The 57,671-nt window shown below is 59.1% G+C and carries 48 protein-coding genes, 1 other RNA gene and 1 riboswitch (1 of these 50 cut by a window edge); of the genes, 24 read left to right on the top strand and 25 right to left on the bottom strand.

What is annotated here, in order from left to right; translation table 11 throughout:
• The 4 genes from KDX37_RS04955 to rutR form a co-directional block, all read right to left on the bottom strand.
• Positions 1 to 570, bottom strand: the 5' portion of a protein-coding gene (locus KDX37_RS04955) for an ABC transporter permease (protein ID WP_231651562.1). It extends 546 nt beyond the left edge of the window; 570 of the gene's 1,116 nt are visible here — the first part of the coding sequence; the start codon lies at positions 568 to 570; its stop codon lies off the left edge, out of view.
• The gene (locus tag KDX37_RS04950) at positions 563 to 2,077 is read right to left on the bottom strand and encodes an ABC transporter ATP-binding protein (protein ID WP_231651561.1); all 1,515 of its coding nucleotides are present in this window, start codon (positions 2,075 to 2,077) and stop codon (positions 563 to 565) included. The genes KDX37_RS04955 and KDX37_RS04950 overlap by 8 nt, the downstream gene beginning before the upstream one ends.
• Positions 2,074 to 3,165, bottom strand: a complete 1,092-nt coding sequence (locus KDX37_RS04945) for a BMP family ABC transporter substrate-binding protein (RefSeq protein WP_231651560.1) — start codon at positions 3,163 to 3,165, stop codon at positions 2,074 to 2,076. Before KDX37_RS04945 ends, KDX37_RS04950 begins: the two co-directional genes overlap by 4 nt.
• 239 nt (positions 3,166 to 3,404) lie before the next feature.
• On the bottom strand, positions 3,405 to 4,127 hold the full coding sequence (gene rutR, locus KDX37_RS04940) for a pyrimidine utilization regulatory protein R (RefSeq protein ID WP_231651585.1): 723 nt from the start codon (positions 4,125 to 4,127) through the stop codon (positions 3,405 to 3,407).
• A gap of 295 nt (positions 4,128 to 4,422) precedes the next feature.
• Between rutR and rutA the strand changes: the two genes are divergently transcribed.
• The 6 genes from rutA (at position 4,423) to KDX37_RS04910 (ending at position 9,624) form a co-directional block, all read left to right on the top strand.
• Positions 4,423 to 5,505: a pyrimidine utilization protein A gene (rutA, locus tag KDX37_RS04935; RefSeq protein WP_231651559.1), complete on the top strand. Its 1,083-nt coding sequence runs from the start codon at positions 4,423 to 4,425 to the stop codon at positions 5,503 to 5,505.
• Positions 5,505 to 6,242 carry a pyrimidine utilization protein B gene (gene rutB, locus KDX37_RS04930; protein WP_231651558.1) on the top strand — a complete coding sequence of 246 codons (738 nt, stop codon included), beginning with the start codon at positions 5,505 to 5,507 and terminating at the stop codon, positions 6,240 to 6,242. The genes rutA and rutB overlap by 1 nt, the downstream gene beginning before the upstream one ends.
• 10 nt (positions 6,243 to 6,252) lie before the next feature.
• On the top strand, positions 6,253 to 6,636 hold the full coding sequence (gene rutC, locus KDX37_RS04925; RefSeq protein WP_004885146.1) for a pyrimidine utilization protein C: 384 nt from the start codon (positions 6,253 to 6,255) through the stop codon (positions 6,634 to 6,636).
• A gap of 41 nt (positions 6,637 to 6,677) precedes the next feature.
• Positions 6,678 to 7,457, top strand: coding sequence for a pyrimidine utilization protein D (gene rutD / locus KDX37_RS04920; RefSeq protein ID WP_231651557.1), 780 nt, complete (start codon positions 6,678 to 6,680; stop codon positions 7,455 to 7,457).
• A gap of 12 nt (positions 7,458 to 7,469) precedes the next feature.
• Entirely contained in the window at positions 7,470 to 8,012 is a 543-nt protein-coding gene (rutF, locus tag KDX37_RS04915) for an NADH-dependent FMN reductase RutF (RefSeq protein ID WP_231651556.1), read from the top strand.
• Positions 8,013 to 8,433: 421 nt separating this feature from the next.
• Entirely contained in the window at positions 8,434 to 9,624 is a 1,191-nt protein-coding gene (locus KDX37_RS04910; protein WP_231651555.1) for an HD-GYP domain-containing protein, read from the top strand.
• 26 nt (positions 9,625 to 9,650) lie between these two features.
• Here the strand turns inward: KDX37_RS04910 and KDX37_RS04905 are convergent, their stop codons facing one another.
• The 5 genes from KDX37_RS04905 to KDX37_RS04885 form a co-directional block, all read right to left on the bottom strand.
• Positions 9,651 to 12,383, bottom strand: coding sequence for a LuxR C-terminal-related transcriptional regulator (locus KDX37_RS04905; protein ID WP_231651554.1), 2,733 nt, complete (start codon positions 12,381 to 12,383; stop codon positions 9,651 to 9,653).
• Positions 12,384 to 12,599: 216 nt separating this feature from the next.
• Entirely contained in the window at positions 12,600 to 13,964 is a 1,365-nt protein-coding gene (locus KDX37_RS04900; RefSeq protein WP_231651553.1) for a DUF1329 domain-containing protein, read from the bottom strand.
• Positions 13,965 to 13,994: 30 nt separating this feature from the next.
• Positions 13,995 to 15,932 carry a DUF1302 domain-containing protein gene (locus KDX37_RS04895; RefSeq protein WP_231651552.1) on the bottom strand — a complete coding sequence of 646 codons (1,938 nt, stop codon included), beginning with the start codon at positions 15,930 to 15,932 and terminating at the stop codon, positions 13,995 to 13,997.
• A gap of 344 nt (positions 15,933 to 16,276) precedes the next feature.
• Positions 16,277 to 17,959: a fatty acid--CoA ligase gene (locus KDX37_RS04890; protein ID WP_231651551.1), complete on the bottom strand. Its 1,683-nt coding sequence runs from the start codon at positions 17,957 to 17,959 to the stop codon at positions 16,277 to 16,279.
• A 170-nt stretch (positions 17,960 to 18,129) separates the two neighbouring features.
• On the bottom strand, positions 18,130 to 18,759 hold the full coding sequence (locus KDX37_RS04885; protein ID WP_231651550.1) for a LysE family translocator: 630 nt from the start codon (positions 18,757 to 18,759) through the stop codon (positions 18,130 to 18,132).
• A gap of 83 nt (positions 18,760 to 18,842) precedes the next feature.
• Between KDX37_RS04885 and KDX37_RS04880 the strand changes: the two genes are divergently transcribed.
• From KDX37_RS04880 to KDX37_RS04870, 3 genes are all read left to right on the top strand, one after another.
• Entirely contained in the window at positions 18,843 to 19,808 is a 966-nt protein-coding gene (locus KDX37_RS04880; protein ID WP_231651549.1) for a 2-hydroxyacid dehydrogenase, read from the top strand.
• 86 nt (positions 19,809 to 19,894) lie between these two features.
• Entirely contained in the window at positions 19,895 to 20,893 is a 999-nt protein-coding gene (locus KDX37_RS04875) for a class I SAM-dependent methyltransferase (protein ID WP_231651548.1), read from the top strand.
• A 39-nt stretch (positions 20,894 to 20,932) separates the two neighbouring features.
• A riboswitch (yybP-ykoY riboswitch) is annotated at positions 20,933 to 21,071 on the top strand.
• A 69-nt stretch (positions 21,072 to 21,140) separates the two neighbouring features.
• Entirely contained in the window at positions 21,141 to 21,725 is a 585-nt protein-coding gene (locus KDX37_RS04870) for a TMEM165/GDT1 family protein (protein ID WP_231651547.1), read from the top strand.
• Between the two features lie 59 nt (positions 21,726 to 21,784).
• Here KDX37_RS04870 and KDX37_RS04865 read toward each other — a convergent pair whose 3' ends face one another.
• From KDX37_RS04865 to KDX37_RS04850, 4 genes are all read right to left on the bottom strand, one after another.
• A complete protein-coding gene (locus KDX37_RS04865) occupies positions 21,785 to 22,603 on the bottom strand; it encodes a M48 family metallopeptidase (protein ID WP_231651546.1) in 819 nt (272 codons plus the stop codon).
• 450 nt (positions 22,604 to 23,053) lie between these two features.
• On the bottom strand, positions 23,054 to 23,683 hold the full coding sequence (locus KDX37_RS04860) for an SOS response-associated peptidase (protein WP_231651545.1): 630 nt from the start codon (positions 23,681 to 23,683) through the stop codon (positions 23,054 to 23,056).
• A 30-nt stretch (positions 23,684 to 23,713) separates the two neighbouring features.
• Positions 23,714 to 23,974 carry a putative signal transducing protein gene (locus KDX37_RS04855; protein ID WP_231651544.1) on the bottom strand — a complete coding sequence of 87 codons (261 nt, stop codon included), beginning with the start codon at positions 23,972 to 23,974 and terminating at the stop codon, positions 23,714 to 23,716.
• A complete protein-coding gene (locus tag KDX37_RS04850; protein WP_231651543.1) occupies positions 23,974 to 24,156 on the bottom strand; it encodes a CPXCG motif-containing cysteine-rich protein in 183 nt (60 codons plus the stop codon). Before KDX37_RS04850 ends, KDX37_RS04855 begins: the two co-directional genes overlap by 1 nt.
• 105 nt (positions 24,157 to 24,261) lie before the next feature.
• Here KDX37_RS04850 and KDX37_RS04845 point away from each other — a divergent pair, with 105 nt between their 5' ends.
• Both KDX37_RS04845 and KDX37_RS04840 read left to right on the top strand, forming a co-directional pair.
• Positions 24,262 to 25,425, top strand: coding sequence for a 1-acyl-sn-glycerol-3-phosphate acyltransferase (locus tag KDX37_RS04845; RefSeq protein ID WP_231651542.1), 1,164 nt, complete (start codon positions 24,262 to 24,264; stop codon positions 25,423 to 25,425).
• A 153-nt stretch (positions 25,426 to 25,578) separates the two neighbouring features.
• Positions 25,579 to 25,785: a hypothetical protein gene (locus KDX37_RS04840; protein WP_231651541.1), complete on the top strand. Its 207-nt coding sequence runs from the start codon at positions 25,579 to 25,581 to the stop codon at positions 25,783 to 25,785.
• A gap of 86 nt (positions 25,786 to 25,871) precedes the next feature.
• On the opposite strand, the gene KDX37_RS04835 is transcribed toward KDX37_RS04840, so the two are convergent.
• Positions 25,872 to 26,453 carry a YajG family lipoprotein gene (locus tag KDX37_RS04835; protein ID WP_231651540.1) on the bottom strand — a complete coding sequence of 194 codons (582 nt, stop codon included), beginning with the start codon at positions 26,451 to 26,453 and terminating at the stop codon, positions 25,872 to 25,874.
• Positions 26,454 to 26,671: 218 nt separating this feature from the next.
• On the opposite strand from KDX37_RS04835, the gene KDX37_RS04830 reads away from it, so the two are divergent.
• Together KDX37_RS04830 and mqo are read left to right on the top strand one after the other, a co-directional pair.
• Positions 26,672 to 26,905: a hypothetical protein gene (locus KDX37_RS04830; RefSeq protein WP_231651539.1), complete on the top strand. Its 234-nt coding sequence runs from the start codon at positions 26,672 to 26,674 to the stop codon at positions 26,903 to 26,905.
• A 733-nt stretch (positions 26,906 to 27,638) separates the two neighbouring features.
• A complete protein-coding gene (gene mqo / locus KDX37_RS04825) occupies positions 27,639 to 29,147 on the top strand; it encodes a malate dehydrogenase (quinone) (RefSeq protein WP_231651538.1) in 1,509 nt (502 codons plus the stop codon).
• A gap of 71 nt (positions 29,148 to 29,218) precedes the next feature.
• On the opposite strand, the gene KDX37_RS04820 is transcribed toward mqo, so the two are convergent.
• Positions 29,219 to 30,115, bottom strand: a complete 897-nt coding sequence (locus KDX37_RS04820) for a homocysteine S-methyltransferase family protein (protein WP_231651537.1) — start codon at positions 30,113 to 30,115, stop codon at positions 29,219 to 29,221.
• A gap of 110 nt (positions 30,116 to 30,225) precedes the next feature.
• Between KDX37_RS04820 and KDX37_RS04815 the strand changes: the two genes are divergently transcribed.
• On the top strand, positions 30,226 to 31,047 hold the full coding sequence (locus KDX37_RS04815) for an ABC transporter substrate-binding protein (RefSeq protein WP_231651536.1): 822 nt from the start codon (positions 30,226 to 30,228) through the stop codon (positions 31,045 to 31,047).
• On the top strand, positions 31,044 to 31,877 hold the full coding sequence (locus KDX37_RS04810; protein ID WP_231651535.1) for an amino acid ABC transporter permease: 834 nt from the start codon (positions 31,044 to 31,046) through the stop codon (positions 31,875 to 31,877). The genes KDX37_RS04815 and KDX37_RS04810 overlap by 4 nt, the downstream gene beginning before the upstream one ends.
• 91 nt (positions 31,878 to 31,968) lie before the next feature.
• On the opposite strand, the gene KDX37_RS04805 is transcribed toward KDX37_RS04810, so the two are convergent.
• From KDX37_RS04805 to KDX37_RS04795, 3 genes are all read right to left on the bottom strand, one after another.
• Positions 31,969 to 32,256 carry a PA4642 family protein gene (locus tag KDX37_RS04805; protein WP_231651534.1) on the bottom strand — a complete coding sequence of 96 codons (288 nt, stop codon included), beginning with the start codon at positions 32,254 to 32,256 and terminating at the stop codon, positions 31,969 to 31,971.
• A 65-nt stretch (positions 32,257 to 32,321) separates the two neighbouring features.
• Positions 32,322 to 32,816, bottom strand: coding sequence for a hypothetical protein (locus KDX37_RS04800; RefSeq protein ID WP_231651533.1), 495 nt, complete (start codon positions 32,814 to 32,816; stop codon positions 32,322 to 32,324).
• 68 nt (positions 32,817 to 32,884) lie between these two features.
• Positions 32,885 to 33,442, bottom strand: coding sequence for a hypoxanthine-guanine phosphoribosyltransferase (locus KDX37_RS04795; RefSeq protein WP_231651532.1), 558 nt, complete (start codon positions 33,440 to 33,442; stop codon positions 32,885 to 32,887).
• A gap of 210 nt (positions 33,443 to 33,652) precedes the next feature.
• On the opposite strand from KDX37_RS04795, the gene upp reads away from it, so the two are divergent.
• Positions 33,653 to 34,291: a uracil phosphoribosyltransferase gene (upp, locus tag KDX37_RS04790; protein WP_002552170.1), complete on the top strand. Its 639-nt coding sequence runs from the start codon at positions 33,653 to 33,655 to the stop codon at positions 34,289 to 34,291.
• A gap of 4 nt (positions 34,292 to 34,295) precedes the next feature.
• Positions 34,296 to 35,573, top strand: a complete 1,278-nt coding sequence (locus tag KDX37_RS04785; RefSeq protein WP_231651531.1) for a uracil-xanthine permease family protein — start codon at positions 34,296 to 34,298, stop codon at positions 35,571 to 35,573.
• 1,659 nt (positions 35,574 to 37,232) lie between these two features.
• Here the strand turns inward: KDX37_RS04785 and guaD are convergent.
• Genes guaD through xdhA form a run of 4 tightly spaced genes read right to left on the bottom strand, consistent with a single transcriptional unit; the run spans position 37,233 to position 43,331 of the window.
• Entirely contained in the window at positions 37,233 to 38,546 is a 1,314-nt protein-coding gene (gene guaD / locus KDX37_RS04780) for a guanine deaminase (protein WP_231651530.1), read from the bottom strand.
• Between the two features lie 7 nt (positions 38,547 to 38,553).
• Positions 38,554 to 39,393 carry a xanthine dehydrogenase accessory protein XdhC gene (gene xdhC, locus KDX37_RS04775; RefSeq protein WP_231651529.1) on the bottom strand — a complete coding sequence of 280 codons (840 nt, stop codon included), beginning with the start codon at positions 39,391 to 39,393 and terminating at the stop codon, positions 38,554 to 38,556.
• Entirely contained in the window at positions 39,386 to 41,884 is a 2,499-nt protein-coding gene (gene xdhB, locus KDX37_RS04770; RefSeq protein WP_231651528.1) for a xanthine dehydrogenase molybdopterin binding subunit, read from the bottom strand. Before xdhB ends, xdhC begins: the two co-directional genes overlap by 8 nt.
• Positions 41,877 to 43,331: a xanthine dehydrogenase small subunit gene (xdhA, locus tag KDX37_RS04765; RefSeq protein ID WP_231651527.1), complete on the bottom strand. Its 1,455-nt coding sequence runs from the start codon at positions 43,329 to 43,331 to the stop codon at positions 41,877 to 41,879. The genes xdhB and xdhA overlap by 8 nt, the downstream gene beginning before the upstream one ends.
• Before the next feature lie 272 nt (positions 43,332 to 43,603).
• Between xdhA and KDX37_RS04760 the strand changes: the two genes are divergently transcribed.
• The 5 genes from KDX37_RS04760 to KDX37_RS04740 all read left to right on the top strand — a co-directional run bounded on the left by KDX37_RS04760 (position 43,604) and on the right by KDX37_RS04740 (position 52,669).
• Positions 43,604 to 44,263 carry a GntR family transcriptional regulator gene (locus KDX37_RS04760; protein ID WP_231651526.1) on the top strand — a complete coding sequence of 220 codons (660 nt, stop codon included), beginning with the start codon at positions 43,604 to 43,606 and terminating at the stop codon, positions 44,261 to 44,263.
• 4 nt (positions 44,264 to 44,267) lie between these two features.
• Positions 44,268 to 47,756: a chromosome segregation protein SMC gene (smc, locus tag KDX37_RS04755; RefSeq protein ID WP_231651525.1), complete on the top strand. Its 3,489-nt coding sequence runs from the start codon at positions 44,268 to 44,270 to the stop codon at positions 47,754 to 47,756.
• Between the two features lie 252 nt (positions 47,757 to 48,008).
• A complete protein-coding gene (gene zipA, locus KDX37_RS04750) occupies positions 48,009 to 48,860 on the top strand; it encodes a cell division protein ZipA (protein ID WP_231651524.1) in 852 nt (283 codons plus the stop codon).
• Between the two features lie 126 nt (positions 48,861 to 48,986).
• The gene (gene ligA / locus KDX37_RS04745; protein WP_231651523.1) at positions 48,987 to 51,350 is read left to right on the top strand and encodes an NAD-dependent DNA ligase LigA; all 2,364 of its coding nucleotides are present in this window, start codon (positions 48,987 to 48,989) and stop codon (positions 51,348 to 51,350) included.
• A 152-nt stretch (positions 51,351 to 51,502) separates the two neighbouring features.
• A complete protein-coding gene (locus tag KDX37_RS04740) occupies positions 51,503 to 52,669 on the top strand; it encodes a zinc-binding metallopeptidase family protein (protein WP_231651522.1) in 1,167 nt (388 codons plus the stop codon).
• Positions 52,670 to 52,780: 111 nt separating this feature from the next.
• On the opposite strand, the gene KDX37_RS04735 is transcribed toward KDX37_RS04740, so the two are convergent.
• Entirely contained in the window at positions 52,781 to 53,269 is a 489-nt protein-coding gene (locus KDX37_RS04735; RefSeq protein ID WP_231651521.1) for a GNAT family N-acetyltransferase, read from the bottom strand.
• A 226-nt stretch (positions 53,270 to 53,495) separates the two neighbouring features.
• Between KDX37_RS04735 and ffs the strand changes: the two genes are divergently transcribed.
• Both ffs and KDX37_RS04725 read left to right on the top strand, forming a co-directional pair.
• Positions 53,496 to 53,592, top strand: an RNA gene (gene ffs, locus KDX37_RS04730) — signal recognition particle sRNA small type.
• 322 nt (positions 53,593 to 53,914) lie between these two features.
• Complete coding sequence (locus tag KDX37_RS04725; protein ID WP_231651520.1) at positions 53,915 to 55,039, top strand: mechanosensitive ion channel family protein; 1,125 nt, start codon at positions 53,915 to 53,917, stop codon at positions 55,037 to 55,039.
• Positions 55,040 to 55,049: 10 nt separating this feature from the next.
• On the opposite strand, the gene acpA is transcribed toward KDX37_RS04725, so the two are convergent.
• Both acpA and KDX37_RS04715 read right to left on the bottom strand, forming a co-directional pair.
• On the bottom strand, positions 55,050 to 56,732 hold the full coding sequence (gene acpA, locus KDX37_RS04720; RefSeq protein ID WP_231651519.1) for an acid phosphatase: 1,683 nt from the start codon (positions 56,730 to 56,732) through the stop codon (positions 55,050 to 55,052).
• A gap of 94 nt (positions 56,733 to 56,826) precedes the next feature.
• Entirely contained in the window at positions 56,827 to 57,546 is a 720-nt protein-coding gene (locus tag KDX37_RS04715; protein ID WP_406641513.1) for a substrate-binding periplasmic protein, read from the bottom strand.
• Between the last annotated feature and the right edge of the window lie 125 nt (positions 57,547 to 57,671).

The following is a 57,671-nucleotide window of genomic DNA, read 5'->3' as shown; positions in this document are numbered from 1 at the left end:
CGGGTCTTTCCAACTGCCGTAAACCAGATGCAGCAGGAAGTTGGCAGCAATGTAGTTGAGCATCAGTGTCGAGATGATTTCATTGACTTGCCATTTGAGCTTCAACAGGATCGGACCCAGGCTCCAGAGCAGCGCGCAGACGATTGATGCTGCCATCATCAAGGGCAGGCGCAGGAACTCCGGGCCGATCTGAAACAGCGAAATGGCCGTGGCACCGATGGCGCCCCAAATCATCTGGCCTTCCAGCCCGAGGTTCCAGAACCGTGCCCGGAACGCCATGCAACCCGCCAGGCCCACCATGATCATGGGCGAGGCCTGAAACAGTACGGCCTTGAAGTTCTGCGCATCGAATACCGTCTGCATGACAAATTCATTGAGCAATTCGCCCGCCGGCACACCAGCGAGAATCAGGATCACGGTACAGATTGCCAACCCGACCAGTAACGCCAATGCAATGATCAACGCCTGCAAGGGCCAGCCGGTCTGTTGGCGCAGTTCAAGGGCATAGCGCCGCGACAACAAAGGTTGTCGGGCAGATACCGTAGGGGGCAACGTCGTCGCTTCAGTCATGGCTCACCATCGCTTTGCCAATGGCCTGACGGTCAGCGGGATGATCGAACTCGGCGACAATGCGCCCGCCGTTCATCACACCGATCCGGTCAGACAAGGCCAGTACTTCATCAAGATCTTCGCTGATCACCAATACCGCTGCGCCTGCGTCACGAGCAGCGCGCAAACGTCCATGTACCGCCAGGCTGGCGCGCACATCGAGGCCTCGACTGGGGCTGTGGACCAACACCAGTTGTGGGTCGCGACTGAACTCACGGGCGATCACCAGCTTCTGCGCATTGCCGCCTGATAAAAGCGCAGCCTTCTGGTCCAGCGAACGAACCCCTTGCACGTCAAAATCCGTGACCGCCTGTTGCGCATCCTGCGCCATAAGCGCGTAGCGCAACCGCCAGAACGAGCCGAAACGGCCGCTGTGGAGGTTACCGACGCCAAAGTTTTCCGCGACTGACAGCGAAGCCGCCAGCGCGGCGCCATAGCGATCCGCAGGGATCGACGCAATGCGCAATTGTCGGCGTTGCTCAGCCGTGGCCGTCCGCAAATCACCAAACGCCTGCAGATGAATTTCGCCTTCGGTTGGCTGCGGCAAGCCCATCAGCGCATTGGCCAGTTCCGCCTGACCGTTGCCACCCACGCCTGCAATGCTATAAATCTGCCCGGCCCGCAGGGTCAGATTCACTCCGTTGAGCGGGCCATTCCCGGCAGCGCTGCGTAAATCACGCACCTGCAAGCGCACCTCACCGGGCGTTGAGTGCTGACGTTCGGGCGCAGGAGCCGAATCGCCGACGGTCAATTGCACCAGCCTTTCGACACTGACACTGCGCGGATCAAGGGTCTGGACAGTGCGCCCACCGCGCATCACGGTCACACGGTCGGCATAGCGCTTCACATCCGCCATCTTGTGTGTGACAAGAATCACCGCAGCACCTTGCCGGGCGAACGCCTGCACGGTCGTCAGCAACCGCTCGGCCTCATGATCGGTCAGCACCGCCGTCGGCTCATCGAGAATCAGTATGCGGGCACCGGCCAGCAGCACCTTGAGGATCTCGACACGCTGCTGCTCGGCCACCGACAGGCTGTCGACGATTCGCGTCGGGTCCAGTGCAAAGCCCAGCTCTGCGGCCTTGCTGGCAATCTCCTGTTCCAGCGCACGCAGGCGTTTGCAGTAGCTGCCCTCGCCCGGTTTTTCGGTCAGCCCCAGGAGGATGTTCTGCGCCACTGTAAACGGCTTCACCAGCTTGAAGTGCTGATGAACCATGCCGATCCGGTGGCGGCTAGCATCCTTGGGGCCATACAACTGGACGACGTTGTCATCAATCAGCAGCGTGCCGGTTTCCGGCGCGTAGAGACCTGCCGCAATGTTCATCAACGACGACTTGCCTGCGCCGTTTTCACCGAGCAGCGCGTGCACTTCGCCCCAGCAGGCTGTGAAGTCAGCATCGCTCAGCGCCTTGAAGCCATCGAACGACTTGCTGATACCGGTGAGTTGAAGCGCATGGGTCTGGCTCATTGCTGAGTCTTCACGCCTTCGACAAACCAGTCCATTTTCCACAGATCCGGATCAGACATCTGCTGGCCGGCAGCAATACGCTCCTTGCCATCGCGGTCAGCCATCGGGCCGCTGTAAAGAATCTTTTCACCTGCGAGTAGCTCGGCGCGTTCGGCTTCAATCTTCTTGCGGTTGTCCTCGGAAATAATCGCCTCCCTGGTCAGGCTGATGTCCGTACCGCCCTGCTCCATCGACAACAGTGCGCCGTTGGCGGGAGGGGTCCAGTCACCGGCCATGACCTTCTTCAGCTCGGGCCCGAGGAAGCGGTCCCAGACCCACATCGAGGAGCAGATGGTCGCCTTGGGCGCAAACTCGCTCAGGTCACGGTGATAACCCGTACCGTGAATACCCCGTTCCTGAGCGACGATTTGCGGTGTCGGGCTGTCCACGTGCTGACCGACGACATCGACGCCGTTGTCGATCAATGCCATGGTCGCGGCACGCTCTTTGACCGGATCGTTCCAGGCGCCGGTGTAAATCACCGTCACAGTAGCGTTCGGGTTGATCTGTCGCGCGCCCAGCTCATAGGCATTGATGGTCCAGTTGACCTGGCCGAACGGGTTGGCCGCGACAAACCCCAGCTTGCCGGTTTTCGACGCTGCGCCTGCCGCCATACCACACAGGTATTGGCTCTCGTAGGTCCTGCCGTAAAACGATTCAAGGTTGGACGCGTTGGTTGTGCCCGAGCCATTCAGGAATGCTACATCCGGGTATTTTTTAGCCAGCGCGAGGAAGGTGTCGGAGTAACCGAAAGCGGTGCCGACGATAATGTTGGCACCTCGAGCAATCAGACGATCAACCACAGGCGTGATCGCTGCTGCGTTTTCAGGCACGCTTTCCACGTACTGAATCTTTGTATCCAGATCCTTTTCCAGCTTCTGACGCGCCTCATCGAATGCCTGCGTCCAGCCACCGTCGTTGCGCGGGCTGATGTACACCATGGCGATTTTCGCAGGGCCCTTGAGGGTCAATCCTTGCGCCTGGGCAACATTGGCTGTCCCGAACGCGCCGGCCGCACACAATGTCCCGAGCACCAGTTTCTTGTACATAGACGTTTTCCTGAAGGTAATGGCCTGTTAGGACAGCAGGTGGCCGACCAGCAGGCTTTAGCAGCATCCATGCCACCGCAGAAAAAACGCTATGGAACAATGACCTGGGTCCAGGAAGCGCCGAAAAGCAGATCAAATGGTCTGATCTGGAGCACTTGGTTTGCGCAGGATGCACGCGGATTGCGCGACCACAGTGCGCGCAGCGTGTCTGTCAGGCACGCTGCTTCCCCTACGGGACGTCAGGCGGGCTGCTGAACGCTGGCAGCTCTGGGCAGGATACCGTCGAGAATCATGCTGCGCAGGCTTGCCAGCACGTCTTCGAAAAACTCGGGGTCATCCAGGGTCTTGCCGGTGACAGCCTCAACCTGGGTACGGAAATCCGCATAGTGCTGGGTGGTCGCCCAGAGCGAAAAGATCAGGTGGTTCGGGTTGATCGGCGCCAGTTGTCCGCTGTCGATCCAGTGCTGAATCACCGCCGTCTTGGCTTCTACCGTGTCGCGCAATCGATGTTGCAGTTCGTTGTGAATCAGCGGCGCGCCCTGCATGACTTCCATGCAGAACAGACGCGACTCGGCCGGATGATCACGGGACATTTCCAGCTTGGCTTTAAGGTAGGTGCCAATCGCCTCCACCGGCTCCTTGTCGGCGGTAAACCGCAACAGAGGGCTGAGCCATACGTCGAGCAGTTGCTGCAGCACATTCAAATACAAGTCGTCTTTGCTGCTGAAGTAGTAAAGCAGGTTGGTCTTGGATACGTCCGCCAGGCTGGCGACCTCGTCAAGGCTGCTGCCATGCACGCCGTATCGGGAAAAGATCTCCAGCGCGGCATCGAGGATCGCGGTGCGCTTGCCTTCCATGAGGCGCAAGCGACGTTTCAAAGACGAGGCACTGGGCTCACGCGTTGTCTTGACCGCAGTGTTGGGCTTGACCTTGCGTTCGCGCTTGAGAGCGGGCTCGGTCACAGGAGGTTTCTTGTTCACGCAATTTCAACCAGTGATGCCGGAATGAGCGGGCATCTTAACGGGCGCAGGTGGTTTGTCGATACGCAGGACGAAAGCCCGACGGTGCTCCATCTGCGGGCGCCGTGCACAAACCAAGTGCTCCAACTCGGACCAAATGGTCCGATTCAAGCGCATGGATTTCTCAACTATATGAATTAAAACGATAAAAAAACATGGCCCGCTAAATGCAATCGTCGGTTCATGTGCAGCCCATTGTCCCTCGGGCTGCACCACGACCCACGCAGAGAGGCCTCATATGGACATCGGTATCTTCATCCCTATTGGAAACAACGGCTGGCTGATTTCCAGTAACGCGCCGCAGTACATGCCAACCTTCGAACTGAACAAGCAGATCGTGCAGAAAGCCGAGGGCTACGGCTTCGACTTTGCACTGTCGATGATCAAGCTGCGCGGCTTCGGCGGTAAAACACAATTCTGGGAACACAATCTGGAATCCTTCACGCTGATGGCCGGGCTGGCAGCCGTCACCAGCAGAATTCAGCTGTTCGCCACTGTCGCCACCCTGACCATTCCGCCAGCCATCGCTGCGCGCATGGCCTCGACCATCGACTCGATCTCCAACGGTCGCTTCGGGATCAACCTGGTCACCGGCTGGCAGAAGCCTGAATACGAGCAGATGGGGCTTTGGCCCGGCGATGAGTTTTTCCACACCCGCTACGAATACCTGGCCGAGTACGCGCAGATCCTGCGTGACCTGTGGGCCAACGGCAGCAGCGACTTCAAGGGCGAGCACTTCACCCTGGACGACTGCCGCGTCAGCCCACGCCCGCAAGCCGACATGAAGTTGATCTGTGCCGGGCAAAGCGAAGCCGGCATGGCGTTTTCGGCGCAATACGCCGACTACAACTTCTGCTTTGGCAAGGGCGTGAACACCCCGATCGCGTTTGCGCCAACGGCCCAGAAGCTGATCGAAGCCAACGAAAAAACCGGGCGCAACGTCACCTCGTGTGTGCTGTTCATGATCATCGCCGACGACACCGACGAAGCGGCGCGCGCCCGCTGGGAGCACATCAAGGACGGTGCCGACGAGGAAGCCATCGCCTGGCTGAGTGACAAGGGATCGGCCGATAAAAGCGCAGGCTCCAACCTGCGCCAGATGGCCGATCCGACCTCGGCGGTCAACATCAACATGGGCACGCTGGTGGGATCGTGGGCAACGGTTGCAAGAATGCTCGACGAAGTCGCCACGGTGCCGGGCACTCAGGGCGTGATGTTGACGTTTGATGATTTCGTCAAAGGGGTCGAGGACTTCGGGCAGAAGATCCAGCCACTGATGACCAGCCGCAAGCACATCACCGCGCTCAAGGAGGTGGTGTAATGAGTGCTCCTGCACACGTTGCGGGCGTCATGCTCCCGCCTGAACAACCTGCACGCGAGCTGCCCGCAAGGCCTGAACCGCTGCGCATGAAGCCGGGTGAAACCGCTTTGGTGGTGGTCGATATGCAAAATGCCTATGCGTCCAAAGGCGGCTACCTGGACCTGGCGGGCTTTGATGTCAGCAGCACCGGCCCGGTCATCGCCAACATCAAAAAAGCCTGCGCCGCAGCCCGCGCAGCAGGCATGCCGGTGATTTTCTTTCAGAACGGCTGGGATTCAGATTACGTCGAGGCCGGCGGTCCTGGCTCACCGAACTGGCACAAATCCAACGCGCTGAAAACCATGCGCAAGCGCCCGGAGCTCGAAGGGCAACTGCTCGCCAAGGGCGGTTGGGACTACCAACTGGTCGACGAACTGACGCCAGAACCCGGCGACATTGTGGTGCCGAAGATTCGCTACAGCGGCTTCTTCAACTCCAGCTTCGACAGCGTGCTGCGCAGCCGCGGCATCCGCAATCTGGTGTTCACCGGCATTGCCACCAATGTATGCGTTGAATCAACCCTGCGCGACGGCTTCCACCTGGAGTACTTCGGCGTGGTACTGGCCGACGCCACCCATCAGGCAGGTCCCGAATTCGCCCAGCAGGCGGCCTTGTTCAATATCGAAACGTTCTTCGGCTGGGTTTCCAGCGTTGATGACTTCTGCACCACCTTCAGCCCTGTCGGGCAGCCTTCGTGAGGACACAAGCATGACCAAGAAAGCCATTATCCCAGCCGGCACCACCAAGCCAATCGCCCCGTTCGTACCGGGCTCCATGGCCGATGGCGTGCTTTATGTGTCGGGTACCTTGCCGTTCGACAAGGACAACAACGTGGTGCATGTGGGCGACGCGACGGCGCAGACCCGGCACGTTCTGGAAACCATCAAAAGCGTCATCGAGACCGCAGGGGGCACGATGGATGACGTGACCTTCAACATGATCATGATCCGCGACTGGGCCGACTACGCCAAGGTCAATGAGGTGTACGCGGAGTATTTCGCAGGCGAAAAACCGGCTCGCTACTGCATCCAGTGCGGCCTGGTGAAACCTGAAGCCCTGATCGAAATCGCCAGCATCGCACATATCGGCTGAGCATCGAGCATGGGCGCTTGCTGCCCACCTGGAGACATCGCATGTTTCACGAGATCCACGCTTGTCAGCATGCAGACGCACCGACGCTGGTGCTGAGTTCCGGTCTGGGCGGCTCCAGCCGTTACTGGGCAGATGACCTGCCCATCCTGACCCGCGACTATCATGTCGTGGTCTACGATCACGCCGGAACAGGCCGTAGCCCTACGGTACTGCCCGACGGCTATTCCATCAAGCACATGGCACTTGAGCTGCTGGAGCTGCTCGACTCACTGGCTATCCAGCGCTGCCACTTCATCGGGCACGCACTGGGCGGGCTGGTCTGCCTGGAGCTTGCCTTGCTACGCCCGCAACTGCTGCAAAGCCAGGTATTGATCAACGCCTGGAGCAGCCCGAACCCTCACAGCGCCCGCTGTTTTTCAGTGCGCAGAAAATTGTTGCTGAACAGCGGTCCAGAGGCCTATGTGCAGGCGCAGGCGTTGTTTCTGTATCCGGCCGACTGGATCGCCGCCAACACCGAGCGGCTGGCCGCTGACGAAGCGCACGCACTCGCCCACTTCCCTGATACCGAAAATCTGCTACGACGGATCCAGGCGCTGGAAACGTTCGACATTGAAGCTGATCTGGCGCGCATCGACACCCCGACCCTGCTGATTGCCAACCGCGACGACATGCTGGTGCCCTGGCAGCGTTCACGGCACCTGGCGGAGCAACTGAGCAACACCAGACTGGTGCTGCTGGAGTATGGCGGCCATGCCTCAAGCATCAGCGATCCGCTTCCCTTTCATCGAGCCTTGCTCGACTTTCTCAGTGCAAAAGCCTGAAGGACTGCTCCCATGCAAGCGACACATCAACTGTGCGACATTCAGCCCTCTGAAATTCCGACGGTGAGCCTCGAACAATTTCGTGACGCCATGTCCAGCCTCGCGGCAGCGGTCAACGTCATTACCACCGATGGCCCGTGCGGTCGGGCAGGCTTTACTGCAACAGCAGTGTGCAGCGTCACGGACCAGCCACCGACCCTGCTGGTCTGCATCAACCGCAACGCATCGGTCTATGAAACATTCATGGGCAACGGCAGGCTGTGTGTGAATACCCTGGGCAATGATCAGCAAGCGCTGTCCAACCTGTTCGGTGGAAAGACGTCTCAGGAGGAGCGTTTTGCCTGTGGTGAATGGAGCTGCGCAGCCACCGGGTCGCCGCTGCTCGAAGGTGCAAAACTGGCGCTGGACTGCCAGGTGACTCAGGCGGTGAGTGTCGGCACTCATGACGTATTGTTCTGCCAAGTGGTCGACATCCGGCACCAGCATGCCGCAGATGCCTTGCTGTATTTTGGCCGTCGCTATCATTCACTGCCGGGCAACGCGCACACTGTATGAAGGCCCGGTGATAACCGCATCGCCCCTGCCGCTCTTCGCCATGGTCCGCACGTCAAGGCGCGGTCATCAGGTCGGCAGGCTGCGTGCAGGGTCAACACTAAAAAGTACGGACGAACGGTCATATGTTGTTTCGGGCCGATGGCGGATTCAGACTCGAAAACGCCAATAACCAGATGATCTGATTGAAAAAGATTCCGCCGCCTCGTTTATTGGCCTGATGCAAATACATGTGATCTTTTTCCCGATCGCTACGTATAATGGCACTATGCTATCAGGATGATCCTTGCTGCCATTGAGGTGACCCCATGCCCGTATGCGCTTCCCCCGCCCCGCACTCCACCGCGTTATGTACGACCCTCATTTGTCTGCTGGCCAGTCCCCGCGCTGCCTTTTACGCGTCAGTGTCCACGGGCGGCTGACTATGCTGAAAAAAATCCCGGTTTCAGAACTGACCCTCGGCATGCATGTGCATAAATTCTGCCGCCCATGGACCGGTGATACTTTCTGGATAACCCACGTCGAGACTGTCCTGCAGGATCAAGCCGTGCTTGAACGCATTCGGCAATCCGATACCAGCGAAATCTGGATCGACACCCGCCAGGGCATTGATGTACCGGGTCAAGAACAATCGTCGCTGCCATCGAGCGACGACGACACCGCCCCCGTGAGTCTTGAGAAAGAAGTCCAGCGTGCGCGCATAATCTGCGGCCGGGCGCGGGACGCTGTGATGACCATGTTCACCGAGGCCAGAATGGGCCACTCGATGAACATGGAAAACGTGCAGTTGCTCGTTGAAGAAATCTCCCACTCCATCCTTCGTCATCCGCATGCGTTGATCAGTCTTTCTCGCCTGAAGACGTCGGACGAGTACACCTATATGCATTCGGTGGCGGTCTGTGCATTGATGGTCGCGCTCGCCAGGCGCATGGGCATGCGCGACGAGCACATCCGGGAAGCAGGCGTGGCGGGGCTGATGCATGACGTCGGCAAAATGATGATCGCGCCTGAAGTGCTCAATAAACCGAGCCGACTGACCTTCGAAGAGTTTGAAGTCATGAAGGCCCATCCCGAGCTGGGCCTGAAGATTCTCCAGGAGAATCTGCCTGTCGGAACAGCGGTCATAGACGTCTGTCTGCATCACCATGAAAAATTCGACGGTTCGGGCTACCCTCACGGCTTGCAAGGCCCGCAGATCAGTATCTTTGCCCGAATGGGCGCAGTGTGCGACGTCTACGACGCAATCACCTCCGACCGACCTTACAAAAAAGGTTGGGGTGTGGCTCATTCCATTCGCGAAATGGCGTCCTGGAAGGGCCACTTCGACGAGCGGGTCTTTCAGACCTTCGTCAAAACCGTCGGTATCTACCCGATTGGCGCGTTCGTGAGACTGGCGAGCGGACGTCTTGGAGTGGTGATCGAACAGAGTGAGGCGTCATTGCTGCGGCCCAAAGTGAAGGTCTTCATGTCCGCCCGGACCCGCAAGACTTTTTCACCCTACGTCATTGACCTGGCCGGTGCTGACGAGAAAGACACCATTGCCAGAATCGAACTGCCCGCAGACTGGGACATTGAGAGTGTCGATCACCTGTGGTGCGCAAACAAGGCCAACTGAATCTGCGCGGCACGCGGCAAACTGCGCTATCCCAACAAGCCCAGCGCTTTGGCCCTCGCTACAGCCTGCGTGCGGCGCTCGACACCGAGTTTGCTGTTGATGTGGCTGGCGTGAGTCTTGACGGTGTGCAAAGAGATGAATAACTGATCACTGATTTCCTGATTTGAGCAACCTTGTGCAATCAGGCGAAGGACATCCAGCTCTCGCACACTCAGGCAATCGTTGCCACTGGCAGGTAACGTCGTGACCTGTGCAGTGTCGGCAGGCAGCATTGCCACCAGGCCGTCACGTACTGCGCAAGGCGGAGCTTGCAGCAACTGTTCACGCAGCCATTGCGAATGCTCGACCAGCAAGATCCTGAAAGGCATCAGCGCACCGCCGGTTGCAGCCCGCAAGCTGCGCGCAAACAGGACTCGAGCCTCATCGTGCTGCCCGGCATTCAACAGCAGGTCGATATGTTGGGTGAGCGCAAGAAGACCTATCAGCTGTGCGCCCACTTCATGAGTACGATGCTCAAGCACCTGAAGGCGATGACCGCTGGCCTGGTGATCGCCGCGAATGCGCTCGAGAACGGCACGTTGCAGTTCAATATGCTGTGGCAACTGAGGGTGGCATTCAGGCGCGGCGGCTGCCACATCACCGTTGTAGGCCTGGGTCAGACGCAACAGCCATGCTTCAGCCAGATCCACGCGACCCTGCACCAGCCACAGCTCGCATTTCACCAAGGTGATCATGCCCAGGTAATAGACCGGTGGCACGTCCCAGATATGCATCAGCCGCTCGGCCTCGGCGAGTTCTGCAAACGCTTCGGCAAAACGCCCGGCGTATCCTTCCATCGTCGCAATGACGCAGTGGCCAATCAGCACACTGATGTCTCGACATGCCCGGGCTTCGGCCAGCCCCGCAACCAGTTTTGCGCGGCCTGCGTCCACCTGCATGCGCAGGCTCAGCAGGTAACCTTCGTACAATGTGAGTCGTGCGCGAACCGCATACAGCCGCGACGCCGACAGGCCCTTGAGGCGTTGCAACCCCTGACGCACTTCGTCAAGCGCACGAAGGATTTCACCTCGCGCCTGCAATACTCTGGCTCGGTCGTAATGCGCCAACGCTTCGAACAGCGGGTTCGAAGTCCGCTGTGCCAGCTCGAGCGCGTCGCGGTTCAACGCTCTGGCTTGCCACAAATCACCCTCGGCGATCGCAAGGTTGGCCAAGGTCGACAAGCACACCAGCCGTTGGCCGTAGCGCTTGTCGGGCAGGCTGAGCAGTGCTTCGCTGCAATAGCGACGAGTCTTGTCGCTGTCCCCTCGCCCCCGGGCGATGATGCCGGTCAACGCCAGCCATTGGGCCAACATCGACTTTTGCGCGGTGGCGGACGGTGCGGGCAGAAAGCGGCTCAACTGATTGGCGAGTTCTTCAGCAGCATCCAGCTGACAGGCCAGCCCCAACGCCCATGCATACAACACAATCAGACGAGGCGTACTGGTCAACAGGCTGTCTGGCAAGTCCATCTTCCAGCGCAGCAGCATTCCGACGTTCTGCTCGGCCAGCAGTTGTTCTTCGGAAAGGTTCTGTACCAGATTGGCGGCTACGTCCAGATGCCCAGCCTTCAGGGCCTGCTCGACAGCCTCGTCAAGCAGGCCCTGCTCGCTGAACCAGCGACAGGCATTGAGGTGCAGCCGTGTCTGTTGTGACCCTGCGCCCTGACGCGCCCGCAGCAGATCGGAAAACAGATGGTGATAGCGAAACCAGTGACCGTGTTCATCCAGCGGAACCAGAAAAACCTGATGCGCCTGTAAATAGCGGAGCATTTCGGCACTGTCGTGGCTGTCTCGGGCGGCGTTGCACAACGGGCCGCAAAAGCGTTCGAGGCAAGCTGTCTCGTAGAGAAAGGCTTGAACATCGGCTGGCAGGCAATCAATCACCTCTTCCAGCAAATACTCACGAATCAGCACCTCGCCGTCATGCAGTGCCTGGGGCAAGGCACTCTCGTCCCCCGCTTCGGCGGCCGCCAGCAACCAGAAACGCAGCCCAGCGACCCAGCCTTCGCTGCGCTGTATCAAACGCTGCAACGCATCGCTGTCGAGGGAAAGACTGTGTTGATCGAGAACCGCAAGCGACTCTGCATGAGTCAACCGCAGATCCTGCTCAGTGATCTCGAGCAACTGCCGGGACAGGCGCAAACGCGCCAGATGCCAGTCCGGACGTTGCCGGCTGGTAACCATGACCACCAGGCCCGCTGGCAGATGGTTGAGAAGAAACTGCAGGCAGCGGTCGAGCACCGCACCCTGGGCCAGGTGATAATCGTCCAGTACCAATAATAACGGTCGACCCAGCAATAAATACACGGCCAGCTCATCCAGCAGGCCGTCGAGCCATTGTTCGTAGGCAAACGGCTGATGGCGCTGACGCATCTTCAGCAGACTCATGGCCTGAGCGCCCAGTTGCGGAAAAAACTGTTGCAGCCCGGCCAGCAGACGTTCGAGAAAACGTCCGGGATCACTGTCGCGTGAGCTCAGACCCAGCCATACGCTGTGCCAGGTGTCCGGCAGGCTTTGAGAGAACTCGACTGCCAACGAGCTTTTACCAAACCCTGCTGGTGCACATACCAGCAGCAGGCGGCCGCTCAGACCGTCGTCAAGACGCTGACAAAGTCGGGGACGGGAGACATGGCCAGCAGGAAGTGGAGGTCGAAAGAATCGCCCTTCCAACGCAGGAATTGCGCTGTCTGCAAACCCTTGTACGCGGGACAGATCAGTCATGGCCGACTCTTGTAGGAATCATTTTTACGGCTTGGCAAGAGTTCGGAGACTAGCGGGTTAATCGACCCTTTTGAAGGTCATCACTGAAAAGACTGTAACAAAATTCCTACGACTTATAAGGCGCCGCTGAAAAGCAGAAAAGCCCCACTGGGGCTTTCCTGCAAGCGGACTGCCACGGGCAGCGCTCATGTATTCAAAACGATACCGTTTCGGGTATCAGCGAACCCCTTCCTGACGCAATGCGTTCGGCGTGAAATCACTGGTACCTGCGGTGAAACCGAACTCGTAGGCGCGCTTCTCTTCGTTCTTCATGCCAAGCGCCACATAACGGCCTGACTGCAGGTCATACAAGGTTTCGATGGAGTACCACGGCACTTGCTTGTCGTAGTAGTTTTCAGCATGCGCCTCGGCTACACGCCACAGTTGGCCACGACCGTCGTAATGGTCGATGACCGCCGCCTGCCAGGTGTCTTCATCGATGAAGAAGTCACGCTTGGCATAGATGTGACGCTGACCTTCCTTCAAGGTAGCGGTGACGTGCCAGACACGACGCAGCTCATAGCGTGTCAGGTCCTGGTTGATGTGACCGGCCTTGATGATATCGGCGTACTTGAGCGTCGTATCGTCCAGCTTGTGGCTGTTGGCAGCGATGTACATTTCCTGCTTGCCGATCAACTTCCAGTCATAGCGATCCGGCGCACCGTTGAACATGTCCAGGTTATCGGAGGTACGCAGACCATCCGACGCGGTACCCGGACCGTCATACGCCACTTGTGGCGCACGACGCACACGGCGCTGGCCTGCGTTGTACAGCCAGGCGGAACGGGGCTCTTTCACCTGATCGAGGGTTTCGTGCACCAGCAACACGCTGCCCGCCAGACGCGCCGGGGCGGTCACTTCCTGCTTGAAGTAGAACAGCACGTTGCCCGGGTTCTTCGGGTCGAAATCCTTCATCTTGTCGCGGAAGACAAACTGGTCGGCAAAATACACCAGGCTGTAGGAACCGTTGGGCTGCGGAGTGGCCTGGGTGACCAGACGTCTCACGCTGCCGCCACGATAGCGAGTGATGTGGTTCCAGATGACTTCCACACCGCTGGACGGAATCGGAAACGGAATGGCGTTCTCGAAGTTCTCAAGCCCACTGCCGCCACCGACCAGTTTGGTGGTCGTCGCGTTTTTCTTGATGGATGCATACACGTCATCCGGCACCGTCGCACCGCGATGGGACGGGTAAACCGGGAGTCGGTAGCTGTCCGGATAGCGCTTGAACATCGCGTACTGGCCAGGCGCGAGCTTGTCCTTGTACTGCTCGACGTTCGCCGCCGTGATGGTGAACAGTGGTTTTTCGCTGGCGTACGGGTTGGCAAGGAAACCCTTGCTGTCGACTGCGCCGGCGTTTTTCGGCATCGGACTCCAGGCAGGAATCGTATTGGCCGCGTTACCCGCTTTCTCCGCCCCCATTGGCGTCAGCGATGTTCCCAGTTTTGCCGCTTCGGACTCAGACACCGCAGCCATCACACCGGTCGCCAACAATGACAGCCCCAGCACTCCGGCTTGCAACAGACCCTTTGTTATTTTCATTTTCATAGTCATCCCGAAAAAACCGTGTTCTTAGAAGTTCATGCCAAAGCTGAGCGCCACAAAATCCCGGTCATCAACCGTGGTGTACTTCCCATCAAAGAAGTTGGTGTACGAAAGGCCTGCGGTGTAGGTGTTCTGGTATTCGGCATCGAGCCCGAGGCTGACCGCCTTGCGGCCTTCTTCAAAGTTGCCGCCAGGGCCCGGCGAGTAGCCTTTGACGTCATGCGACCAGGCCACGCTCGGACGCAGGTTCACCCCGGCGAAGAAGCTGTTGTAGTCCCAGATTGCGCGGGCACGGTAGCCCCACGAGTTGGCGGTGGTGAAACCGTCGTTCTCGCAGTAACGGGTCAGGTTGTTCTGATCCGCGCCTGTCAGCGTACCGGCGTTGAGTGCCGCACACTGGCCAGCCGGCAATGGGCCTGGACCGTAGACCGGGTCGCGGCCGTAACGGATTTTCGAGGTGCTTTCCAGCCCGCCCACGTGGGTGAAGCCCACTTCACCCACCAGTGTCAGGCGTTCTGCGCCCATGACCTGATCGAAGAACTGCGTGAAGGTGGTTTGCAGCTGGGTGATTTCCTTGCGGCGATAGCCCGGCTGATCGGTATTGGGCTGACCGCTCAACAGCGATACGTTGGGGTTGAGTGGAGAAATGCCCGAGTAAAGGATGTCGGTGGTGTTGACCTGTACCGGCGCATTCGGACGGTAGCTGATCTCGCCGCTCCACGCGGTGCCGGTAGGCAACGTGGTAGAGAAGCTCAGACCGTACAGGCGGATGTCTTCAGGGTACTCGACGTAATAGCTGGAGTTGCCTGCGACCACGACTGGCAGCAAGGTCGGCGCCAATGCGGTGGCCGTGGCGGCTGGCAGACCGTTGCGCACCAGCGAACCCACCAGCCCGGCCGGGCTGAACGATGCAGCAGAACCGCCACGACCGCTGAAGATCGGCGCACGGCTGTGATAATTCATCATGTAAGCGCCGAACTCGGTGTCCAGCGGTTCGAAGTTGTAACGCAACGCAAAGCCGAACTGGCCGCTGTCGCGTGCATCGCGGTCAGGGCCGCGGCGAACCACAGCGCCCTCGTCAGGGTTGCCGAACACGACGCCCTGCTGAGACAGCGAGTTGAAAACAGCGCCACGCGCTGCAGCGGGCAGACCGGCAGCAGTCAGCGAACTGTTCAGCCCGCTGCGGCTGCGCAGGACCGCAAGGTTGTTGTTGCAACCGTCAGCAATCACGTCGGGCTGGGAGAAGAAGGTGCCGCAGTTGTCGACAACCGTCTGATCCCATTCCAGCTGGTAGAAACCTTCTGCAGACAGATTATCGGTCAGGCTCTGCGACAGGTAGAACATGTTGACCGGGATCAGGCCTTCCTTGATTTCGGAACCAGGACGGCGGAACGCGGAGACATCGACGGGGTTGATGCTGTTGATACCGCCGTTGATGAAGGTACTTTCACCCCAACTGACAACCTGTTTACCGAAACGCACGGAACCCGGCTGATCAGCGATCGAATAGTTGTGATACACGAAGGCGTCGAGTAACTGGAACCCGGAAGACTTGGCGCCTTCCTTGCGATTGGAGTCGCTGATGTCCTTGAACTCACGGCCTTCATCCTTGAGTTCGAAGTCGTACCAATACTTGCCACGCACGAACACGCCGGTGTCGCCGTATTTGAGTTCGAGGTCATGAATGCCCTTGAAGATCTTCGAGAACGTCTCCCCACGCTTGAAGTTCAAGTGGCCGTCATCAGACGTCTGCGACAGACCGCGGCCACCGTTGTTGGCCCCGATCAGGTTTTTATTGGCGTTTTCGGTCGACCAACTGGCACCGACCGAGAGCGAGGAGTCGAAACTGCCTTCGATTTCTCCGATGTTGAATGAGACGCCGAAAGCAGGACCGGCGAGCGAAGAGGCAAGGCTGACAGCCAGAGGCAATTTAGCCCGGCGCCAGAATGGGTTGGTTGTTGTCATCGACGCTACTCCATGTGCTTTTATTGTTATGGCAGTGGGAACTTCCAAAAGCGACTCAGCCATCGAATCAACAAACTGACTGTCAACATTCATCAGGCAGCCCAAGTGGCTACAACACAAAATGTAAGGTTCCGCGATTGCTCATTCCCTGTGCCGACTATATCCAGCAGGCGCTGATGCTTGATCCCTCTAAAGTGTGATTTGCAGCACCAACGCCTCTGGCCCGGCTGTTCCCGACGGGCCTGGAGGGGAGAATGGCTTAAATTGCGGATTTGGCAAGTTGATGAGGGGCTTGAATACAGATCTCGTGAGCCATGTCAGTCGTGACATGGCTCACAGCCGCATCAGAGTGTCGAAAGAAAAGCGCTGTTGCTGCTCTGCCATTCGACAATGTCCAGCCGCATGCGCTTCTTGTCGAGCTTGCCGACACTGGTCTTGGGAATTTCAGTAACAAGCGCGATCTGGCTCGGAATGGCCCACTTGTTGATATGCCCTTGCTCGACAAACGGCTTGAGGTGTTCCTTCAATGCCTTGGCATCAAGCTCCTGCCCTTCGTGAATCACCAGCAAGGCAAAGGGACGCTCGCCCCACTGCGGGTCGGCGATACCGACTACGGCCACTTCGCGTACGGCCGGGTGCCGACTGCACAGGTCCTCAAGTTCAAGCGAGGAAATCCATTCACCCCCGGTCTTGATCACATCCTTGATGCGGTCGCGAATATCGATGAACCCCATACTGTCCAGGGTCGCGACATCTCCCGTGTGCAACCAGCCACCCGCCCACAGCTCGGCACCTTTTTCAGGTTCGCGAAAATAGCTCTCACTCAGCCATGGCGCACGCAACACCAGCTCACCCTGAGTCTCGCCATCGGCGGGGAGGAAATTGCCTTCACCATCGACGATGGCGGCGTCAACCAGCATGCCAGGCACGCCGGCCTTGATTCGATAGGTGATGCGCTCGTCGTCACTGCCGGCTTTCAGCTCTTCGTTGATGTGCGCGACCGAAATGAGCGGTCCGGTTTCGGACATGCCGTAGGCAGCGGTGAGCTGAATACCCTTCGATTTTGCGGCCTGATACAGGCTGCGCGTCAGCGAGCTGACCCCGATGATGATTTTCCAGCCGCCGAAATCCGTGTCCTTGGCAGCTTTTGCACCCAGGAGCATTTGCATGATGGTGGGCACGCAGTGGGAGAAGGTGACTTTCTCCTTGCGCCATAACTCCACCAGCAGTTCCGGGTCGTAGCGGCCTGGGTAAACCTGCTTGAGCCCCAGCATGGTCGCCGCGTACGGAATGCCCCAGGCGTGAACGTGGAACATCGGTGTGATGGGCATGTACACGTCATCGGTGCCCAACAGACGGGTACTGTCGATACACCCCATGATGGTCGCGACCCCCATGGTGTGTAGCACCAACTGGCGGTGGGTGAAATAAATCCCTTTCGGATTACCCGTCGTGCCTGTGGTGTAAAACGTGGTTGCGACCGAATTCTCGTCGAAGTCCTCGAACTCGTATTCGGGGCTCGCTGCCGCCAGCAACTGCTCGTACTCACCGACGAGATTGGGAAGATCGGCGGTTTTTTCCGGAAGATCTGTCAGCAACAGCGTTTTTTCGACAGTGGTCAGATGCCCGGCAATGGCGTTGTACAAGCCTGCGAATTCACTGTTGACCAATACGAAGCGGTCATCGGCATGGTTGATGGTGTAGGCAATCTGCTCTGGCGAGAGGCGTACGTTGACCGTGTGAATCACGGCTCCGATCATCGGGATCGCGAACATGCATTCCAGGTATCGGTGGCTGTCCCAATCCATGACCGCAACCGTATCGCCAGCCTTGACGCCTGCAGCCGTCAGCACATTGGCCAAACGGCAAATGCGCTCGTTGAGTGTCAGGTAGGTATAGCGAACAGAATCGCGATAAACGATTTCACGCGTTTTTTCGTAACGGCTTCCAGACATCAATAGCCGTTTTATCAACAAAGGGTACTGATAAGCGCCATCGGCTGGCGGAAGAACGCGAGTCTGTAACATATGAGTCCCTTTTCAAAGTTCACAGGCCAAGCCTGAAATATGGACTCTAGAGCGCTCTCTCGCCAGCCAAATCAGCCGAAGGAATGATTTCGTCAGGTGGCGGTTGGCTACCCTCCTCGTAGCGAATGGGCCAACGACACGCCACGATCAGTGCTCCCGCTGGTGTTGTCTTACCGGATTTCGGTCAGCGCAAGCTTGAGCCCAAGCGCAATCAGCACGCCGCCCATGGCGCGGTCGAACCAGTGGCCCAGGCGTGCGAATCCAGCACGCACTCGCGCCTGGCTGAACAAACGGGCGATCAGGCAGAACCAGACTGCCGTGGCCACCGCCAGGTAAACGCCATAACCGCCCTGCACCAACAGAGGGGTATGCGGGTTGATCACGACGGTGAACAACGAAAGGAAGAACAGCGTTGCTTTGGGGTTCAGCCCATTGGTCACGAAACCGCTTACGTAGGCGCCTCGTGCCGTCCGCTCGCCTACGGGAGCGCTGACGGCCTCGTCCGACACCACGGCTGGCTTGGCGCGCAGGGCCTTGATGCCGATGTAGAACAGGTACGCGGCGGCTGCCCACTTCAAGGCGTTGAACAGCACGATGGACTGGGACACGATGATGCCGATCCCCAGCAGCGAATAGCCCACATGCACGAAAATGGCCGAACCGACGCCCAGTGCGGCCCATGTTCCGGCCTTGCGACCATGGGTAACACTTTCACGTACCACAACGGCGAAATCCGGCCCTGGACTGGCGACAGCCAGCAAGTGGATCAATGCAACGGTAAGAAACTCGGCCCAGTACATGGGATCTCCTGAAATGTTGGCAAGCTTTTGCTCTGGTAGGCTCGTCACACTACGCTTTTCATTTTCTTCGTAAAGGTACAGCTATGAGCAATCCTGGCAGAGCAGTCTTTCTGGATCACACTTCTCTCGATCTGGGCGACCTGGATCTTGGGTCGTTGCGCGAAAGCTTCGGTGAATTGCAGCTGTATGCCAGCACTGCGCCCGAACAGGTGGCCGAAAGGCTTCAGCACGCGCAGGTGGCGATCAGCAACAAGGTCCTGATCGATGCCAGCACGTTTGCAGCCTGCCCCGAGCTGCGGCTGGTGCTGGTGACAGCCACCGGCACCAACAACGTCGATCTGGTCGCGGCACGCGAGCACGGCGTTACAGTGTGCAACTGTCAGGGCTACGGCACGCCTTCAGTTGCCCAGCACACGTTGTTATTACTGCTGGCACTGGCCACGCGCCTGCCGGACTACCAAAACGCAGTGCAGCAAGGTCTGTGGCAGAAATCGAAACAGTTCTGCCTGCTGGACTTCCCCATTGTCGAGCTGGAAGGCAAGACGCTGGGTCTGCTGGGGCATGGCGAGCTGGGCAGCGCAGTGGCAAAACTCGCCGAGGCATTCGGCATGCACGTCTTGTTGGGGCACATCCCTGGAAGGCCGGAGCGCGCCGACCGCCTGCCCTTGGCGCAACTGCTACCGCAAGTCGATGCACTGACGCTGCATTGCCCGCTCAATGAAAGCACTCGGGACATGATCGGCGCCCATGAACTGAGCCTCATGAAGCCGCAGGCATTCATCGTCAATACCGCACGCGGCGGGCTGATCAATGAGCAGGCGCTGGCTGACGCACTGCGTAATGGCCACTTGGGCGGTGCTGCTTCGGATGTATTGACGGTCGAGCCTCCAGTGGCGGGCAACCCATTACTGGCGGGCGACATACCCCGGCTGATCATTACCCCGCACAGTGCCTGGGGTGCCAAGGAAGCTCGCCAACGCATCGTCAGTCAGGTCACCGAGAATGCTCAAGCGTTCTTCGCAGGCAAGCCGCTGCGCGTCGTGAGTTGAGCCGCGAGAAACAGCGCACACCTGATCGTTGCGAAAATGATCTGCGTCATTGCTGTTAAACTCTGCGTTTTTTCAGGAGCCATTCCATGGACCCGCGCAGTGAAGTGTTACTCCGTCAGGCCGAGCTGTTTCAGGGCTCGTTGTTGTTGGTCGGACTGCCCGCCGATGACCTGCTCGGAAAACTGCCAGAGGCTCATGGGTGGTGCTGGCATGCCGGCGATCAAACGGCGCTGGATGCACGCTTCGCCGGGCGCACGCATTTCGGTGTGAACGCGCCAGAGCAGAGCTTCGACGCCGCCGTGCTGTTCCTGCCCAAGGCACGCGACCTGACCGATTACCTGCTCAACGCCCTGGCTGCCCGGCTGGCGGGTCGCGAGTTATTTCTGGTCGGCGAAAAGCGCGGCGGTATCGAAGCTGCTGCCAAACAACTGAGCCCGTTCGGCCGCGCCCGCAAGCTCGACAGCGCGCGCCATTGCCAACTGTGGCAAGTTACCGTCGAACACGCCCCGCAAGCGGTGGAACTCGAAAGCCTCGCCAAGCCTTATCAGATCGAACTGCAGGACGGCCCTTTGACCGTCATCAGCCTGCCGGGCGTATTCAGCCACGGCCGTCTGGACCGGGGATCGGCGCTGCTGTTGGAGCACATCGACAAGCTGCCAAGCGGTAATCTTCTGGATTTCGGCTGTGGCGCAGGCGTTCTGGGCGCAGCGGTAAAACGTCGCTATCCGCACAATGAAGTGATCATGCTGGACGTCGACGCCTTCGCCACCGCCAGTTCGCGTCTGACACTGGCCGCCAATGGCCTGGAAGCGCAGGTGCTGACGGGTGACGGAATCGACGCCGCGCCGATGAATCTGAACACGATTCTGAGTAATCCGCCCTTCCATGTCGGCGTCCATACTGATTATCTGGCCACCGAGAATTTGCTGCGAAAAGCACGCCAACATCTTAAATCAGGCGGCGAACTGCGCTTGGTTGCCAACAACTTCCTGCGCTATCAACCACTGATCGAAGAACACGTCGGCACGTGTCAGGTACGTGCACAGGGCAATGGCTTCAAGATCTACAGCGCCAAGCGTTCTTGAAAATAAGAGCTTGCCGAAAGGATTCCGCAAGGGCAGAATCCGCTCCGTCCTAGGGGAGTAGTCTCCCACGAGCGCCATGCTCGTCCGGCACGCGTCAACATACTTGGTCCTCAGACCATGGTGCGTGCGACCCAGAATCCGCTCAGACGGATCGGTGGTTTGACCAGACCTATGACACGAACACCTTACCCGGGGCGGGGAGGTCGTACGTGTCATAGCCGTGTCGACCCGCCCCTTAGGAAACCTGATGCTGGAATCACTCTTAGTCCCTACCGCAGTCGTTGCGCTCGCCGAAATCGGTGACAAGACGCAGTTGCTCGCACTCGTGCTTGCTGCACGCTTCCGCAAGCCCTGGCCGATCATCGCGGGTATTGTCGCTGCCACCCTGGCCAACCACGCAGCGGCTGGCGCCGTAGGTGCCTGGTTCAGCAGCTACCTTTCGGATGCGGTCCTGCACTGGATTCTGGCGGCCAGCTTCACCGCTACCGCGCTGTGGACACTGGTCCCGGACAAAATGGACGATGACGACGCGAGCACTGCCCGCAAGTTCGGCCCATTCATGACCACGCTTATCACCTTCTTCATTGCTGAAATCGGCGACAAGACCCAGATCGCTACCGTGATGCTGGCTGCGCAATATTCCTACCTGTGGCTGGTCATTATCGGCACCACCGTGGGCATGCTGATCGCCAACGTGCCGGTGGTTCTGGCGGGTAATTTCGCGGCGGAAAAACTGCCGTTGACACTGATCCGTCGGCTGGCAGCCTGTGCCTTCTTCGTACTGGCGCTGGTTGCGGTGTACAAGGCGATGAAGGTCAGCGGCTGGATCTGATCAAAGGCCAGGGTTCGTTGCGAATGGACACCGCGACGCACACTGGCAACTTGCGTTCATCAGGACTTGGGAGCGCTCTGATACAACGGCATGACTTTGGGAATGGCGGCTTCAAGCGAAGCGATGCGGTTTTGCGAGGCGGGGTGAGTGCTCATGAATTCGGGTGGAGAGCCGCCGTCATTCTGAGACATTTTCTGCCACAGGGTGATGGCTGCGTTAGGGTTGTAGCCCGCACGCGCCGCCAGCTCCAGCCCGAGCAGGTCGGCTTCGTTTTCGTTGCCGCGACTGTTGGGCAGCGTCAGGCTGTAATTGACCACTGTGTCGGCCAACGCCAGGCTGTCCTGACCCAGACCTAAGAGCGCGCCTGCCCCTTGCTTGGCCATCGCCACACCGTAGGCCTTGGACATGGCTTCACGCCCGTGCTCACGCAACGCATGAGCGATCTCGTGCCCCATGACCGCTGCGATCTCGTCATCCGTCAGTTTCAAGGTATCGATCAGGCCGGTGTAGAAAATGATCTTCCCGCCCGGACCGCAATTGGCATTCAGATCATCGCTTTTGATCAGATTCACTTCCCACTGCCACTGGGCCGAGTCAGGCCGTAACTTGGGTGCCTGGGCAATCAACCGGTCCGCAATGGCGTGCACACGCTTCGCATCTGCACTGGTGGTGTCGAGCACGCCTTTGCTGCTCGCCTCACCCACTGTCTGCTGGTAGGACTGCGCATACATCTTGTTCACTTCGTCAGTGGAAAGCATGCTGAACATGTATTGCTTACGTTCGACACCTACCGAGTCGCCGGTCGTGGTATTGACGGCCTGACACCCGCCGAGCAGTAACGCGGCGCCCAGGGCACAGAGGGCAAATGACTGACGCATGGAGATCTCCTTGTTCGTGAGGTGGCCATCCCAGGGGGTGCAGGATCGCTGCGCCAGATACCAGCCAATAGCCATCTTGGGCTTCGTACAAGCAGGATGGTTCCCCAGGTATGTCAGGCTTGTATCAGATGTGCATGAAAGGGGTGACATTTTTTGCTTCGGGCCCACAAGAAGCGATGTCGGTGATGAAGCAGAGCACGCGTGGATGGCTTTTGCTTTGGAGGTGCCGGGATTGGCTTTCTTTGATCCATGTTGTGGATTCTCAGCGAGAATACTGACCCCTTCGTCAGCAAGCTGCCCCCACAGGTAGCGCCCACAGCTGCTCATTTCAACTTGAAAGCGAGGTTCCGGTGGGAGTGAGCCGAGCGGCGTTCCGCTTGCTCGCGAAGAATGATCTGAAGACACCGTATCAACGTCGGATATCCGATCTGTCGCCGCTGCCTTTGATCTTCAACTCAACGGCGTCAGGCACTCGGGGGCATTGAGTTTGGGATCATTGACCAGGTTGGCCAATGGCCTCTCTCTCAGTGCAACCTGAGGGGCTGCCAGCAGCGCTTGCAGGGTCGACAACGGCGTGTCGGCCGACAGCCAGTCTTTCTGCCCTTGGGCGTCGAGTATCAAAGGGCGGCGCTGAGTGGCAGCGGCCTGGGTGACAACAGCCACGCTGAGGTAGGTGTGACCCTGAACCGGATACGCCTCCCAGATCGCTGCAAAGAACAACGCAGCGCCCTCGCCCGGCGTCAACCAGAACGGACGCTTGCGCAGGTTGCCGCGCCATTCATAAAAGCCGTTGGCAGGCAGCAGGCAGCGGCGCTGCTTGAAGGCTTCGCGAAACATGGGTTGCTCGGCCACGGTTTCGGCACGTGCATGAGCGGGCGTTCGGGACAGGTCGGTGAGCCAGGCCGGGGTCAGGCCCCAGCGGGCCCGTACCAGTTCGACATCCCCCTCGCCTTCAGCGGCGCGCATGATCAATACCCAGTCGGCTGGCGAGATATTCCACTGCGCCTGCTGATCAGCCGGGAATCCGGGCAGGGCCGCAAAGGCAGGTGTCCAACGAAACAGGGCATAGCGTCCACACATGAGGGGTAATCGAACTCTTGTTGAAGGTGTTCAGCACACCAGTACATCGGGGAAGCTGTCCGGCTCGTCACCGGACACGGGTGAGGCGGCATTGTACGCAGTGATCAACTCGCGTGCCTGACGGACCTGATCATCCTCCACGGTGAGTGCGAGCAAACCGAGCCCCGGCAACTCACCCATCGCGCCGAGCAGGTCGCGCCCGGCCAGATGCGCCGTAATTCCTTCGCTGGCGAGCATCGCCTGCAACAGCTCACCCTCCATCAGGCTTTCCGGCTCGTAGATTTTCTGCATTACTCGTTCTCGCTGCGCACGTCCAGGTTCCAGCTTTCGCCGTCGGTCTGAAGGTCGAAGATGATCGGGCGGCAACAGACCGGGCAGTCTTCAATGTACTGCTGGTCGCCGCCGGACAAGTCCAGTACAGCTTCCACCGGCTCCCCGCAGTAGGGGCAGTCGTAATCCTGTAATTCCTGCATCGCGGCCTCCGGGACCAGTTGTGCGTATAATTGCCCCATTATCTGGAGACGGCCTCGACAAGCCTGTCCTCTTTTTACCCTATTCGATTACAACAAGAGAGCATGATGGGCGAATTTGATGCCATCCGACCTTACAACGATGCAGAAGTCCCCGCCGTTCTGGCACGTCTGCTGAGCGATAAAGCCTTTCTCGCGATCCTCACCAAGTTCCGCTTCCCTCGTCTGGCAGGTGCATTCGGCTGGTTTCTGCAACCCACACTGGCGCGCAAGCTGCGCCGTGAGTTCGCTGGCATCGACTCGGTTGCCGCGTTGCAGGACAAGGTCGAGTATTACGTCGACCACACCATAGAGCGCGCCACCGATGGCGTGACTTACACCGGGGTCGAACAGCTCAAGTCTGGCTGTGCTTATCTGTTCCTCGCCAATCATCGCGATATCGTGATGGACCCGGCATTCGTCAACTATGCCGTGTATCACGCTGGCCTGCCTACGCCGCGCATTGCCATTGGCGACAACCTGCTGCAAAAGCCTTTCGTCAGCGACCTGATGCGTCTGAACAAGAGTTTCATCGTGCACCGCTCGATCACCGGGCGTCGCGAGAAGATGGCGGCCTATCAGTTGCTCTCGGCGTACATCAATCATTCCATCACTCAGGATTGCCAGTCCATCTGGATCGCTCAGGCCGAGGGCCGTGCCAAGGATGGAGATGACCGCACCGAGTCGGCCATCCTCAAGATGTTTCACATGAGCCGCAAGGAAGAGCCGTTCGGCGACGTGATCCGCTCGCTGAACCTGATCCCGGTGTCCATCAGTTACGAATACGACCCGTGCGACGGCGCCAAGGCCCGCGAGCTTTATATTCGTGCCACCACTGGCGCATACACCAAGACACCGGGCGAGGACGACGTCAGCATCGCGCTCGGTATCACGGGCTACAAAGGCCGTGTGCACGTAAACTTTGCGCCGCCAATCACCGAGCAGTTCGAAGACACCAAGCAATTGGCGATTGAAATGGACCGGCAGATTCTGGGCGGCTATCGCCTGTTCCCGGTGCATTACCTGGCGTATGCACAATGGAGTGAGGCTGACCCGAGCCTTGAGGTTCCAACAGCCAGCGACCTGTTTCCAGCAGACGAACTTTCGCGAGCGCGGGACGAGTGGGAAAGCCGGCTGGCTGGAGCGCCGGCAGAGCATCGTCCCTATCTGGTACAGCAATACGCAACGCCCGTGCGCAACCAGTATCGCGTCAAGGCAGGGCTGGCGCTCTAAGACTTCGGTCCTGCAACGCAGACAGAAACTTCCCGCATTGGTTGCGGGAAGCATCTTGTAAGACAATTCGCTGCCGCTGTCACCTTACCGTAACGCACCCCCTGCATTGTGTGGCTCCTCAAGAAACGGACTTCCCTCTTTTTGGAGCTTGTCATGCTGCACGCAAAAAATCAGGACCGCCTTTATCTGATAGCTCAGAGTGACGAACAGCAGGAGCTGATCGACAGCCTGGCGTTCAACGTTCAAGACCGCCACTGGCTGGTCTACTGTGCGCTGGGTGGACATGTTCACCATGACCTGCCTGACCTCGATCAGGACACCGGCTTCAGCTTTCTGGACCTCTACCAGCAGGCGGCCTGATCAGACACCGTCGCTTGCCGACCGAATCTGGCGTATGAAAAAGCCCGACCCTCTCAACAAGGGCCGGGCTTTTTACAAAGCGCCGTTTACTGCGACAGGGTCGAACCGATGGTCGGGTCCTGGAACACGCGAGTCAGTGCATCGCTCAGGACGTCACTTACCAACTTGGTGTTGGTCTCCTGGTTTGGCGCCATGCCAAAGCGCTGATCCAGCGACGCTGCATAGCGACCGCTGTAATTGCGGCCGTTGTTGCGCACATCGGCACGGAACGTGGAACTGATGGTCGCCTCGGTCACGTACAGACCTTCCTTGGGCGATTGGTATTTAAGGTCTGCCAGCGTGACCGTCAATTGAGGCGCACTGCCGTTCTGGGTAGGCGTGAAGCCCAGCAGACGCACAGCGGCTTCGGCCTGGGCCTGCAGCTTGGGTACGACATCGTTGCTGCTGACGCTGATAGCGCTGGTTTCAGGGTACATACCGCCACGCGTCCCGAGTGTCGGGCCTGGACGGCCATCAACCACACGCACGACTACAGGCTGACCACGTCCGACAGGCGCGAGCTGAGCGTTCAGCTTGGGTTGTGGACTGAGTTGTTGCGGACTGTGGGCACAGCCCACCAGGGTCAAACTGCTTACAGCAAGCAAACCGAACAAAAGGCGACGCAGCATGCTCATCTCTCCATGGGCCAGGCACTGAATGTGCCGCAGTATAGCGGCGGGCAACCCCCACTCACCAGTGCCCGCCCACCGGTAAGGCTCGGACTGTCGAAAAGCGCCGATGGTTCAGGCGCCGGATGTAATCACCCCGTCACATCAAGCCGCCAGACTTGCTTTCATTGCCACGAGGCAAGCCATACAAGCCGCACGATCAAACGAGGAGCCGCGCCATGAATCTTTTCTGGTCTCTGTTCACTGCACGTCGCCAGCATCGTCACTACGCCCGCGTGGAAAACACCGGCGTCTGCCGTGCATTCAAGCACTGCGCCGAGCGTCCCCTGGGCAATGAATGGGTCGAAGTCGCCGAACCCCGTCATACCTGGCTGAACCAGCCACTGCCCGCCAGCGCCCGTGTTGCACCGCGCAACGTGCGTTCGACAGGTCGCCAATTGCTCACCGCATGACCCGATACCGAATAAAAGTCAGTTAGACCGATCAATTCCTGTCGTTTCATCGCTATAATCTTCCCCCGATTATAAGGACGTCTCCTGATCGGGCCTCGCAGCATCGCTAATCACCGTATTAGCTCCTCCGTACCGCCCACAGAGAGCCGCCCACACAGGTCATTTGCGCACGAGTGTGCTTGATGAACCGTGCAGATTGGCTCGAATCATTTCGAACCTTTCTGCTCAGTCAGCGCCTCACTCTGTATGCAACCGATCTGCCAGAGCTGCTATCGCAGCCATTTTGAGGTTTGGTTCACGTTTCCAAAAGAACGTGAAAAACGGTTTCACAACTTCACAAGAGTGTGGCGAGCAAATGAATAGGTACGCGTTTGAAATTGCACCATCAGCGTCTGAACCGGCCCTTTTGAACAGGAATGACCGAGACTGCGCCTCCATGACCGGAGCCTGACGCCGGTCGTCGAGTATCGGTGGCTTGCATGACCGATACCTTGACGATGGTCGAATGGCCGAGCGGGCTTGAAAATGCGTTCATGCTGATCTGATGAACCTTTGCTGAGCCTGACCGGGACCTGCGCGAGAGATGCGAAAAATTGCGAAGAATCGGACAGGCGATCCTGGCCGGGATGCGTCGGGCACAACCTTGAACCTTGAACCTTGCCCCGACCACCTGGCACACAGCCTCAGGATCGTATGCCGTCAATTTGGTGCTGCAGATTTTGGAGACGCGTTAATGGCGCATAACGAAACAGTCGACGTGGTACTGGTTGGAGCGGGCATCATGAGTGCAACGCTGGCCGTACTGCTTAAAGAGCTCGACCCCGGCCTCAAGCTGGAAGTCGTTGAGCTCATGGATTCCGGCGCTGCAGAGAGTTCCAATCCATGGAACAACGCAGGCACCGGCCATGCCGGTCTGTGCGAGCTGAACTACACCCCACCCGCCGCCGATGGCTCCATCGACATCAAAAAAGCGGTGCACATCAATACCCAGTTCGAAGTCTCGAAGCAGTTCTGGGCGTACTTGGCGCGCAAGGGCACCTTCGGCACGGCGAAGTCCTTCATCAATCAGGTTCCGCACCTGAGCTTCGTTCAGGGCGAAAACGGCATCTCGTTCCTCAAGACCCGCTTTGAAGCCATGAGCAAGCACCACGCCTTCGCTTCAATGGAATACACCGAAGACAAGGCCAGGCTCGCCGAGTGGATGCCGCTGATGATGCCTGGGCGTCCGGCTGACGAAAAAATCGCCGCAACGCGCATGATGAATGGCACCGACGTCAACTTCGGCGCACTGACCAATCAGTTGCTCACCCATCTCTCAAGTGCTCCTGATGCAGAGGTCAAATACTGCAAGCGCGTGACCAACCTGACCCGCAAGGGCGCAGGCTGGACCGTAACCATCAAGGACGTGAACAGCGGCGGCACTCGCGAAATCGACGCAAAATTCGTGTTCCTGGGTGCCGGCGGCGCGGCATTGCCGCTGCTGCAGATGTCAGGCATCGAGGAGAGCAAAGGTTTTGGCGGCTTCCCGGTCAGCGGTCAATGGCTGCGCTGCGACAACCCTGAAGTGGTCAAGCACCATCAGGCCAAGGTCTACAGCCAGGCAGCTGTGGGCTCGCCGCCGATGTCGGTACCGCACCTGGACACTCGCGTCGTCGATGGCAATAAATCCCTGCTGTTCGGGCCCTACGCCGGCTTCACCACCAAGTTCCTGAAACACGGTTCGTTTCTGGACCTGCCGCTGTCGGTACGCGTTGCCAACATCAAGCCGATGCTGGCCGTTGCTCGCGACAACATGGACCTGACCAAATACCTGGTCAGCGAAGTGATGCAATCGATGGAACAGCGTCTGGAATCGCTGCGCCGCTTCTACCCTGAAGCCAAGGCCGAAGACTGGCGTCTGGAAGTGGCCGGTCAGCGCGTGCAGATCATCAAAAAAGACGCCAAAAAAGGCGGCGTTCTGCAATTCGGTACTGAACTGGTATCAGCACAGGATGGCTCGCTGGCCGCCCTGCTCGGCGCGTCACCGGGTGCGTCGGTGACGGTATCGATCATGCTGGAACTGATCGAACGCTGCTTCCCGGAAAAGACCCGCACCGAATGGGCTGCCAAGCTCAACGAGATCTTCCCGGCACGGGAACAGGCACTGGGTACCGATGCGCAGCTGTATGAGCGCGTCAGCAGCCAGAGCGATGAAAGCCTGGACCTGGCCGCGAAGACCAGTCAGGCCCACAGCTTCGCCTGATGTAAACCGAGCGTCATGAAAAAACCCCGTGATCTCTTGCGAGCCACGGGGTTTTTCTTTATCGGTCTTGCTTAAAGGCTTTTGGACAAGACTGCGATGTGCTCGGGTCCGATCCCGCAGCAGCCACCAATATGCGTCGCACCGCGTTTGACCCAGTCCGCAGCCCACTGCTTGTAGCCTTGTGGGTCGAGGTCTTCACGCAATTCATCCAGACCGTCGTTGGCCTTGGCGTCCTTGGGTTGAGGTGGAAACGCGTTGGCATATGCACCGATGCCGATGTCGACATTCAGCGACTCGAACACCTTGCGCGCCACATCGATGGCGCCGCCGATGACTTCCGGCTGACTGCAATTGAACAGCAAGGTCGCAACACCCATTTCAGCCGCCGCCCCGGCGGCATCGGCTACTGGCTCACCAGAGCGCAGACGCGGCACTTCGTCGGTGTCTTCATCCTGAAGCGTGAAGGAGAGCCAGAACGGCTTGCCGTCGGCAGGCAGACCGGCGCGAATGGTCTGCGCCTCCAGGATGCAACTCTGCGTTTCCGCCAGCCACAGGTCGACGTAGGGTGCCAGCCCGGCAACCAGAGGCCGCAACACATCGGCGGCGAGTTCCGGCTTGTACAGATCAGGACGGTAGGAGCCGAACAGTGGGGGGATCGAGCCTGCCACTCGGGCACGCCCGCCCGAGGCGTCGGCCGACGTGCGCGCCAATTGCCCGGCCAACGCGGCCAGCGCCTGACCTTCACGGGCAAAACGTTCTTCGCCAATGTGGAACGGAACCACAGCATAACTGTTACTGGTGATCACCTGTGCGCCACTCTCGATGTAGGCCGCGTGCACGTCGCTGACCGCTTCAGGGGCTTCGCTCAAGGCCAGGGCCGACCACTCAGGCTGACGGAAAGGTGCGCCGCGACGTTGCAGTTCGCGGCCCATGCCGCCATCGAGAATTACAGTTGAGCCTTGGGACATAGTTGATCTACTTATATGTATATGAAAAAAACTCATTATGAGTCAGTCATGTATAACGTATTTAATACGGCACTTTCATCAAACTACAAATACTTTCTCAGGGGATATCTTTGAAACTTAGCGCTCTGTTGGGCATTGGCCTGGTCACTCTGGCTGCCTCCACTCAAGCCCTGGCCGGCGCCACGCTGGATCGCGTGCAGAAAAACAAAGAGCTGGTCAACGTCCTCATGGAAAGTTACCCGCCCTTCTCTTTTCTGAATGACAAGAACGAACTCGACGGCTTCGACGTGGACGTTGCCAAGGCCGTGGCGCAGAAGCTGGGCGTCAAGTTGCGCCTGGAAACGCCGTCCTGGGATGTGATCGCTGCAGGCCGCTGGAGCGGTCGCTACGACATCTGCGTCTGCTCGATGACCCCAAGCAAGGCGCGGGCAGAAGTGTTCAATTTCCCGGTCGAGTACTACGCTTCACCTGCCGTGATCGTGGTCAATGCCAAGGATGACCGCATTCATTCCGCCAAGGACCTGAGCAACAAGAAGGTCGGCCTGACCAGCGCGTCCAGCTACGAAAGTTATCTGAACAAGAACCTGGTCATTGAAGGCGCAGAAGACAAGCCGCTGCAATATCCGTTCGAGAACGTGCAGATTGCTCCCTACGACAACGACAACGTCGCGTTCCAGGACCTTGCGCTCGGCGCGGGCGTGCGTCTGGATGCCGTGCTGACCAACCTGGTCACGGCTCAGCCAAGGCTCGATCAGGACAAACGCTTCAAACTGGCGGGCGAATCGCTGTACGAAGAACCCAACTTCGTCGCGATCGAGAAGAACGATGCCGAGTGGGACGCAAAGGTTCGCGAGGTGTTTGCCGAGCTGAAGAAAGACGGCACCCTGAGCAAGCTGTCGCAGAAGTGGATCGGCGCCGACATCAGTAAATGACTTCCTTCGAGCCCCAACGTCCACCGCAGCAGGCCGACCAGGGCCTGCTCAAGCGGGTCTTCGGCTTTCGCGTGAGGCTGTACCTGACCTGGCTGGTCATGTTCGTGTTGTTCGCCGGCTTTTTCCTGAGCTTTGATCTGAAGCTCTCGATCATTCTGGACAAGCTGCCCAACCTGATCGGCCTTCATCTGGCGCCCAACGGTTTTCTTCAGGGCGCAGCACTGACGCTGTTTGTGTCGCTGTGTTCGATTGTGGTTTCGGTGGTGCTGGGCTTTGCGACCGCCCTGGCGCGGCTGTCGAGCAGCGCAGTGGCATTTGGCATCGCCAGCTTTTATGCCTCGTTCTTCCGGGGCACACCGCTGCTGATCCAGATCCTGCTGATCTATCTGGGGCTGCCGCAAGTCGGCATCGTGCCCGGCGCCATCATGGCGGGCGTCATTGCCCTGTCGCTCAACTACGGTGCCTACCTGAGCGAAATCTTCAGGTCCGGCATCATCGGCGTTGCTGCCGGCCAGCGTGAAGCGGCACTGGCGCTGGCCTTGCGACCTGCGCAGATCTTCTGGCGTGTCACCCTGCCCCAGGCGATGCGCACGATCATCCCGCCGACCACCAATCAGTTCATTTCCATGCTCAAGGATTCATCACTGATCTCAGTGATGGGTGTCTGGGAAGTGATGTTTCTGGCGCAGTCCTATGGCAGGTCCAGCTACCGATACATCGAGATGCTGACCACCGCTGCGGTGCTTTACTGGATCATGTCGATTGGTCTGGAGCTGTTGCAGTCACGGCTGGAGCGTCACTACGGCAAGGCTTATCAAGCCAGGAAGTGAGCGCTGTAAACCGCTACATTCTGGCGTGGTGTGACCGCAACCGGCGCCTTCGTGAGCATGCGGAGCGCCGCCTGCTCACGAAACCTGAGCATCAGCCGCGAGCTTTTTCGATCAGCTCGATGTATTCATCGGCGTTACGCTGGTCCTTGATCAGGGCAATAAAGTCGTTGCCCTGTTCATCCTTGCCATCGAAGTCATGGCCCGCTTCCTTGAAGAAAACCAGAAAGCGTTCGAAGTCGTTGATACGCAGACCGCGGTAGGCCTTGATCAACTTGTGCAGGGACGGCGAGGTCGCGTCGTGCGGCTCGAAGTCGAGGAACAGCTTGATCTGCTCGTCGCCGATCTCATCCCCAATCAACTGCTTCTTATCTTTACGCATTGCAGACTCCAACTGTCGCAGACACTTTCACGGGCAGGCAGTTTACCTGTCAGCCCGTGCCCGGCTCAATGCGCGCGTGCAGGTGTCGTGTGCAGATCCGCCCAGATATGGCCGTTGGCGTAGCTGAGGAACTGGCAATAGACTTTTTCGTTGCGCAACAGGTCGACCAATATGCGGTATTGCGCCAACGGGTAGTACAGCGTCAGGGTGCGAGTTGCTTCGTCATACGAAGGCTTCTTCAGGCTCTTGTTATCGCCACCGTCAAAATGCACCAGCACTTCGGCGATGGTCGCGCCCTTGTTCAACGACTTGCCCTTGAGGCGCAGCAACAACGGCGAAGTGACCGGAATAGGCTGTTGATTGGACTGTCGCTGATTACCGGCAATGATCGTGTAGTCGGTCACTCGCAACAGCTGTTGCTGCTCAGGCTCGCCAGCACGCAGACTCAGGTCATCCGGCGGCAGGTATTGCTCATGCATGGGCGCTGCCGAGACCGGAGCAGCCAGGGCCAGAACCGATAACAGCACCAGCGCCATTGCGCCGGGAATCAGTCGCTTCATTCAGGACCTCACTCTATACACAATGAAAAATGCCCCTGCTTGATCAGCAGGGGCATTGTCAGGTTGCGTTACATGCCTTTGACGGCGTAGATACCGGCGGCGTTGCGCCAGTAACCTTTGTAATCCATGCCAAAACCGAAAATATAACGGTCGATGCACGGCAGACCTACGTAATCGGCCTTGAGGTCAGGACGCGCCTTGCGGTCGTGGTCCTTGTCGATCAACACCGCTGTGTGCACCGCGCGAGCGCCGGCGTGCTTGCAGAAGTCGATGATCGCGCCCAGTGTGTGGCCTTCATCGAGAATGTCGTCGATGATCAGCACGTCACGGTCGATGAACGAGACTTCAGGCTTGGCTTTCCAGAACAGGTCGCCGCCAGTGGTTTCGTTGCGATAACGGGTCGCGTGCAGATAAGACGCTTCAAGCGGGAAATTCAGGTGAGTCAGCAGTTTGCCCGAGAAAATCAGGCCACCGTTCATCACACAGAACACAACAGGGTTGCGCTCGGCCAGTTCGGCATTGATCTGCGCGCCGACACGGGCGATGGCAGCATCGACTTCGGCCTCTGTGTACAGGCAGTCAGCCTCGCGCATGACTTGACGGATATGCTCGAGATCAGCGGACATGAAGCTCTCCAGGTAGGGGCAGGGTAAGAAAAGCGGGCAAAGGTACGCATCCGTTCGACTCAGAGCAAGCGATTCTGGACTAACGTTGCGAGTGTCTTCGAAAAGCTTCGAACGTCTATCAGTAGGACATTACTGCACGCACCGTAAGACAGTAACAGCTGAATAGATTAATCTAGGCCGTTTTTTTGCCCCCCGCTGGAGCCTTTCCTTATGCCCATTCGTGAGATCCGCCATCCGCTGATCCGCCACAAGCTCGGCCTGATGCGCCGCGCAGACATCAGCACCAAGAATTTCCGTGAGCTGGCTCAGGAAGTCGGCGCTCTGCTTACTTATGAAGCCACAGCTGACCTGACCCTGGAAAACTACGATATCCAGGGCTGGGCCGGCACTGTGTCGGTCGAAAAGATTGCCGGCAAAAAAATTACCGTCGTGCCTATCCTGCGTGCAGGTATCGGCATGCTCGACGGCGTGCTCAGTCTGATTCCCGGCGCCAAGGTCAGCGCAGTGGGCGTGGCTCGCAACGAAGAAACCCTGCAAGCGCACACCTATCTGGAAAAGCTGGTGCCGGAAATCGACGAGCGTCTGGCCATGATCATCGACCCGATGCTGGCCACCGGCAGCTCAATGGTCGCGACCATCGACCTGCTCAAGAAAGCAGGCTGCAAGGAAATCCGCGCCATGGTCCTGGTCGCAGCGCCCGAAGGTATCGCCGCCGTTGAAAAGGCCCACCCGGACGTCATGATCTATACCGCCTCCATCGACGAGCGCTTGAACGAGCACGGCTACATCATTCCGGGCCTGGGCGATGCCGGTGACAAGATTTTTGGCACCAAGCAAAAGGACGCGTAATCCGATGACGCAGCACGAGTTCAACGATCCACTGTGGCGCACGGTTCTGTCCGGTGCGCAAATGCTGTTCGTGGCTTTTGGCGCGCTGGTACTGATGCCGCTGATCACCGGACTCGACCCCAATGTGGCTCTGTTTACCGCTGGCCTGGGCACGCTGCTGTTCCAGATCGTCACTGGCCGTCAGGTGCCGGTCTTTCTGGCTTCAAGCTTTGCTTTTATCACTCCGATCATTCTCGCCAAGGGCCAGTTCGGCCTCGCAGCGACCATGGGCGGCGTGATGGCGGCAGGTTTCGTCTACACCTTCCTGGGTCTTGCGGTAAAAATCAAAGGCACCGGCTTTATCGACCGCCTTCTGCCGCCCGTGGTCATCGGCCCGGTGATCATTTCGATCGGCCTGGCCATGGCGCCGATTGCCGCCAATATGGCGATGGGCAAATCGGGTGATGGCGCACAGCTGATTCCTTACACCACCGCCATGTGGATCTCCATGCCGGCCCTGCTGACGACGCTGATCGTTGCAGTGTTCGGCAAAGGCATCTTCCGCCTCGTGCCGATCATTTCCGGCGTGCTGGTGGGCTTTGCGCTGTCGTTCTACTTCGGCGTGGTCGACACCGCCAAGATCGCCGCCGCCCCGTGGCTGGCCTTGCCGCACTTCACGGCACCGGAATTCAACTGGCAGGCCATTCTGTTCATCGTACCGGTTGCACTTGCACCCGCCATCGAACACATCGGCGGTGTGATTGCGGTCGGCAGCGTGACCGGTCGTGACTACCTGAAAAAACCGGGCCTGCATCGCACGTTGCTCGGTGACGGTATCGCCACCACAGCGGCTGGCCTGTTTGGCGGTCCACCGAACACCACCTACGCCGAAGTGACCGGCGCCGTCATGCTGACCAAGAACTACAACCCGAAGATCATGACCTGGGCGTCGATCTTCGCGATCACTCTGGCGTTCATCGGCAAGTTCGGCGCATTGCTGCAGAGCATCCCCGTACCGGTCATGGGTGGGATTCTGTGCCTGCTGTTCGGTTCGATTGCTGCGGTGGGGATGAACACGCTGATTCGTCACAGGATCGACCTGTCGGAAGCACGCAATCTGGTGATCGTCTCGGTGACGCTGGTGTTCGGCATTGGTGGTGTGTTGATCGGCACCGGCAACGGCCCCGACGACTTCGGCCTCAAGGGCATCGCCCTGTGCGCCGTGACCGCCATCTTCCTCAACCTGATCCTGCCGGGTAACGACAGCTGGAAAAACAAGCAACTGGATGACCAGTTGCCTTGATCCGGCGCTACGCCCACGGGTACTGATTGAAACTTGAAATCAGTACCCGTGGGCGCCACCTTCGGGGGTCAGCCGGGCGGCGTTTCGTTTGCTGAAGAAAGGGCCGGTATGCTCACCGCCCCCCCAAAAACGATCAAAGAAAACCCAGCCCTGCACGCCCAAAACAAACAGCGCTTTTCTCCCCCGATAGCCGCCACACCGCCGAATGCGACGCAAGGTGCAGGCTGAGTTCTGGCGCTGATCCGGGGGGCAATCGGCATGGATGCCGATTGAGCTGCACCGGGCCATGGATGGCCCGTTGCAGCGACCGCCGGATCAGGGTCAGGACGAAGGAATCCGCCGCAGGCGGACCCAACCGGAGCCTGGGGGTTTGCCCACTTTGGCCCCCTCAAAGTGGGTCGCCGAGGGGCGAAAAGGTGACCTGAGTCGAGCGTGCATCCCGTTGAATCCACAGTCCCAAGTGCCTCAAGCAAAGCCATCCAAGCCTTGGAAAACACCTATCCTGACAACGGTATACATATCCAGACGTGGTCTGCGCTGCCAAGAAAGGTTCCGTCCTGACGGCCGGGTCACTTTGTTTCGACAAAGTAACCAAACCATTTGCGCTGACGTCAGGCCCCGGCAAGCCGGGGTTCCCTCATGCAGACATCGTGGAAGGGGCCCGCATTCGGCCTTCCATACGCGCGATTGGCGTCGTCAGTGAGATGGGGGGTTGAAGATCAAGGGCAACGCCGTGGTTAAGTTGATGTTGATGCGGTGTTTTCAAATCAGTCTTCGCGAGCAAGCGGAACGCCGCCCGGCTCTCTTCCATTGAGCACCTGTGGAGTCAGCTTGCTGACGAAGAGGCCAGCATGTCACTGAAAATTCACAACAAGGATCAAACAAATCCAAGCCACAGCACACCCAAAAACAAACAGCGCTTCTCTCCCACGATAGCCGCCACACCACCGAACGCGACGCAAGGTGCAGGCTGAGTCCTGGCGCTGATCCGGTGGGCAATCGGCATGGATGCCGATTGAGCTGCACCGGGCCATGGATGGCCCGTTGCAGCGACCGCCGGATCAGTGTCAGGACGAAGGAATCCGCCGCAGGCGGACCCAACCGGAGCCTGGGGCTTTGCCCACTTTGGCCCCATCAAAGTGGGTCGCCGAGGGGCGAAAAGGTGACCTGAGTCGAGCGTGCAGGCCACTGAGTCCACGGTCCAGATTATTCATTCGAAGAGGCCGGCGTGCGCCCTGAAAGTATCAATTCAATATCAAACCAAAACCATGAGCAGAATCAAACAAGGCTAAGCCGCAGCACACCCTAAAACAAACAGCGCTTCTCTCCCACGATAGCCGCCACAACACCGAACGCGACGCAAGGTGCCGGCTGAGTTCTGGCGCTGATCCGGGGGGCAATCGGCATGGATGCCGATTGAGCTGCACCGGGCCATGGATGGCCCGTTGCAGCGACCGCCGGATCAGTGTCAGGACGAAGGAATCCGCCGTAGGCGGACCCAACCGGAGCCTGGTGTTTTGCCCACTTTGGCCTCATCAAAGTGGGTCGCCGAGGGGGCGAAAAGGTGACCTGAGCGGAGCGCAGAGACCATCGAATCCACAGCTCAAGAAAGTGGCTCGCTCATACGTCTGCTCGATATGTATGACTATCAAGGCCGACTCAGTCCCGCACATGCACCCGTTGACCCGCCGACCACGTCTCCTTGACGGCGCGGTCGTCACCGAGAGTCATCAATACGAACAGAATCTCTTCAATGCCCTTGGCTTGCTTCAATCGATACGACAGCAGCGGCGTAGCGTCATAGTCCAGCACCAGAAAATCCGCTTCGTTACCCGCTTTGAGGCTGCCTACCTTGTCTTCCAGGCGCAGCGCGCGTGCGCCGCCCAACGTCGCGAGGTACAACGATTTGAGCGGGCTGAGCCTCGCCCCCTGCATCTGCATGACTTTGTAGGCCTCGTTCAGGGTTTGCAGGATCGAAAAGCTGGTGCCACCGCCGACATCGGTGCCCAGGCCAACGTTGACCTTGTGTTTCTCGGCCATCGGCAGGTTGAACAGCCCGCTGCCCAGAAACAGGTTAGAGGTCGGGCAGAAGGCGATGGCCGAGCCGGTCTCCGCCAGTCGAGCGCATTGCGCGTCACACAGGTGCACGCCGTGGGCAAACACCGAGCGTTCGCTGAGCAGGCCGAAATGGTCGTAGACATCCAGGTAGTGCTTGCGCTCCGGGAACAGCGCCTTGACCCACTCGACCTCTTGCAGGTTCTCGCTGATGTGGGTCTGTAGGTAAAGATCCGGGTATTCGCCCAGCAATTGCCCCGCCAGACGCAGTTGCTCCGGGCTGCTGGTCGGTGCAAAGCGTGGCGTGACGGCGTAGCTCAGACGGCCCTGACCGTGCCAGCGCTCGATCAGCGCTTTGCTGTCGGCATAGCCGGATTCGGGTGTGTCGACCAGAAAGTCCGGGGCATTGCGGTCCATCATTACTTTGCCGGCAATCATGCGCAGATTGAGGCGTTGGGCTGCGCTGAAAAAGGCCTCCACAGATTCCTTGTGAACGCTGCCGAACACCAGCGCAGTGGTGGTGCCATTGCGCAACAGCTCCTTGAGGAAAATGTCTGCGACGAGGGCCGAGTGTGCCGGGTCGGCAAATTGGCTTTCACAGGGGAAGGTGTAGGTATTGAGCCAGTCCAGCAACTGCTCGCCGTAAGATCCGATCATGCCGGTCTGCGGCAGGTGGATGTGGGTGTCGATGAAGCCGGGCGTGATCAGGGCGTTCGGGTACTTGGTCAGTTCGACGTCACCGCCGAGGCTGTCCAGCAGGTCGGCGGCGTGGCCCACTGACAGGATTTTACCGTCTTCAACGATCAACAGGCCGTCGGCGAAATACTCATAGGACGCCTCGACGCCCACGTCGGCAGGATCGCCGATGCTGTGAACGATGGCGGCGCGGTAGGCTTTGCGTTGGTTGACTGAACTCATGGCAATCTCATTGCGACTGGCTGCGGCGTGAAGCAGGCAGCAGTCTGGTAACAGGTTGGGCGTTGGCGTTGTGTTGGCCAAAGCTTGCGTTGTAGGTGGCGATGACTTCGGCGGCGATGGAGACGGCGATTTCGACCGGCAACTTGCCTTTCACTTCGGCCAGGCCCATGGGGCAGCGCATGCGTTGCAGCAGCCCGGCATCGACGCCGCGCTCGCGCAGGCGATGCTCGAATTTGACCCGCTTGGTGCGCGAACCGATCAAGCCAAAGTAGCCGAAGTCGCCACGCGCCAGAATCGCCGCGGTCAGCTCCAGATCGAGCTGATGATTGTGGGTCATGACGATGAAGTAGCAGCCCGCGGGCAACTGTGCGACCTCATCAACGGGCTCGTCACTGACGATCTGGCATACGCCTTGGGGCAACATCGCCGGGAATTCGTTCTCTCGGGCATCGATCCAGCGCACCCGGCACGGCAGGCTGGCCAGCAAAGGCACCAGCGCCCGCCCGACATGGCCGGCGCCGAAGACGGCGATATGCGCCACGGGCTCGCCCACCGGTTCAAACAGCAGGACGTTCACACCGCCGCAGCACTGACCGAGGCTGGCGCCCAGACTGAAGCGCTCCAGGCGGGTTTGTCGGGTGCCGCTGGCGAGCATTTCGCGAGCGATCTGCATGGCCTTGTATTCCAGATGGCCACCGCCGATGGTGTCGTGGATGCGGTCGGCGCTGACCACCATTTTCGAACCGGCATTGCGCGGCGTCGAGCCCAGTTCCTCGATGATGGTCACCAGGATCGCGGGCTCATTGCAAGCCTGCAGTTCGGCCAGCGCGCTGATCCAGTTATTCATCGCAGCTCCCGGAGGCGTTCAGGGGCACGCTCGCCTGATCAGGTGGGAGTGAGCGTGCTTGCGAAGGCTGTATTTCAAGCGCCGCATGGCCCAGGGCCGTATCAGCCTGCCTGCTCTCCAACGGGACCTGACCGGCGCGAACGAGCGAGCGCATCTGCTCGCAGCCCCACAGCACTTTCTCAGGCGTCGCCGGCGCATCGATCCGGGGTTGATGGCGATAGTCGCCGAGGCTGGCCACGGCGTCCTTGATCGCACACCACGCAGCGATGCCCAGCATGAAGGGCGGTTCGCCCACGGCTTTTGAATGAAACACCGTGTCCTCAGGATTTTTGCGGTTTTCCACCAGTTTGATGCGCAGGTCCAGCGGCATGTCCGCCACGGCCGGAATCTTGTACGACGCAGGGCCGCTGGTCATCAGCTTGCCTTTGTCATTCCACACCAGCTCCTCGGTGGTCAGCCAGCCAGCGCCCTGAATGTAGCCGCCTTCGACCTGGCCGATATCAATGGCCGGGTTCAGCGATGCCCCGACGTCATGCAGGATGTCGGTGCGCAGCATTTTGTATTCGCCGGTGAGGGTGTCGACAATCACCTCGACGCAGGCGGCGCCAAAGGCAAAATAGTAGAACGGGCGACCGCGTGCCTGGCTACGGTCATAGAAAATCTTCGGCGTTTTGTAGTAACCGGTGCTGGACAGCGACACCTGGCCCATCCAGGCCTGCTGCGCCAGTTCGGCGAACGACAGCAGGGTGTCACCGACCCGGACATGACCGTTGCGAAACTCCACGTCGTTTTCCGTGACCTTGTAGTGCCGGGCGGCGAATTCGGTCAGACGTTGCTTGAGGGTTTCGGCGGCATTCTGCGCTGCCTTGCCGTTCAGGTCCGTACCGCTCGAAGCAGCCGTAGGCGAGGTGTTGGGTACCTTGTCGGTGTTGGTGGCGGTGATCTGGATGCGGTCGATATCGACCTGAAACACCTCTGCCACCACCTGCGCGACCTTGACGTTCAGCCCCTGTCCCATCTCGGTGCCACCGTGGTTCAGGTGGATGCTGCCGTCGGTATAAATGTGGATCAGCGCACCGGCCTGATTAAGGAAGCTGGCGGTAAAGGAAATGCCGAACTTGACCGGCGTCAGCGCCAGGCCTTTTTTCAGAATCGGGCTGGTGGCGTTGAAGACCCTGATCGCCTCGCGGCGTTCGTGATACTGGCTGCTCTGTTCGAGGTCGGCCGTCATCTCGTCCAGCAGATTGTGCTCGACGGTCTGGTGGTAGTGGGTAACGTTGCGCTCGGTCTTGCCATAGTAATTGGCCTTGCGCACGGCCAGCGGGTCTTTGCCCAGATAACGGGCGATGCAGTCCATGACCTCCTCGATGGCGACCATGCCCTGAGGCCCGCCAAAACCGCGGTACGCGGTATTGGAGGCCGTGTGAGTCTTGCAGCGATGACCATTGATGGTCGCTTCACCCAGGTAATAGGCGTTGTCGGCATGGAACATTGCACGGTCGACGATGGAAGCCGAGAGGTCCGGCGAATAGCCACAGTTGCCTGCCAGATCGAGCTGAATGCCCTGCAGGCGTCCGTTGTCGTCAAAGCCCACGTCATACTCGATGTAAAACGGGTGACGCTTGCCGGTCATCTGCATGTCTTCGACACGTTGCAGGCGCATTTTGGTTGGCTGCCCGGTCAGGCGGGCGATCACTGCACACAGGCAGGCAGGGCTCGCGGCCTGGGTTTCCTTGCCACCGAAACCGCCGCCCATGCGGCGCATGTCGACCACGATCCGGTTCATGGGCACGGCCAGGACTTCCGCCACCAGCTTCTGGATTTCGGTAGGGTTCTGGGTCGAGCAGTAGACGATCATGCCGCCGTCTTCGGTGGGCATCACCGAGGAAATCTGCGTTTCCAGATAAAAGTGTTCCTGGCCACCGATGTGCAGGCTGCCTTGCAGGCGATGGGTTGCGCCCTGCAGTGCAGTTGTCGAGTCGCCGCGTTTGTGGGTGTGGCTGTCGAGCACAAAGTGTTTCTGGCGCAAGGCCTGCACCACGTCCAGCACCGGTTCCAGGTCTTCGTATTCGATGATCGCTGCCATGGCCGCCTTGCGGGCGGTGTCCATGTCGCGTGCAGCAACGGCAAGCACCGGCTGACCGACGAATTCGACCTTGTCGATGGCCAGTAACGGGTCGCCGGGCAAGAGCGGCCCTATGTCCTTGAGGCCTGGTATGTCGTGGTGGGTGATGGCAATCCGCACCCCTTCAAACGCGTAGCAAGGTGCTATGTCGATGCTGATGATGCGCGCATGCGCGCGGTCAGAGAGCCGCGCATAGACGTGCAGCTGGTTGGGGAATTCCAGCCGGTCATCGATGTACACCGCTTCGCCGGATACGTGCTTGTCGGCGCTGTCGTGCTTGACGCTACGGCCCACGCCAGTGGTCAGGCCCTGCTGGAACAGGGCGACGCGTTCGGCCTGAGTGGTTTGCGGGGCATGATCAGACATAGTGGGTCACCCGCGTTGGCGTATTGGGTGTCTGCAACTCGATGAAGCATTTTCGCAGCAGATTTTGCGCGCTGAGCAGGCGGTATTCCTTGCTGGCACGAAAGTCAGATAATGGAGTGAAGTCACTGGCCAGCGCGGCGCAGGCCTGTTCGACCGTTTCATCGTTCCAGGCGTGGCCGACCAGCACCGCTTCACAGGCACTCGCGCGTTTCGGGATCGCCGCCATGCCGCCAAACGCGATGCGCGCATCGACGATGACGCCGTGCTCGATCTCTAAACGAAAGGCGGCGCAGACGGCGGAAATATCATCGTCCAGTCGTTTGGATACCTTGTAGGCGCGAAATACCTGACAGGCATTCGCCGTGGGTACGATGATCTTTTCGATGAACTCGCTTTCCTGACGCGCCGTCACTTTGTAGTCGACGAAATAGTCTTCGAGCGCAAGGGTGCGTCGGGTTTCGCCCTTGCGCAATACGATGCGCGCACCCAGGGCAATCAGCAACGGCGGGGCGTCGCCAATCGGTGAGGCATTGCCGATGTTGCCGCCCAGCGTGCCTTGATTGCGGATTTGCAAAGACGCAAACCGCTGCAGCAGCTCGCCGAAATCCGGGTATTCGGCTTTCAGGGCGGCATAACAGTCGGTCAGAGGTGTAGCCGCGCCGATTTCCAGCCGGTCGTCGAAACGCTCGACGCGCTTCATGTCGGCGATGTGGCCGACGTGAATCATCACCGGCAAGGGCTTGTGAAACAGCGTGACCTCCAGCGCCAGGTCAGTCCCGCCCGCCAGCAGGCGTGCCTGGGGATGGGCCTCATACAGTTGGGCCAGGTCGGCCACCGTCAGGGGAATCAGGCAGCGTTTTTCTCCGTCGTTGAGCTCGCCGGTCTGTTGTGGCGTGATTGCCCTCAGCCGTTCGAGGGTGCGCGCCTGGTACTGATCGAACTGGTCTGGCAGGCGTTCGCCGCACGCCTGCTCGGCAGCAGCCAGAATTGGTCGGTAGCCTGTGCAACGACACAGATTGCCTGCCAGCGCTTCATGCGCCTGATGCGCATCGGCTTCGCTGCTGTTCTTTTGCAGTGCGAACAGCGACATCACGAAGCCCGGCGTGCAAAAGCCGCACTGCGAGCCATGACAATCGACCATCGCTTGCTGCACGCTGTGCAATTGGCCCTGGTGTTTGAGGTCTTCGACGCTGATCAACTGTTTGCCGTGCAGCGTCGCCATGAAAGTCAGGCAGGCATTCAGGCTGCGGTAGCGGATGTGCTCATGGCCTTGCGGGTCGGCCGACAACTCGCCGACTACTACGGTGCACGCGCCGCAATCGCCACTGGCACAACCTTCCTTGGTGCCGGGCTTGTGTGCCTGCTCGCGCAGGTAGGTCAGCACGGTCATGTTCGGGTCCAGGGCTCGCTCGGTTTTTAGCTCTTGGTTCAAAAGGAACTGAATCACGGCGCAACGCCCTCAAATGTGTCATCAGACATGTCAATGAATCTATCAGCTCTGCTTATTGGGTCAATTTGTTTCTGACCCAGAAGTCAGGAAATAATCGGTTTTATCATCTGTCCCTGTACGTGCAAGAGTTTTGACGAATCGTTTGTCGCTCAACGGTCACGGTTTTGCGTGAAACGTGCCAGTTTCGCCTTCCATGGCCCTGCGCCATGACCACCGGTTGCGATACACTCCGCCGCTTAATCTGTAGAACTGGTTTTCGAAGGGTAAACATGACGTTCAAGGCACCGGACAGCCTCGCTGAGCAAATTGCTCATCACCTTGCAGAGCGGATCATTCGTGGCGAACTCAAGCCTGGTGAGCGCATTCAGGAACAGAAAGTCACGCAGGCGTTGAACGTCAGTCGTGGTTCTGTGCGCGAGGCATTGCTGATTCTGGAACGTCGCCATCTGGTGATGATTCTGCCGCGTCGCGGTGCCCAGGTGACGGTGCTCAATGCGCACAATGTCACCAGTCTGTGCACGTTGATGAGCGAGCTGTACATTTTGCTGGCTCTTTCGGTGGCCGAGCGCTGGCAGACCGAAGAGGATCTGGCGCCGTTCCTGCAAATCCAGCAACGTCTGCACGCCAGTTTCGAGAGCCAGGACGTCAAGGCGTTCGTCGAAGAGAGCTTTAATGTCATGCGCGCGGCTTACCCGTTCGCCAACAATCCGTACCTCCAGGAAACGGTCGAAAACCTGCAGCCGTCCATGAGTCGCAGCTACTTTCTGGCACTGGAGCAGCGCAAGGCCGAAATGAGCGAGTACGTGGCGCTGTTCGGCGAGTTGCTGGAAGCCGTCGTCGCGCGTGATCTGACGCAGATTCGTGTGGTTCTCGTCAGCTACTGTCAGCGTAGCTGCCAGTCGGTGCTTGCCGCGCTGGCAGCGGGCTGACCCCATGCGCCTGAAGTGCATCAAGCTGGCGGGGTTCAAGTCCTTCGTCGACCCCACCACGGTGAACTTCCCCAGCAACATGGCGGCCGTCGTCGGCCCCAATGGTTGCGGCAAATCCAACATCATCGACGCTGTGCGCTGGGTCATGGGCGAAAGCTCGGCCAAGAATCTGCGCGGCGAGTCGATGACCGATGTCATCTTCAATGGCTCCACCAGTCGCAAGCCGGTCAGCCAGGCAAGCATCGAGCTGGTGTTCGACAATTCCGATGGCACTCTGGTGGGCGAGTACGCGGCCTACGCGGAAATTTCCATTCGCCGCAAGGTGACCCGCGACAGCCAGAACAGCTATTACCTCAACGGCACCAAATGCCGCCGTCGGGACATCACCGACATTTTCCTCGGCACCGGGCTTGGGCCACGCAGCTACTCGATCATCGAGCAGGGCATGATCTCCAAGCTGATCGAAGCCAAGCCCGAGGATCTGCGCAATTTCATCGAAGAGGCGGCCGGGATCTCCAAGTACAAGGAGCGGCGTCGGGAAACCGAGAACCGTATCCGCCGGACTCACGAAAACCTCGCACGCCTGACCGACTTGCGTGAAGAGCTTGAGCGCCAGCTGGAGCGTTTGCACCGTCAGGCGCAGGCAGCGGAGAAATATCAGGAATACAAAGCCGAAGAGCGCCAGCTCAAGGCGCAGCTGTCGGCCCTGCGCTGGCAAGCCTTGAACGAGCAGGTAGGGCAGCGTGAAGCGGTAATCGGCAATCAGGAGGTCGGCTTCGAGGCGCTGGTGGCTGATCAGCGCAGCGCCGACGCCAGTATCGAACGGTTTCGCGACGGTCATCATGATCTCTCTGAGCGCTTCAACCTGGTGCAAGGCCGCTTTTATTCAGTGGGCGGCGACATTGCCCGGGTCGAGCAGAGCATCCAGCACGGTCAGCAGCGTCTGCGTCAATTGCAGGATGACCTGCGCGAAGCCGAGCGCGCGCGTCAGGAAACCGAATCGCACTTGGGTCATGACACCACCTTGCTCGCGACGCTGGGTGAAGAGCTGGAAATGCTCGAACCCGAGCAGGAGATGACCAGCGCCGCCGCCGAAGAGTCCGCTATCGCGCTGGAAGACGCTGAAACTGCGATGCAGGGCTGGCAGGAAAAGTGGGACGTTTTCAATCAGGAGTCTGCCGAGCCGCAACGGCAAGCCCAGGTCGAGCAGTCGCGTATTCAACAGTTGGAGCAAAGCATTGAGCGTCTGGCTGAGCGTCAGCGGCGTCTCGCTGAAGAGCGCCAGTTATTGGCTGCCGACCCTGAAGATGCTGCCATTCTGGAGCTGAGCGAAGACCTTGCGACCCGTGATATGACGCTCGAAGAACTGCACGTGGGTGAAGAGCAGGCCATCGAGCGTCTGGAGCAATTGCGCGAAGCACTGCAAAGCGCCAGTCAGGCGCAACAGCAGGCGCAAGGTGAGCTGCAACGCCTGAATGGCCGACTGGCGTCTCTGGAAGCGCTGCAGCAGGCCGCGCTCGACCCTGATACCGGCACCGCCGAATGGTTGCGCGACCAGCAACTGGCCGAGCGTCCGCGTCTGGCCGAGGGTTTGAGCGTTGAGGCCGGCTGGGAGCTGGCTGTGGAAACAGTGTTGGGCGCTGACCTGCAAGCCGTACTGGTCGATGAGTTCGACGGGCTCGATCTGGCCAATTTCCAACAGGGTGATCTGCGTTTGCTCAGTGCGGGTGCCGACACCGTACGTGTGCCGGGCAGCCTGCTGGACAAGGTTGAAAGCAAGGTCGATCTTTCCGCCTGGCTGGGTCAGGTTATCCCTGTGCAGGATCTGGACGAGGCCTTGTCGCGCCGGACTCAACTGACGAGCGGGCAAAGCCTGATCAGCCGGGACGGTTACTGGGTCGGGCGACATTTCCTGCGTGTGCGGCGCGCCAGCGAAGCGCAAAGCGGCGTACTGGCGCGTGGCCAGGAGTTGCAGCAACTCGGCCTGGAGCGCGATGAGCGTGAAGCGACCCTTGCGACCCTTGAAGAGCAATTGCTCAGCCTGCGCGAGCAGCAGTCTGTGCAGGAAGAGGCGCGCGAGCAGCTGCGTCGACGGGTGCAGGATGAAAATCGCCAGCAAAGCGAACTCAAGGCGCAACTGTCGGCGGCCAAAGCCAAGGTCGAGCAATTGACCCTGCGCCGCACGCGTCTGGATGAAGAACTCGCCGAACTGGGCGAGCAGCGTGCCGTCGAGCATGAACACCTGGGCGAATCGCGTCTGCAATTGCAGGACGCGCTGGAAGCCATGGCGCAGGACACTGATCAGCGTGAGCGGCTTCAGGAGCAGCGTGACACGCTGCGCGAACGCCTTGATCGAGTCAGGCAGGAAGCCCGTCAGCACAAGGACCACAGCCATCAGTTGGCGGTGCGTCTGGGTTCTCTGAAAGCGCAGTACGACTCCACGCGTCAGGCCCAGGAGCGCCTGCGGATGCAGTCCGAGCGTCTGACCGAGAAGCGTGAGCAGCTAAGTCTCAACCTGGAGGAGGGTGAAGCGCCGCTGGAAGAGCTGCGCCTCAAACTGGAAGAGTTGCTTGAGCGACGCATGGCCGTAGATGACGAAATGCGCATCGCAAAAAATGCCCTGGAAGAAGCCGATCGCGAACTGCGTGACGCCGAAAAACGTCGCACCCAGGCTGAGCAGCAGTCGCAATTGCTGCGTGGCCAGCTCGAACAGCAGCGTCTGGAGTGGCAAGCCCTGACGGTGCGCCGCAAGACCTTGCAGGACCAACTGCACGAGGACGGTTATGACCTGCACGGCGTGCTTGCCACGCTGACGCCCGAGGCCAGCGAAGCCGCCGCCGAACAGCAGTTGGAGGCCATTGCCGGACGCATTCAGCGACTTGGCGCGATCAACCTCGCGGCCATCGACGAGTATCAGCAGCAGTCGGAGCGCAAGCGTTATCTGGATGCCCAGGATGCCGACCTGGTGGAAGCGCTGGACACGCTGGAAAACGTCATCCGCAAGATCGACAAGGAAACCCGCAACCGCTTCAAAGATACCTTCGATCAGATAAATAGCGGAATACAGGCACTTTTTCCGAAAGTTTTCGGTGGCGGCTCCGCTTATTTGGAACTGACGGGCGAAGATTTACTCGATACAGGGGTGACAATCATGGCGCGTCCCCCCGGCAAGAAGAACAGCACCATTCATTTGCTGTCGGGTGGGGAAAAAGCGTTGACTGCGCTGGCACTGGTTTTTGCCATTTTCAAACTCAACCCTGCGCCGTTCTGCATGCTCGACGAAGTCGATGCGCCGCTGGACGATGCCAACGTCGGCCGGTATGCGCGATTGGTGAAAGAAATGTCACAAACCGTCCAGTTCATCTACATCACTCACAACAAGATCGCCATGGAAATGGCCGATCAATTGATGGGTGTGACCATGCATGAACCTGGCTGTTCGCGGTTGGTTGCAGTGGATGTCGAAGAAGCCATGGCGCTGGTGGATGCCTAGGCCGAAGGCCTCGGTCATACGGGGAAATACCCCTCGTAATGCCTGAAAATGAGGCGGCTGTGAGGCAGATATCAACTTCGCCAGCAAAGAGGTGTCACAGACGGTGTAAAGTTACCTTTGGTCGTGCTAGTTTAGTGACCACTTTTTATTTTCGCGTGGGCAAAATGCCAGTCAGAACATAGACTTGGCACCACGTATTGAAGGGGTTTAGGCCCTTATTTTCAGAATTCTTCATTAGAGGCACTGGATTACATGGAAATCGGTCTGCGCGAGTGGCTGATCGTCATCGGCATTATTGTCATTGCCGGTATTCTCTTTGATGGCTGGCGCCGTATGCGCGGCGGCAAGGGTAAATTGAAATTCAGGCTCGACCGGAGCTTTTCCAACCTGCCGGACGAAGAAGAAACCACTTCGGCTGAAGTGCTCGGTCCGCCTCGTGTCCTGGACACTCACAAGGAGCCGCAGCTGGATGAGCACGACCTGCCGTCGATGACTGCCAGCCCGCGTGAAGGCAAGCGCAGCAACGGCGACAAGAAACGCAAGGGTGAGCCCCATCAGGGCGACCTGAATCTGGACATGGACGGCCCGAGCCTGTTCACCGGCCGTGACGACGATTTCCCCGATGACAAGCCAGCTCAGCGCATTACCGAAGACAAGGATCTGCCTCCGGTCGAGGAAGTGCTGGTCATCAGCGTGATCTCGCGCAGTGAAGGCGGCTTCAAGGGCCCGGCCCTGTTGCAGAACATCCTGGAAAGCGGCCTGCGTTTCGGCGAAATGGACATCTTCCATCGCCACGAAAGCATGGCGGGCAATGGTGAGGTGTTGTTCTCCATGGCCAATGCCGTCAAGCCGGGTGTCTTTGATCTGGACGATATCGACCATTTCAGCACCCGCGCCGTGAGCTTCTTCCTCGGTCTGCCTGGACCGCGACACCCCAAGCAGGCGTTTGACGTGATGGTTGCCGCAGCACGCAAGCTGGCCCACGAGCTGGACGGCGAACTGAAAGATGATCAGCGCAGCGTCATGACCGCGCAGACCATCGAGCATTACCGCCAGCGCATCGTGGAATTCGAACGCCGCGCACTGACCCAGCGTCGCGGTTGAGTGTGACCGTGTACAGGCCTCTGGAGAGCATGTTTCAACATGCGCTTCAGGCGCCCGAAGCAGACAAGAATGGAACCAACAGACAAGCAGCCCCGGCTGCTTTTCTGCTTTTTGAGAGAACACCGTATGAAGGCCGTCGAAACCCGAATCCTTGAGCTGCGTGCAGAGCTGGATCAGCACAACTATCGCTATCACGTTCTGGATGAACCGAGCATCCCGGATGTCGAGTACGACCGCCTGTTTCACGAACTCAAGGCCCTTGAGGCCGAAAACCCGCATCTGGTCACGCCCGACTCGCCAACCCAGCGGGTCGGCAGCGCAGCGTTGTCGGCGTTCACTCAAGTGCGTCACGAAATGCCGATGCTCAGCCTGGGCAACGCCTTTGAAGACAACGACCTGCGCGAGTTCGACCGCCGCGTGAACGAAGGGCTGGACCTGCCAGCTGGCGACATTTTTGGCGCCGGCAGTAACGTGCAATACAGCTGTGAACCCAAGCTCGACGGTCTGGCAGTGAGTCTGTTGTACCGCGACGGTGCGCTGGTGCGTGGCGCGACCCGCGGCGACGGAACCACTGGTGAAGACATCAGTGTCAATGTGCGCACTGTGCGTAACATCCCGCTCAAGTTGCAGGGCTCCGGCTGGCCGGAGTTGCTGGAGGTGCGCGGTGAAGTATTCATGTCCAAGGCCGGTTTCGAACGGCTCAATGCCAGCCAGATGGAAACAGGTGGCAAGACCTTCGCCAACCCGCGCAACGCCGCAGCGGGTAGCCTGCGGCAGCTGGATTCGAAGATTACTGCCAATCGCCCGCTGGAATTCTGCTGCTACGGCCTGGGCCAAGTGACAGCCGACATCGCCGACACCCACATCGGTGTGTTGAATCAGCTCAAGGAATGGGGCATGCCGGTCAGTCGCGAATTGAAACTCGCGGATGGTGTCGAAGGGTGTCTGGACTACTACCGTGATATCGGTGAGCGCCGCCTTTCGTTGACCTATGAGATCGACGGCGTGGTGTTCAAGGTCAACGACCTTGCCGCGCAGCGTGAACTCGGTTTCCGTGCACGTGAGCCGCGTTGGGCGATTGCCCACAAATTCCCTGCACTGGAAGAGCTGACCGAATTGCTGGCGGTCGAGTTTCAGGTGGGGCGTACCGGCGCCGTCACGCCTGTCGCACGCCTCAAACCGGTCAAGGTCGCGGGTGTCATGGTCGCCAACGCGACCCTGCACAACATGGACGAAGTGGCGCGCCTGGGGCTCATGGTCGGCGACACAGTGATCATTCGGCGCGCCGGTGACGTGATCCCGCAGGTGGTGCAGGTTGTAATCGAACGTCGTCCTGATACTGCGCGACCGGTCGAGGTCCCGCAGACCTGCCCGGTGTGCGGCTCGCACGTCGAGCGCACGCAACTGATCAAGCGCAGCAAGGGCAAGGAAACCGTCAGCGAAGGCGCGGTATACCGATGCGTTGGCCGACTGGCCTGCGGTGCTCAGCTCAAGCAGGCGATCATTCACTATGTGTCGCGCCGTGCCATGGATATCGAGGGCCTGGGCGACAAGACCATCGAGCAACTGGTTGACGAAAAGCTGATTGGTTCGCCTGCTGATCTCTACAAATTGAAGTACGAACAGATCATCGACCTGGAAGGTTTCGCCGATATTTCCAGCAACAAGCTGCTCAAGGCCATTGCCGACAGCAAGCAGCCGACTCTGGCGCGCTTCATCTACGCACTGGGTATTCCGGACGTCGGCGAAGAAACGGCCAAGGTACTGGCGCGCTCGCTGGCCTCGCTGGAGCGTGTCAAACAGGCGTTGCCCGAGGTGCTGACGTATCTGCCGGATGTCGGGCTTGAAGTCGCACACGAGATTCACAGCTTTTTCGAAGACGAGCACAACCGCAATGTAATCGACGCGCTGCTGGGCGAGTGTGGCCTGCAACTGCAGGATCAGGGCGAGCTGGGTGCTGAGTTCGCTGCCAGCACAACACTCAACGGGCTGATCGACAAACTGCATATTCCCTCGGTCGGGCCGGGTGCCGCGCAGAAACTGGCAGACAAGTTCGGTACGCTGGAGGCGGTCATCAGCGCCGACTGGCTGGACATGCGTCAGGCATTGCCGGAGAAGCAGGCCAAGGCTGTGCGCGATTTCTTTGATGATACGGCGCATGCCGAGCACGCCCGTGCCATCGAAGCGCAGCTCAAGGCTTTCGGCATGCACTGGCGCAGCGAGAAGAAAGCCGTCGAAGGCTTGCCGCTGGCAGGGCAGACCTGGGTGCTGACCGGGTCGCTTGAGCGCATGAGCCGTGACGTCGCCAAGGAAAAGCTCGAAAGCCTGGGTGCCAAGGTTTCCGGTTCTGTATCGGCCAAGACCCATACAGTGGTCGCGGGCCCAGGTGCGGGCTCGAAGCTGACCAAGGCCAACGAACTGGCCCTGACAGTACTGGACGAAGACGCACTGCTGAGCCGTCTGACCGAGCTGGGTGTCTCGGTCGACTGATAGCGGTTGGCGGGGCGAGCCGCATCGCCCCTTTGCAGGTTTTCAGGCCGTTTGGCCCCGGCCACACGCTTTCGGAGGGTTTGCTCAATAAAATAATGAACCCCTTGAGCAGCGGCATGATCTAGTCCATGCAAGGCCCACGGGAGATCGCCATGTATCGCTTTTTTGAACAATTGAGTTCACGAATCGCCGCCCCTTTTATCGGCGAAACCAAACGTAATAGCAAAGTCTGGCAGTGCCGTTGCGGACAGTCGGTGTTTTTCCCCAATTCTCAATGCCTGGCCTGTTCGGCAGCGCTGGGTTATCTGCCCGAGCAAGGGCGTGTGGTTACGCTTGAGCCCGGCGCTGAGCCGACCACATGGCGGTTGAGTGACGAGCCGGACGCAGGTCTGTATCGACGCTGTGCCAACCTCGACACGCCTGCTGCCTGCAACTGGCTGTTTCCGGCGCACAACATCGGCGACCTGTGCGTTGCGTGCAGCCTGAACCGGACCATTCCCGACCTCTCGGTGCCGGAAAACAGCGAACGCTGGCGCAAGGTCGAAACCGCCAAGCGCCGACTGGTCGCGCAGCTTGTTTCGCTGGGTCTCAACGTCATTCCCAAGACAGTGGACGAGGAAGCCGGGTTGGCATTCGATTTCGTCGGTGTCGATCTGGAAGGCAATCTGCCGACCACGGGCCATGCCAATGGCCTGATCACGCTGAACATCGAAGAGGCCGACGATGCGCACCGCGAAGCGATCCGGGTGCAAATGCACGAACCCTATCGCACCTTGCTTGGCCACTTCCGTCATGAAGTGGGCCATTACTATTGGGATCGGCTGGTCGCCAATACCTACTGGCAGGACGGTTTCCGCAACCTGTTCGGCGACGACCGCGCCAGCTACGCCGATGCGCTGGAGCACCACTACAAAAATGGCGCGCCCGACAACTGGCAAGAGAGCTTCGTCAGTGCCTACGCCACCATGCACCCCTGGGAAGACTGGGCTGAAACCTGGGCGCACTACCTGCACATGATGGATGCGGTCGACACTGCGCTGGGTTTTGGCATGAGCGCCCGAGACATGGAACTCGATTACCAGCCATTCCCGCTGGAAACGCTCTACGACCCGCAACATCCTGGTGGACCGGCATTCCTGTCGTTCGTCAATGCCTGGATCGAGCTGGCCGGCATGCTCAACGAGCTGTCGCGCAGCATGGGGCAGCCGGACTTCTATCCGTTCGTGCTACCGCCTGCGGTCATCGCCAAGCTGCACTTCATCCATCTGGTGATTCAGGATGCGGGCGGCAAGGCAGATGAGGTGTTGCAGGCGCAGTGAGGTGATCTCAGCTTGTAAATAGCAGGGAGAGCGGGCTGACCTGTCCATCACGACCGGTCGGTCCCGCGTTACTGCCTGTTATCAGGCGCTGGAGCTGGAGGCTGTGTGCCGTCAGAGCTCCAGCACCAGTCGCCGTTCGAAACCTATGCGTCCGCGATAGGCTTCACCGGTGTCGACCCAACCCTGGCCTACATAGAGCTTGATTGCGGCCTGGTTGTCAGCGTCCACCGACAGCATCAATTGTGTAATGTCCGGCCATTTCAGGCTCAGTGCAGCTGGCAATGCCTGCAGACACGCCTTGCCAAGCCCTTTGCCTTGTTCACGATGATCGATCTGCAGTGCATTCAGCGTTGCCGTGGCGTCCTGCTGTGCCCAGTGCGCCAGACAGTCGCCGCGCTTGAGCAGAAAAAAGCCTACGGGCCTCTCGTCACCGAGCAAAACAAACCCGCGAATGTTCGGGTTGGGATTGACCTGCAACGCATTAAGCGCTGTGTGGATGTCGCCGGAATACTGGATTTGTTCGGGCATGACTTCAAGCTGTTCCAGCGCTTGGCGCTGGCTTGGGGTGAGGTCTTCGTAGCCCACCAATCGAGTCTGCATCTGCAACCTGCTGGCTGGTTATTATTGGGCTGCGCAGAATACAGGATTGCAACGTGTGCAATCATCCCGAAAAGCGCAGCGCTGTAAGCACCCAGGCGTCTCCGACCCGCACCACACAAGTGCTTGAGCCCCTTCGAAATTTTTATCCCAACCAACGGTTGTAAACTCGCGCGAGACCGGTACAATGGCGCGGCTCGCCACTGGCGAGCGTCGTTATGGTGACCCCCATCGGTCCCCCCGCAACGATTACCCGTTAACCTGGTCAGATCCGGAAGGAAGCAGCCACAGCGGGAACATTGTGTGCCGGGGTGTGGCTGGTGGGGGCACCACCTTAACGAATCCAGTCGGTCCTCGACGCAGCAGCATCCTCAAAATCCCTGGTTTTATCTTCTCTGATGTTTCGTAGCACAGCGCTTCATCCGGCTGCGGGCTCTGAATATCTGCGGCGGTCATATCCCCCGGCTGACAAACAATTCATCCACTTGTTCGCCCTGATCAAAAATTTGTCTGAACGCTCGGCGTCATAGGTCACCTAACACCTTACGCGTCGCTTGAAACCGTTTTACGGCAAGGGGCATATCAGGTTGCTGCGGGTGTCAAAGGCTTTTCGGTCAGGCGTCTCGCAGCATTGGAGCCGGAGGCCGGATGGAACAGGACATCATCAGATTTTTCACCGAATCACAATTTCTCGGTATATCGCTCGCCAACTGGGCTCTCGCCATCTTCGCTTCGGTGATGAGTTTTATTCTGGTGCGGGGTGCGATTGCGTTCGTGTTGAGAAAAATGCGCGCGCGCTCAACGCTGCCGAACTCGCCCATGAGTTACATCGTGGTGCAGGTGCTGTCGGGGACCAGCAATACGTTGTTGCTGCTGGCTTCGATTCTGGTCGGCATCGGCATGCTCGATTTGCCAGAGCGCTGGCTTGGACGGGTCAGTAGCCTCTGGTTCGTGGTGGCAGCCTTGCAGGTCGGCTTGTGGGCGAACCGGGCTATCGCTTTGGCATTGCGTCGCTACTTTGCCGGTCACAACACGGTAGGGACTTATCAGGGCAGTGCACTGGGAACGTTGAGCCTGTGGGGCGCCAAAGTATTGCTGTGGGCCACGGTTCTGCTGGCGATGCTGTCGAATGTCGGGGTAAATATCACAGCGTTCGTGGCCAGTCTGGGCGTGGGTGGTATCGCCGTCGCGTTGGCAGTGCAGAACATTCTGGGCGATGTGTTTGCGTCCTTGTCGATTGCAGTGGACAAACCGTTTGAAGTCGGCGACTTCATTGTGATCGGGACGCTTGCCGGTACGGTCGAGCACGTGGGTCTGAAAACCACGCGGATACGCAGCCTTGGTGGTGAGCAGATCGTGATGGCCAACGCCGACATGATCGGCAGCACCATCCAGAATTACAAACGGATGCAGGAACGTCGCATTGTGTTCGAGTTCAAGCTGACCTACGACTGTACTGCCGATCAGGTTCGGGAAGTGCCCAGGAAGGTCGAGGAGATCATCCGCAGACATAAAAATGCAAGGTTTGACCGTTCGCATTTCAGGAACTTTGGCGACACGTCGCTGGAGTTCGAGACGGTCTTTATCGTTCTCGACGCCAGCTACAACGTCTATATGGATGTGCAGCAGTCAATCAACCTCGGCATCATGGAGGCGTTCTCTGATCTGGATGTGCGTTTCGCACTGCCCGCGCGGACAGTGTACGTGGCGTCCGTGCCGCCTCAGGTCGGAGCGCAGTCAGGCGTTCGGGAAACGGCCGAAGCCGTTTCCTGACGCCGCTGGATCAGGCCTTGCTGAACTGCAAGGCGTTGGTCAGGTCACCCATGGGCTGTTGCCCGCGAGCGAGCATTGCATCGTCGCGACGCTTCAGCCCATCAAGCTTTTCAAGGCCATGGACGCGAGTGATCAGGCGCAGGATCGACGCTGTATCGTATACCGTATGGTCTACGGTGCCTTTGCGGGCAAAGGGCGAGATGACCAGTGCCGGCACGCGGGTGCCGGGGCCGAAGCGGTCGCCCTTCGGTGGTGCGACGTGGTCCCACCAGCCGCCGTTTTCGTCTACGGTGATGACGATCACCATGTTTTCCCACTGCGGACTATTGCGCAGCACCTTGACCACGCGGTCGATGTGTCGATCGCCCGATGCGACGTCGGCGTAACCCGCGTGCATGTTCAGATTGCCCTGCGGTTTATAGAACGTCACGGCAGGCAGCTTGCCAGCCTCGGCATCGACCAGAAAACGGTTGGTGCTCGATTCGTCGCCCAGACCACCGTCCCGCAAACGTCGAGTGCGTTCGGCGGGGTTTTCCGGACCTTGCTGTTTGAAGTAGTTGAACGGCTGATGATGGTATTGGAAGTTCGGGATTTTCGGGATACCGACCGAATCCTTGAATTCGTCGAGCGTGACCTGCCACGCCCCGGCATACCAAGCCCAGTCGACATCCTTTTTCGACAGCTTGTCACCGATGTGTTCGTGGCTTTGCGGCACCAGAACGTTGGCCAGGTCTGGCTTGGAGTAGTCCGGGTTCTGCGGATCGCGCAGCCAGGTTGGCCAGTACGGCGGTGCCAGGGTGTTGACCGCGTAACCGTCTGGTGTGATCGCACTGGGGCCGAATTGCGGCGGCCCGGTCATGGCGCTGGCGGGCGATTTGTCCAGCGGTTGCAGGCGCGGGTCCAGCGGATCACTGCTCTGCAGAGTCGCAATCTGCGATTTGGCGGCAGAGTTGGCGGCGTCGGGGTAGATCGGCGCAGTGGCAGAAATCAGATACTGATGGTTGAGGAACGAGCCACCAAACGCCCCCTGAAAGAAGTTGTCACACAGCACGAATTCCTTGGCGACGTCCCACAGGCGCAACGAATACTGGGTCTGAGCATAGTTGCCCATGGTCAGCCCGCCTGAATCAGCCCACGCCACGAACCGGTCGTTCTTGCCCTCGTTGATCTGCATCTGATTCTGGTAGAAAACGTGCCACAGATCGCGAGTCACCAGGCTCAGGGGCAGATCTTCGCCAGTCGGGCCTTTGAGCGGGAAGGGCGCATTGGGCAGGTTTTCCTGAAATTGGGCGCCTGCCGGATAGGTTACGCCATCCACCGTTTGCGGCCCGACCTGCAACACGCCGCCCCAGGCAGGCGGCAGCGTGGTCAGCGGTGTCCCGTCGCGGTCGGCCTGTTGGTAATCGGCGGGCTTGAGTGCGGACAGCGGCTTTTCAACGCCCGGAAAATTCCCGAAAAGGTTGTTGAAGCTGCGGTTCTCGGCATAGATCACTACCACTGTCTTGACGTGGTCGCGTAACGCCTTGTCCAGTGCCGGGCCGGTGAGGTGATGTTTTTCAGTGGCAACAGTCGGTTTTTCATTGGCGGTGACATAGCCGCTCAGCGTCATGCCTGCGCCCAACGCCGCCATGCCACCGAGGAAGCGACGGCGGCTGGGGTTGGAATTCGAGTCGTCGTCGGGAGTGTCGCTCATGGCTGATACCTGTCTGAAATAATCTGTTACTAAAAAGATTTCAGGCGAGCGTAACGGGGGAATGTGACGGTATTGCTACAGCTTGACCGGCAGCTCAGGGGGTGCGTGGTGTGGTGTAGTGCTCGATGATTTTCTGGATTTCGCCGGTCATGCGCATCCGTAACAAGGTGCGGAGAATTTTTGCAATCGGCAGATCGGGATTGTTGCGCACCATGCACGCGGCGGGCTGATCGCCCACCAGCGCGATGGGTTTAAGCCGTTTGTCGGGGGCCAATCTGCTATTGGTCCAGTCGAGAATCAACTCGGTGGTAATGGCGTAGTTGTAACGCCCGGCCACCAGCTTGGCCAATGCCTGCTCCAGTGTGCGTGCGTCTTCTCTGACCAGTTGGTGATTATCGAACAGAGCTTGCAGGGCGGGGTAGTTGTAGCCGAGCACCGTCCCTACGGTTTCGCTGTCGAACTGGTTGGGGTAAGCCCCGGCAGCCGTTTCAGCGGAGGCCACCAGCCAGTCGCGCTGATAGAGAATCGGCAGGCTCCACATGTAATCTCCTGACAGGTTCGGGTACCAGGCTTGCGCGCTGTAACAATGCAGGTCCACCTCGTTGTGTTCCAGCGCAGACTGCACACGCAGGCGCGGCATGACGTGGTACACGGGATCACGGCCCACCTGACGTGCCAGGCTTTGCATGATGTCGAACATGATCCCGGCCGTGGGCTGGTGGTTTTCGAAACGTATCATCGGCATCGACCAGCTTTCGGTTACGGCAAAGCGCAGCGGCGGCTGTGCGGCGCTGCTGAAAAGAGGGATTGCCATCAACAGCACTGATACGACCCCACGCAGCAGGCAGGGCGCTCTGATGACACTCATAAGGCGTACCATTCCATTCATTTGCATAGCTTAGCCACAATAGAGAAGGACACCAGATGCAATTTTGCCCC

It is taken from the genome of Pseudomonas californiensis (genome assembly GCF_021147775.1).
Taxonomy (GTDB): domain Bacteria; phylum Pseudomonadota; class Gammaproteobacteria; order Pseudomonadales; family Pseudomonadaceae; genus Aquipseudomonas; species Aquipseudomonas californiensis.
The sequence above is the reverse complement of the archived record's forward strand: the minus strand, read 5'-3'. Positions and strand labels throughout refer to the sequence as shown.

Excerpts from the sequence above, each read along its gene's own strand:
- KDX37_RS04895 (WP_231651552.1), bottom strand. The coding sequence starts at position 15,932 with ATGACAACAACCAACCCATTCTGGCGCCGGGCTAAATTGCCTCTGGCT.
- KDX37_RS04820 (WP_231651537.1), bottom strand. The coding sequence starts at position 30,115 with ATGTCCCAAGGCTCAACTGTAATTCTCGATGGCGGCATGGGCCGCGAA.
- rutC (WP_004885146.1), top strand. The coding sequence starts at position 6,253 with ATGACCAAGAAAGCCATTATCCCAGCCGGCACCACCAAGCCAATCGCC.
- KDX37_RS04800 (WP_231651533.1), bottom strand. The coding sequence starts at position 32,816 with ATGAAGCGACTGATTCCCGGCGCAATGGCGCTGGTGCTGTTATCGGTT.
- KDX37_RS04785 (WP_231651531.1), top strand. The coding sequence starts at position 34,296 with ATGACGCAGCACGAGTTCAACGATCCACTGTGGCGCACGGTTCTGTCC.
- acpA (WP_231651519.1), bottom strand. The coding sequence starts at position 56,732 with ATGAGCGACACTCCCGACGACGACTCGAATTCCAACCCCAGCCGCCGT.
- KDX37_RS04835 (WP_231651540.1), bottom strand. The coding sequence starts at position 26,453 with ATGCTGCGTCGCCTTTTGTTCGGTTTGCTTGCTGTAAGCAGTTTGACC.
- KDX37_RS04740 (WP_231651522.1), top strand. The coding sequence starts at position 51,503 with ATGTATCGCTTTTTTGAACAATTGAGTTCACGAATCGCCGCCCCTTTT.
- xdhB (WP_231651528.1), bottom strand. The coding sequence starts at position 41,884 with ATGTCTGATCATGCCCCGCAAACCACTCAGGCCGAACGCGTCGCCCTG.
- KDX37_RS04890 (WP_231651551.1), bottom strand. The coding sequence starts at position 17,959 with ATGTTACAGACTCGCGTTCTTCCGCCAGCCGATGGCGCTTATCAGTAC.
- rutB (WP_231651558.1), top strand. The coding sequence starts at position 5,505 with ATGAGTGCTCCTGCACACGTTGCGGGCGTCATGCTCCCGCCTGAACAA.
- KDX37_RS04865 (WP_231651546.1), bottom strand. The coding sequence starts at position 22,603 with ATGCGTCAGTCATTTGCCCTCTGTGCCCTGGGCGCCGCGTTACTGCTC.
- rutA (WP_231651559.1), top strand. The coding sequence starts at position 4,423 with ATGGACATCGGTATCTTCATCCCTATTGGAAACAACGGCTGGCTGATT.
- ligA (WP_231651523.1), top strand. The coding sequence starts at position 48,987 with ATGAAGGCCGTCGAAACCCGAATCCTTGAGCTGCGTGCAGAGCTGGAT.
- KDX37_RS04840 (WP_231651541.1), top strand. The coding sequence starts at position 25,579 with ATGCTGCACGCAAAAAATCAGGACCGCCTTTATCTGATAGCTCAGAGT.
- KDX37_RS04735 (WP_231651521.1), bottom strand. The coding sequence starts at position 53,269 with ATGCAGACTCGATTGGTGGGCTACGAAGACCTCACCCCAAGCCAGCGC.
- KDX37_RS04830 (WP_231651539.1), top strand. The coding sequence starts at position 26,672 with ATGAATCTTTTCTGGTCTCTGTTCACTGCACGTCGCCAGCATCGTCAC.
- KDX37_RS04725 (WP_231651520.1), top strand. The coding sequence starts at position 53,915 with ATGGAACAGGACATCATCAGATTTTTCACCGAATCACAATTTCTCGGT.
- KDX37_RS04805 (WP_231651534.1), bottom strand. The coding sequence starts at position 32,256 with ATGCGTAAAGATAAGAAGCAGTTGATTGGGGATGAGATCGGCGACGAG.
- KDX37_RS04715 (WP_406641513.1), bottom strand. The coding sequence starts at position 57,546 with ATGGCAATCCCTCTTTTCAGCAGCGCCGCACAGCCGCCGCTGCGCTTT.
- KDX37_RS04875 (WP_231651548.1), top strand. The coding sequence starts at position 19,895 with ATGGACCCGCGCAGTGAAGTGTTACTCCGTCAGGCCGAGCTGTTTCAG.
- KDX37_RS04945 (WP_231651560.1), bottom strand. The coding sequence starts at position 3,165 with ATGTACAAGAAACTGGTGCTCGGGACATTGTGTGCGGCCGGCGCGTTC.
- KDX37_RS04860 (WP_231651545.1), bottom strand. The coding sequence starts at position 23,683 with ATGTGTGGACGCTATGCCCTGTTTCGTTGGACACCTGCCTTTGCGGCC.
- KDX37_RS04900 (WP_231651553.1), bottom strand. The coding sequence starts at position 13,964 with ATGAAAATAACAAAGGGTCTGTTGCAAGCCGGAGTGCTGGGGCTGTCA.
- KDX37_RS04855 (WP_231651544.1), bottom strand. The coding sequence starts at position 23,974 with ATGCAGAAAATCTACGAGCCGGAAAGCCTGATGGAGGGTGAGCTGTTG.
- KDX37_RS04885 (WP_231651550.1), bottom strand. The coding sequence starts at position 18,759 with ATGTACTGGGCCGAGTTTCTTACCGTTGCATTGATCCACTTGCTGGCT.
- guaD (WP_231651530.1), bottom strand. The coding sequence starts at position 38,546 with ATGAGTTCAGTCAACCAACGCAAAGCCTACCGCGCCGCCATCGTTCAC.
- KDX37_RS04760 (WP_231651526.1), top strand. The coding sequence starts at position 43,604 with ATGACGTTCAAGGCACCGGACAGCCTCGCTGAGCAAATTGCTCATCAC.
- xdhC (WP_231651529.1), bottom strand. The coding sequence starts at position 39,393 with ATGAATAACTGGATCAGCGCGCTGGCCGAACTGCAGGCTTGCAATGAG.
- zipA (WP_231651524.1), top strand. The coding sequence starts at position 48,009 with ATGGAAATCGGTCTGCGCGAGTGGCTGATCGTCATCGGCATTATTGTC.
- rutD (WP_231651557.1), top strand. The coding sequence starts at position 6,678 with ATGTTTCACGAGATCCACGCTTGTCAGCATGCAGACGCACCGACGCTG.
- rutF (WP_231651556.1), top strand. The coding sequence starts at position 7,470 with ATGCAAGCGACACATCAACTGTGCGACATTCAGCCCTCTGAAATTCCG.
- KDX37_RS04845 (WP_231651542.1), top strand. The coding sequence starts at position 24,262 with ATGGGCGAATTTGATGCCATCCGACCTTACAACGATGCAGAAGTCCCC.
- KDX37_RS04810 (WP_231651535.1), top strand. The coding sequence starts at position 31,044 with ATGACTTCCTTCGAGCCCCAACGTCCACCGCAGCAGGCCGACCAGGGC.
- upp (WP_002552170.1), top strand. The coding sequence starts at position 33,653 with ATGCCCATTCGTGAGATCCGCCATCCGCTGATCCGCCACAAGCTCGGC.
- KDX37_RS04910 (WP_231651555.1), top strand. The coding sequence starts at position 8,434 with ATGCTGAAAAAAATCCCGGTTTCAGAACTGACCCTCGGCATGCATGTG.
- KDX37_RS04870 (WP_231651547.1), top strand. The coding sequence starts at position 21,141 with ATGCTGGAATCACTCTTAGTCCCTACCGCAGTCGTTGCGCTCGCCGAA.
- smc (WP_231651525.1), top strand. The coding sequence starts at position 44,268 with ATGCGCCTGAAGTGCATCAAGCTGGCGGGGTTCAAGTCCTTCGTCGAC.
- KDX37_RS04950 (WP_231651561.1), bottom strand. The coding sequence starts at position 2,077 with ATGAGCCAGACCCATGCGCTTCAACTCACCGGTATCAGCAAGTCGTTC.
- KDX37_RS04905 (WP_231651554.1), bottom strand. The coding sequence starts at position 12,383 with ATGACTGATCTGTCCCGCGTACAAGGGTTTGCAGACAGCGCAATTCCT.
- KDX37_RS04795 (WP_231651532.1), bottom strand. The coding sequence starts at position 33,442 with ATGTCCGCTGATCTCGAGCATATCCGTCAAGTCATGCGCGAGGCTGAC.
- KDX37_RS04880 (WP_231651549.1), top strand. The coding sequence starts at position 18,843 with ATGAGCAATCCTGGCAGAGCAGTCTTTCTGGATCACACTTCTCTCGAT.
- KDX37_RS04850 (WP_231651543.1), bottom strand. The coding sequence starts at position 24,156 with ATGCAGGAATTACAGGATTACGACTGCCCCTACTGCGGGGAGCCGGTG.
- mqo (WP_231651538.1), top strand. The coding sequence starts at position 27,639 with ATGGCGCATAACGAAACAGTCGACGTGGTACTGGTTGGAGCGGGCATC.